The sequence below is a fragment of the Planktothrix prolifica NIVA-CYA 540 genome (assembly GCF_963864145.1).
Taxonomy (GTDB): Bacteria; Cyanobacteriota; Cyanobacteriia; order Cyanobacteriales; family Microcoleaceae; genus Planktothrix; species Planktothrix agardhii.
In genome coordinates this window covers 3009178-3066848 of sequence record NZ_CAWLTW010000001.1, presented here as the reverse complement: position 1 = coordinate 3066848, position 57671 = coordinate 3009178, and the positions used below count along the sequence as shown (strand labels likewise).

The 57671-nt window shown below is 38.8% G+C and carries 42 protein-coding genes, 1 rRNA gene and 1 pseudogene (2 of these 44 only partly in view); 22 read left to right on the top strand and 22 right to left on the bottom strand.

Going from position 1 to position 57671, the window contains the following annotated elements; genetic code table 11:
• A protein-coding gene (locus AC559H_RS13675) for an RRXRR domain-containing protein (RefSeq protein WP_036832703.1) crosses the window boundary here: on the bottom strand, positions 1 to 868 show its 5' portion. The gene continues 227 nt to the left of window position 1, outside the view; 868 of the gene's 1095 nt are visible here — the first part of the coding sequence; it begins with the start codon at positions 866 to 868; its stop codon lies beyond the left edge, outside the window.
• 634 nt (positions 869 to 1502) lie between these two features.
• Between AC559H_RS13675 and grpE the strand changes: the two genes are divergently transcribed.
• The 5 genes from grpE (at position 1503) to rsgA (ending at position 7220) form a co-directional block, all read left to right on the top strand.
• Positions 1503 to 2237, top strand: a complete 735-nt coding sequence (grpE, locus tag AC559H_RS13670; protein WP_026796140.1) for a nucleotide exchange factor GrpE — start codon at positions 1503 to 1505, stop codon at positions 2235 to 2237.
• 232 nt (positions 2238 to 2469) lie between these two features.
• Positions 2470 to 4539 carry a molecular chaperone DnaK gene (dnaK, locus tag AC559H_RS13665; RefSeq protein WP_026796141.1) on the top strand — a complete coding sequence of 690 codons (2070 nt, stop codon included), beginning with the start codon at positions 2470 to 2472 and terminating at the stop codon, positions 4537 to 4539.
• A gap of 18 nt (positions 4540 to 4557) precedes the next feature.
• The gene (gene dnaJ, locus AC559H_RS13660; RefSeq protein ID WP_026796142.1) at positions 4558 to 5688 is read left to right on the top strand and encodes a molecular chaperone DnaJ; all 1131 of its coding nucleotides are present in this window, start codon (positions 4558 to 4560) and stop codon (positions 5686 to 5688) included.
• Positions 5689 to 5817: 129 nt separating this feature from the next.
• The gene (locus AC559H_RS13655; RefSeq protein WP_026785698.1) at positions 5818 to 6084 is read left to right on the top strand and encodes a sulfurtransferase TusA family protein; all 267 of its coding nucleotides are present in this window, start codon (positions 5818 to 5820) and stop codon (positions 6082 to 6084) included.
• Positions 6081 to 7220, top strand: coding sequence for a small ribosomal subunit biogenesis GTPase RsgA (gene rsgA, locus AC559H_RS13650; RefSeq protein ID WP_026796143.1), 1140 nt, complete (start codon positions 6081 to 6083; stop codon positions 7218 to 7220). Before AC559H_RS13655 ends, rsgA begins: the two co-directional genes overlap by 4 nt.
• A gap of 135 nt (positions 7221 to 7355) precedes the next feature.
• On the opposite strand, the gene AC559H_RS13645 is transcribed toward rsgA, so the two are convergent.
• Together AC559H_RS13645 and AC559H_RS13640 are read right to left on the bottom strand one after the other, a co-directional pair.
• Positions 7356 to 8339 (bottom strand): cysteine synthase A, encoded by a 984-nt coding sequence (locus AC559H_RS13645; RefSeq protein ID WP_026796144.1) that lies wholly within the window; start codon positions 8337 to 8339, stop codon positions 7356 to 7358.
• A gap of 111 nt (positions 8340 to 8450) precedes the next feature.
• Positions 8451 to 9089: a peroxiredoxin gene (locus AC559H_RS13640; protein WP_026785701.1), complete on the bottom strand. Its 639-nt coding sequence runs from the start codon at positions 9087 to 9089 to the stop codon at positions 8451 to 8453.
• Between the two features lie 273 nt (positions 9090 to 9362).
• Here AC559H_RS13640 and AC559H_RS13635 point away from each other — a divergent pair, with 273 nt between their 5' ends.
• The 8 genes from AC559H_RS13635 to AC559H_RS13600 all read left to right on the top strand — a co-directional run bounded on the left by AC559H_RS13635 (position 9363) and on the right by AC559H_RS13600 (position 19151).
• Positions 9363 to 10526 (top strand): GuaB3 family IMP dehydrogenase-related protein, encoded by a 1164-nt coding sequence (locus AC559H_RS13635; protein ID WP_026785702.1) that lies wholly within the window; start codon positions 9363 to 9365, stop codon positions 10524 to 10526.
• A 588-nt stretch (positions 10527 to 11114) separates the two neighbouring features.
• On the top strand, positions 11115 to 11438 hold the full coding sequence (gene trxA / locus AC559H_RS13630) for a thioredoxin (protein WP_026796145.1): 324 nt from the start codon (positions 11115 to 11117) through the stop codon (positions 11436 to 11438).
• 217 nt (positions 11439 to 11655) lie between these two features.
• Positions 11656 to 12723 carry an LOG family protein gene (locus AC559H_RS13625; protein ID WP_026796146.1) on the top strand — a complete coding sequence of 356 codons (1068 nt, stop codon included), beginning with the start codon at positions 11656 to 11658 and terminating at the stop codon, positions 12721 to 12723.
• 151 nt (positions 12724 to 12874) lie between these two features.
• Complete coding sequence (locus AC559H_RS13620; protein ID WP_026796147.1) at positions 12875 to 13339, top strand: nitrate reductase associated protein; 465 nt, start codon at positions 12875 to 12877, stop codon at positions 13337 to 13339.
• Between the two features lie 105 nt (positions 13340 to 13444).
• The gene (gene corA, locus AC559H_RS13615; RefSeq protein ID WP_026785706.1) at positions 13445 to 14623 is read left to right on the top strand and encodes a magnesium/cobalt transporter CorA; all 1179 of its coding nucleotides are present in this window, start codon (positions 13445 to 13447) and stop codon (positions 14621 to 14623) included.
• Between the two features lie 86 nt (positions 14624 to 14709).
• Complete coding sequence (locus tag AC559H_RS13610) at positions 14710 to 16716, top strand: bifunctional serine/threonine-protein kinase/formylglycine-generating enzyme family protein (protein ID WP_026798525.1); 2007 nt, start codon at positions 14710 to 14712, stop codon at positions 16714 to 16716.
• 358 nt (positions 16717 to 17074) lie between these two features.
• On the top strand, positions 17075 to 17215 hold the full coding sequence (locus AC559H_RS13605) for a hypothetical protein (protein WP_193372507.1): 141 nt from the start codon (positions 17075 to 17077) through the stop codon (positions 17213 to 17215).
• A 262-nt stretch (positions 17216 to 17477) separates the two neighbouring features.
• Entirely contained in the window at positions 17478 to 19151 is a 1674-nt protein-coding gene (locus tag AC559H_RS13600; protein ID WP_237745578.1) for a DUF3352 domain-containing protein, read from the top strand.
• Positions 19152 to 19230: 79 nt separating this feature from the next.
• Here the strand turns inward: AC559H_RS13600 and AC559H_RS13595 are convergent, their stop codons facing one another.
• Both AC559H_RS13595 and AC559H_RS13590 read right to left on the bottom strand, forming a co-directional pair.
• Positions 19231 to 20193, bottom strand: a complete 963-nt coding sequence (locus AC559H_RS13595; protein ID WP_026796149.1) for a CHAD domain-containing protein — start codon at positions 20191 to 20193, stop codon at positions 19231 to 19233.
• 93 nt (positions 20194 to 20286) lie between these two features.
• Positions 20287 to 20502, bottom strand: coding sequence for a DUF7219 family protein (locus AC559H_RS13590; protein ID WP_026785710.1), 216 nt, complete (start codon positions 20500 to 20502; stop codon positions 20287 to 20289).
• A 309-nt stretch (positions 20503 to 20811) separates the two neighbouring features.
• On the opposite strand from AC559H_RS13590, the gene AC559H_RS13585 reads away from it, so the two are divergent.
• From AC559H_RS13585 to arsH, 5 genes are all read left to right on the top strand, one after another.
• Positions 20812 to 21357 carry a hypothetical protein gene (locus tag AC559H_RS13585; protein WP_026785711.1) on the top strand — a complete coding sequence of 182 codons (546 nt, stop codon included), beginning with the start codon at positions 20812 to 20814 and terminating at the stop codon, positions 21355 to 21357.
• 97 nt (positions 21358 to 21454) lie between these two features.
• Positions 21455 to 22129, top strand: a complete 675-nt coding sequence (locus AC559H_RS13580; RefSeq protein ID WP_026796150.1) for an HAD-IA family hydrolase — start codon at positions 21455 to 21457, stop codon at positions 22127 to 22129.
• Positions 22130 to 22361: 232 nt separating this feature from the next.
• Positions 22362 to 23510, top strand: a complete 1149-nt coding sequence (gene arsB / locus AC559H_RS13575) for an ACR3 family arsenite efflux transporter (RefSeq protein WP_026796151.1) — start codon at positions 22362 to 22364, stop codon at positions 23508 to 23510.
• A 58-nt stretch (positions 23511 to 23568) separates the two neighbouring features.
• A complete protein-coding gene (arsC, locus tag AC559H_RS13570; RefSeq protein WP_026796152.1) occupies positions 23569 to 23964 on the top strand; it encodes an arsenate reductase, glutathione/glutaredoxin type in 396 nt (131 codons plus the stop codon).
• Between the two features lie 157 nt (positions 23965 to 24121).
• Positions 24122 to 24778, top strand: a complete 657-nt coding sequence (arsH, locus tag AC559H_RS13565; RefSeq protein ID WP_026796153.1) for an arsenical resistance protein ArsH — start codon at positions 24122 to 24124, stop codon at positions 24776 to 24778.
• A gap of 340 nt (positions 24779 to 25118) precedes the next feature.
• On the opposite strand, the gene psaC is transcribed toward arsH, so the two are convergent.
• From psaC to AC559H_RS13535, 6 genes are all read right to left on the bottom strand, one after another.
• Complete coding sequence (psaC, locus tag AC559H_RS13560; RefSeq protein WP_026785716.1) at positions 25119 to 25364, bottom strand: photosystem I iron-sulfur center protein PsaC; 246 nt, start codon at positions 25362 to 25364, stop codon at positions 25119 to 25121.
• 188 nt (positions 25365 to 25552) lie between these two features.
• Positions 25553 to 26452: a CoB--CoM heterodisulfide reductase iron-sulfur subunit B family protein gene (locus AC559H_RS13555; protein ID WP_373282708.1), complete on the bottom strand. Its 900-nt coding sequence runs from the start codon at positions 26450 to 26452 to the stop codon at positions 25553 to 25555.
• An 86-nt stretch (positions 26453 to 26538) separates the two neighbouring features.
• The gene (locus AC559H_RS13550) at positions 26539 to 28533 is read right to left on the bottom strand and encodes an ABC transporter ATP-binding protein/permease (RefSeq protein ID WP_026796154.1); all 1995 of its coding nucleotides are present in this window, start codon (positions 28531 to 28533) and stop codon (positions 26539 to 26541) included.
• 124 nt (positions 28534 to 28657) lie between these two features.
• The gene (locus tag AC559H_RS13545; protein WP_026796155.1) at positions 28658 to 29818 is read right to left on the bottom strand and encodes an aldo/keto reductase; all 1161 of its coding nucleotides are present in this window, start codon (positions 29816 to 29818) and stop codon (positions 28658 to 28660) included.
• A 63-nt stretch (positions 29819 to 29881) separates the two neighbouring features.
• Entirely contained in the window at positions 29882 to 31009 is a 1128-nt protein-coding gene (locus AC559H_RS13540) for a sulfotransferase (protein WP_026785720.1), read from the bottom strand.
• 36 nt (positions 31010 to 31045) lie between these two features.
• Positions 31046 to 31735, bottom strand: a complete 690-nt coding sequence (locus tag AC559H_RS13535) for a sulfotransferase family 2 domain-containing protein (protein ID WP_026785721.1) — start codon at positions 31733 to 31735, stop codon at positions 31046 to 31048.
• A 226-nt stretch (positions 31736 to 31961) separates the two neighbouring features.
• Here AC559H_RS13535 and aerI point away from each other — a divergent pair.
• Positions 31962 to 33163 (top strand): annotated as a pseudogene (gene aerI, locus AC559H_RS13530) (aeruginoside biosynthesis putative glycosyltransferase AerI).
• 99 nt (positions 33164 to 33262) lie between these two features.
• Here the strand turns inward: aerI and AC559H_RS13525 are convergent.
• The 11 genes from AC559H_RS13525 to aerA form a co-directional block, all read right to left on the bottom strand.
• A complete protein-coding gene (locus tag AC559H_RS13525; protein ID WP_269147410.1) occupies positions 33263 to 33556 on the bottom strand; it encodes a 2OG-Fe(II) oxygenase family protein in 294 nt (97 codons plus the stop codon).
• Between the two features lie 23 nt (positions 33557 to 33579).
• Positions 33580 to 33957 (bottom strand): 2-oxoglutarate and iron-dependent oxygenase domain-containing protein, encoded by a 378-nt coding sequence (locus AC559H_RS13520; RefSeq protein ID WP_026796159.1) that lies wholly within the window; start codon positions 33955 to 33957, stop codon positions 33580 to 33582.
• Between the two features lie 131 nt (positions 33958 to 34088).
• Positions 34089 to 38960 carry an aeruginoside biosynthesis non-ribosomal peptide synthetase AerG gene (aerG, locus tag AC559H_RS13515; RefSeq protein WP_051319628.1) on the bottom strand — a complete coding sequence of 1624 codons (4872 nt, stop codon included), beginning with the start codon at positions 38958 to 38960 and terminating at the stop codon, positions 34089 to 34091.
• Between the two features lie 210 nt (positions 38961 to 39170).
• Positions 39171 to 40100, bottom strand: a complete 930-nt coding sequence (locus AC559H_RS13510; RefSeq protein ID WP_026796160.1) for a putative capsular polysaccharide synthesis family protein — start codon at positions 40098 to 40100, stop codon at positions 39171 to 39173.
• A gap of 36 nt (positions 40101 to 40136) precedes the next feature.
• Complete coding sequence (locus AC559H_RS13505; protein WP_026796161.1) at positions 40137 to 40931, bottom strand: SDR family oxidoreductase; 795 nt, start codon at positions 40929 to 40931, stop codon at positions 40137 to 40139.
• A gap of 28 nt (positions 40932 to 40959) precedes the next feature.
• Positions 40960 to 41601: an aeruginoside biosynthesis protein AerE gene (aerE, locus tag AC559H_RS13500; RefSeq protein WP_026796162.1), complete on the bottom strand. Its 642-nt coding sequence runs from the start codon at positions 41599 to 41601 to the stop codon at positions 40960 to 40962.
• A 47-nt stretch (positions 41602 to 41648) separates the two neighbouring features.
• Complete coding sequence (aerD, locus tag AC559H_RS13495; protein WP_026796163.1) at positions 41649 to 42257, bottom strand: aeruginoside biosynthesis prephenate decarboxylase AerD; 609 nt, start codon at positions 42255 to 42257, stop codon at positions 41649 to 41651.
• Between the two features lie 100 nt (positions 42258 to 42357).
• On the bottom strand, positions 42358 to 44568 hold the full coding sequence (gene aerC, locus AC559H_RS13490) for an aeruginoside biosynthesis protein AerC (protein WP_026796164.1): 2211 nt from the start codon (positions 44566 to 44568) through the stop codon (positions 42358 to 42360).
• A gap of 40 nt (positions 44569 to 44608) precedes the next feature.
• The gene (locus tag AC559H_RS13485; RefSeq protein ID WP_051319629.1) at positions 44609 to 45475 is read right to left on the bottom strand and encodes a hypothetical protein; all 867 of its coding nucleotides are present in this window, start codon (positions 45473 to 45475) and stop codon (positions 44609 to 44611) included.
• Between the two features lie 36 nt (positions 45476 to 45511).
• Positions 45512 to 50308 carry an aeruginoside biosynthesis non-ribosomal peptide synthetase AerB gene (aerB, locus tag AC559H_RS13480; RefSeq protein ID WP_026796165.1) on the bottom strand — a complete coding sequence of 1599 codons (4797 nt, stop codon included), beginning with the start codon at positions 50306 to 50308 and terminating at the stop codon, positions 45512 to 45514.
• A 175-nt stretch (positions 50309 to 50483) separates the two neighbouring features.
• Positions 50484 to 54728 (bottom strand): aeruginoside biosynthesis non-ribosomal peptide synthetase/polyketide synthase AerA, encoded by a 4245-nt coding sequence (gene aerA / locus AC559H_RS13475; RefSeq protein ID WP_026796166.1) that lies wholly within the window; start codon positions 54726 to 54728, stop codon positions 50484 to 50486.
• A 252-nt stretch (positions 54729 to 54980) separates the two neighbouring features.
• Between aerA and AC559H_RS13470 the strand changes: the two genes are divergently transcribed.
• The 3 genes from AC559H_RS13470 to AC559H_RS13460 form a co-directional block, all read left to right on the top strand.
• Positions 54981 to 56114: an aldo/keto reductase gene (locus AC559H_RS13470; RefSeq protein ID WP_036832711.1), complete on the top strand. Its 1134-nt coding sequence runs from the start codon at positions 54981 to 54983 to the stop codon at positions 56112 to 56114.
• Positions 56115 to 56201: 87 nt separating this feature from the next.
• Positions 56202 to 57158: a circadian clock protein KaiA gene (locus AC559H_RS13465; RefSeq protein WP_330943415.1), complete on the top strand. Its 957-nt coding sequence runs from the start codon at positions 56202 to 56204 to the stop codon at positions 57156 to 57158.
• Between the two features lie 127 nt (positions 57159 to 57285).
• Positions 57286 to 57671 (top strand): 23S ribosomal RNA (locus AC559H_RS13460) (it continues 2500 nt past the right edge of the window).

Sequence of the window (57671 nt, the reverse complement as noted above, 5' to 3'; positions counted from 1 at the left end):
AGTGAAGTTGGCGACGAGAAAAAGGCGGTCTGCGAATCACTCGGAATTGGGCAGTTGTAATTACAACATTACCAAACCAATTAGCACCATCAGTTTTTGCTGTATGATATTGGCGATACTTCACAAAAGCTGTTGCTGCAATAGCTACGCCATCAACTGCATGAGTATTAAATTCAGCCTTAGATTTGTCTGTTTTGTTCTTTTTTAACCCCAAGTATTTACGAGTTGATGCGGTTCGATAACCTTCAATCTTAACTACGGTTGCAAACTTTTCCAGTTGACCACACATCCATTTTTGTCCCACCATTACAGGCGAGAAGCCTTTACCAGATTTTGCTTGTTTACGTCCACTGGTTAAGTCAATATCAGCTTTGATGTACTCGTATCTAATTTCTGCAACTGGGTAGATTTTGAATAATTCAGAAACTATTCTCAATTCCAATTGACGATTAGCACGAATTGATGGAGCCAGTTTACCTTGGCGACGATTACTAAAACGTTTTTGGCGATGATTGCGTTTTGAAAACTCAATCTTCCGGTTGATTCTTCTTCCTCTACGACTTCGACGCATTAATCGTCTTGTATCCATGCGCTCACGGACTGTCTGAAACGGTAAAATTAGATGAGCCGTATATAGTGTAAACTTAGCTGACTGAACACCGATCCCAGAGAATTTCTTGCCAGGGTCAATCCCAATCACAATATTTTGGGTTGTGTATCCACTCGGCTCAACCGTTAATTGGAGATAAAATTGCCCACAATCTGACCAGCGTTTAACTGCTTTTCCAGACTCAATCCACTTCCTAGCTCTCGCTGGTGTGGTTGGCATTAATGGCTTGTTGTCTTGAGCTACTACTGGGATTCGCATTTTGGTATAACCCAATTACTTGTTCTCGTCCCTTCCCGCAACACAGCTAAGATGTCTTGGCTTGACAAACACGCCTTTACCAATAAGGCTTACAGATAGTCCGAACTAGGGAAGTATTCGGAAGTGTGTACCAAGCTATGTCTTTTGCGGTATTCACCTCTTTCGTTGTCTAAATTGGTTTAGACAATCCCCGCACCTTTAGGGCGGGGTTGGTGAAAGCCTAGACTTAAGTTATATATCTTTAAATTGTCCAGCCGCTTCACAACCGCCCACCTTGGGGATTTCAACCATCTCTATCTTAATCCAAATCCGTGCTAGAAACACGGGGTTTTAGACTCAATTTCTTGATAATAGCTTTTCCTCGCTCACGGGGTTGTATTTTAAGATTTAATAGTTTGAGGCAACTCAATGGAAGAACTTCTGATTTAAGGCAACTTCTCCTCACAAATCTTACTGTTGCGGTGTTGCGGTGTTGTGGTGTTCCCTCAGAGATGGAATGAATGGCTCCAATTCAGTTAAAATTTTTGAAGTAACGTTTACGCCATGATGATCAAGAGTGAGGTTGCTCCTAAGATCTTGAAGGTTTAGGAAATCTCGCGCTTATTTTTGTGATTAATAAGGACAAATTACGATTATGGTATCTAATTCAACCGCGAATAATCCTGATGAACTAACGGGTCAATCCTATTCAACCTCTGAATCGGAAGCGAAAAGTTTTGGTGATCTCGAACATGATGCCACAACCGCGACAGAATCAAGCTCCGAAACTTCTGTGGCGACGGACACAACTGCTACCCCCGAAACCACCTTTGGTCAGGAAATAGAATCAAGCGGGGAGGGCTTTCCTGCTGAAGTTATGGCCTTAGTAGAAGTTAATGCTTCCTTGAAAGCTCAACTAGAAGATATCACGGGGCAATATCGCCGTCTAGCTGCGGATTTTGAGAACTTCCGCAAACGGACTCAAAAGGAAAAAGAGGATTTAGAAATTTCCATTAAAGGGTCAACCCTGAAGCCGTTACTTCAGGTGGTAGATAACTTTGATCGGGCTAGATCTCAAATTAAACCCCAAACCGATGCGGAAATGAATATCCACAAAAGTTACCAGGGGGTTTATAAATTAATGGTAGATTCCCTGAAACAACTTGGGGTAGCGGTAATGCGTCCAGAGGGAGAGCCTTTTGACCCGAATTTACATGAAGCGGTGATGCGAGAACCTACGGATGCCTACCCAGAAGGAACGGTAATTGAGGATTTAATGCACGGTTATCAATTGGGAGAAAAGGTATTACGTCATGCCATGGTGAAGGTTGCAACCGCTCCTGAAACCGATTCTACAGCAGAATCAACGGCCGACGCAGAAACCCCTTAATCAGTTATCAGTTATCAGTTAACAGTTAACAGTTGACAGTTAATAGTTAACAGTTAATACCTAGTTATTGATCGACAATAGTTGTTAACTGATCACTGTTTACCAATAATAACTGATAACTGGTTACTGAACATAATTGTTGACTGATCATAACTGATGACTGACAACTATTAACTGACAACTATTAACTGATAACTGATAACTGATCACTGATAACTGAATAAGAGGAGTTATGGGAAAAGTCATTGGCATAGACTTAGGGACAACAAATAGTTGTGTGGCGGTCTTAGAAGGGGGTCAACCCATTGTAATTTCCAACTCTGAGGGAGGACGAACGACTCCTAGTATTGTGGGATTTGGGAAGTATGGCGATCGCCTCATCGGTCAATTAGGCAAGCGACAAGTCGTTACCAATGCGGAAAATACCGTTTACAGCATTAAGCGGTTTATTGGGCGTCGTTGGGAAGATACCGAAGAAGAGCGTTCCCGGGTTCCCTATAACTGTGTTAAGGGCAAGGATGATACCGTGAATGTGAAAATTCGCGACCAAGTTTATACCCCGCAAGAAATCTCGGCGATGATCTTACAAAAGCTGAAGGAAGATGCCGAAGCCTATTTAGGGGAAGCCGTCACCCAAGCAGTAATTACGGTTCCCGCCTATTTTACCGATGCTCAAAGACAAGCCACCAAGGACGGCGGAACCATTGCCGGGTTAGACGTGCTGCGGATTATTAATGAACCCACGGCCGCCGCCCTCTCCTATGGGTTAGATAAACAAGACCAAGAGCAGAAAATTTTGGTTTTTGACCTCGGAGGCGGTACCTTTGATGTCTCCATTTTGCAACTAGGAGACGGGATTTTTGAAGTCAAATCAACGGCCGGAAATAATCACTTGGGTGGGGATGATTTTGATAACTGTCTTGTGCAATGGATGATCCAAAAATTCAAAACCCAGGAAGGAATTAGCCTATCATCGGAAAAAATGGCGGTGCAACGGTTACGAGAAGCCGCCGAAAAAGCCAAAATTGAGTTATCAAATAGGAACACCACTTCAATTAATTTACCGTTTATTGTCTCCGATGATTCCGGGCCTAAACATTTGGAACTAGAACTCGGTCGGGGGGAATTTGAAGGGTTGGTGAAACATCTCGTAGACAGCACCATTGAACCCGTGGCCCAAGCCCTCAAAGATGCGAGTTTACAACCGAATCAAATTAATCGGATTATTTTAGTCGGGGGGTCTACCCGAATTCCGGCGGTGCAACAAGCCATTAGTGATTATTTTGGCGGTCGCACCCCAGATCGTTCAGTCAACCCCGATGAAGCCGTTGCCTTAGGTGCCGCCATCCAAGCCGGGGTCTTAGCCGGGGAAGTGAAAGATTTATTGTTATTAGATATTACTCCCTTATCTTTAGGTTTAGAAACCCTAGGGGGAGTCTCAACTAAAATTATTGAACGCAATACTACTATTCCGACCAGCCGTTCTCAAATGTTTTCTACGGCCGTTGATGGTCAGTCCTCCGTAGAAATTCACGTCCTCCAAGGAGAACGGGCCATGGCAAAGGATAATAAAAGTTTAGGCAAGTTTCTCCTCAGTGGTATTCCGGCGGCTAAACGGGGTATTCCTCAAATTGAAGTCGCCTTTGATCTCGATGCCAATGGTATTCTCAAAGTTTCGGCTCAGGATAAAGGAACCGGACAGGAACAAAGTATTGAAATTAGCAATACGGGAGGACTGACCGAAGCGGAAATTGAACGGATGCGTCAAGAAGCAGAGGTTTATGCCGATGAAGATGAAAAACGGCGTTTAGTTGCCGATCTGAAAAATCAATCCGAAACCCTATTCTATAATTGTAAAGAAACCCTGAAAGGAAATGCTAACCAGATTAGCGATGAACTCAAAGAACGAGTCCGTCAAGAAGCTGCGGCCTTAAAAAAAGCGGTGGCAAATGCCGAGATCTCCTACGAGGAGATGAAACAACAGGTGGAATCGTTCCAAGAAATGTTGTATGCTTTGGGTTCGGCCATTTATGAACAAGCTGGCCAGAATTCTTCCCCGTCCCCGTCCCCGTCTTCGTCTTTCGCTTCTGAGGATTCAAAATTGGATGCCACTCAAGAAGATGCAGAAGAAACTGAAAATGCAGAAGATATAGAAGGCATGGAAGATACAGATGATACCAGTAGCGGGTTATCCCTCGTGAACAACAGTATCATCGACACCCCCTTTGGAATAGATCCTGTTTCTGTTCCAGAGCCAACAACCGATCCGGGCAATCCTTTTACGTCTCAATTCACTGAATAATTTTAGGCAAAATACTCTATGGCAGGCGATTATTATGAAATATTGGGTGTCTCCCGTGAGGCAGATACAGAAGAACTTAAGCGTGCCTATCGTCGCCTAGCTCGCAAGTATCACCCCGATGTGAATAAAGAAGCAGGCAGCGAAGAACGGTTTAAAGAAATTAGTCGTGCCTACGAAGTGCTAAAAGAACCGGAGTTACGGGCGCGATATGACCGATTTGGAGAAGCCGGGGTATCTAGTGGTGCGGCTGGCTTTGACCCCAACTTTACAGATCCGTTTACTGATATTTTTGAGAGCTTCTTCAGTGGGTTCGGCGGCGGGGTAGGCGGTAATACCCAAGCGCGTAAACGTACTGGCCCGGCGCGGGGGGATGATCTACGCTTAGACCTGCGTTTAGAGTTCAAAGAAGCGATTTTTGGCGGAGAAAAGGAAATCCGAATTAAGCATTTAGAAACCTGTGAAACCTGCACCGGAACCGGGGCAAAACCGGGGACTCGCCCCCAAACCTGTTCCACCTGTGGCGGAAGTGGTCAAGTCCGTCGGGCGACTCGGACTCCCTTTGGCAGTTTTACTCAGGTTTCCGTTTGTCCGAACTGTAATGGCACAGGACAGATGATTGAGGATAAATGTTCCACCTGTGGCGGTCGGGGTTTAAATGAAGTCACGAAGAAACTAAAAATTAATGTTCCGGCCGGGGTGGATAATGGTACTCGTCTACGGGTCGCGAACGAGGGGGATGCGGGAAAACGCAGTGGGCCTCCGGGGGATTTATATGTGTTCCTGTCAGTTGCACCTGATGCGAAATTTAAACGGGATGGGATTAATATTCTATCGGAAGTCAAAATTAGCTATCTTCAGGCAATCCTTGGGTTTGATTTTGAGGTGGAAACCGTTGATGGCCCTACTAAGTTAACGATTCCGGCGGGAACTCAACCCGGAACGGTATTAACCCTGGAAAATAAGGGGGTTCCCCGTCTGGGAAATCCCGTGAGTCGGGGGGATCACTTAATCACGATTCTGGTGGAAATTCCTACCAAGGTGGCACAGGAAGAACGGGAACTGCTGGAACAATTGGTCAAAATTCGAGGTGATCGCACGGGAAAGGGCGGAATTGAGGGGTTTCTGGGTAACTTATTCCACCAAAAGTAGGGGAGTAGGGGTGGGGAGAGCAGGAGAGGTAATTGATACTCTATGCGCCAACTTTTGGCCTAAATTTTATCCCCTGCTCTCGGATTGTTTTGAAATTTCTCATTTTTATCGTTTTGAGATATTATTTTTATGGTAGAAATTGATACTTTAACGCCGAATGCTCAATTGGATTTGCGGGGAACGCCTTGTCCTTTGAATTTTGTTCGGACGAAACTCCGCTTAGAACAGATGACACCAGGTTCGCTCTTGGAAGTTTGGTTGGACGGGGGAGAACCCATTGAACAGGTTCCTGATAGTTTAAGGATGGCAGGATATGATATTGAACAAATCAAAGATTGTGGGGAGTTTTTTGAGGTTCAGGTTCGTTGTCCACTCACCCCTAAATCTGTTCAATGACAACCGATGACCCCTTGATAAATGAACTGGTGGGAACTGTTATCGCGGTTCAAGCGAATTTCTATCAGGTTCAACTCGAATCCGACGGGGTTTTAGACCCGCAACGACTGTTATTATGTACCCGTCGTTCTCTTTTAAAAAAGATGGGTCAGCAGGTGATGGTGGGGGATCGGGTGGTTGTGGAGGAACCGGACTGGTCGGGAAAACGAGGGGCGATTGCTCGGGTGTTTCCCCGAATTACGGAACTGAGTCGTCCTCCGATTGCCAATGCAAATCAAATTCTATTGGTTTTTGCGATCGCAGAACCGGAGTTAGAAATCACGGCTTTGAGTCGGTTTTTAGTCAAGGCGGAATCAACGAGTTTAGAGGTCTGTTTATGTTTGAATAAGTGCGATTTAGTTTCGACCGATGCGTTATTATTTTGGCGCGATCGCTTGTTAAACTGTGGATATCATCCTTTATTTATTAGTGTTAATAATGGTTTGGAATATACGGTTAGTTCTGAACGTAGAGTGATTCAAAAATCTCTTTTTCAAGCTGAAAATACCTTTAACGAGAATACTTTACTTCATCAACTTAAAGATAAAACTACAGTAATTTCTGGCCCTTCTGGTGTAGGAAAATCCAGTTTAATTAATCAATTAATTCCGAGTCTTAATATCAGAGTTGCTACGGTTTCAGGAAAGTTAGGACGGGGAAGACATACCACTCGCCATGTTGAATTATTTCAATTACCAACTGGAGGATTATTAGCCGATACACCGGGATTTAATCAACCCGAATTAGAATGTCATCCAGAAGAATTAGTTGATTATTTCCCAGAAGCAAAACACCGTTTTAGTGCTGGAAAATGTCAATTTAGTGATTGTTCCCATCGAGATGAACCGAATTGTATTGTCCGGGGCGACTGGGAACGTTATCCGATTTATTTGGAGTTTTTAGAAGCTGCGATCGCCTATCAAGAAGCTATTAAACAACAACCGGATATAGAAACCAATACGAAATCTAAAACAAAATTAGGAGGTAAACAACAATTAGAACCTAAGTTAGCAAGTAAAAAATATCGTCGTTCTTCCCGTCGTTTTCAACATCAAACCTTACAGGATTTATGTGAAGAATTCAAGGATGATGAGTAATACTTATCAGGAATTACAAATTACGAATTACGAATTACGAATTACGAATAGGGAACATAAATCGAGTTTCTTGGTTCAATATTAGTTAGGTGAAGATTGTTCCAGAAACCCGATTTCTAGGAGTCTGGTGGTTTTCTAATCTAAATTATTCGGCCAGAGATTCCGTTCCTGTAACCATTCTTTATTAAACAATTTAGATTGATAACGAGCGCCTCCATCACATAAAACCGTCACAATGGTATGACCTGGGCCCATTTCTTTCGCTAAAGCTACGGCCGCCGCCACATTAATGCCAACGGAACCCCCCATAAATAATCCGTCTTTTCTTAATAGTTGATAAACCACCCGTACAGCTTCTTGATCATCGACTAAAATCGCATCATCAATTAGAACATCCTGCATATTTGCCGTGATTCGACTATTCCCAATACCTTCTGTGATCGAATTACCTTGAGGGGTAATTTCTCCGGTTTTCACATAACTATATAAACCACTTCCCATCGGGTCAGCAACAACGGTTTTAATCCGATTATTCTTCTCTTTTAAAAATAGCGAAACCCCCGCAAAAGTTCCTCCGGTTCCGGTAGCAGCCACCCAAGCATCAACTTTACCATCGGTTTGTTGCCAAATTTCTGGCCCTGTCGTTTCATAATGGGCAATCCGATTAGCTAAATTATCAAATTGATTCGCCCAAACTGCATTTTCCATTTCTGAAGCCAAACGTCCCGATAATTTTACATAATTATTCGGATCTTTATAAGGTACGGCGGGAACCGGACGAACTTCTGCCCCTAATGTTCTTAATGCTTCCATTTTCTCAGGGGATTGAGTATCGGGAATAATAATTAAACATTTGTAGCCTTTCGCATTACAAATATGAGCTAATCCAATCCCAGTATTGCCTGCGGTTCCTTCGACAACGGTTCCACCGGGTTTAAGTAATCCTTTTTCTTCTGCATCTTTAATAATATATAAAGCCGCCCGATCTTTTACAGACCCCCCCGGATTTAAAAATTCTGCTTTCCCTAAAATTTCACAGCCAGTTTCATCACTAAAACTATTTAATCGAATTAAAGGTGTATTCCCAATTGTGCCGATAAAACCGTTTTTGATGTCCATGAGCAACGTCCTAGTTAAAATTTAGTAGTGGGTTTCTTTTATTTTAGGGATTAACAGGACTAATGCAAAAAACCCGGCTTGGTGAAACCGAGTTTTTTGTTCAAGATGGGTTTATTTATTGGGTTGAGGAGTCAGACGTAAATAGGGTTTAACTTCTTGATAACCTTTGGGGAACTTCTCTTTTAAGACTTCAGGGTCTTTCAGGGAGGGCACAATTACACAATCTTCCCCATCTTTCCAGTCGGCGGGAGTAGCAACGCTATAGTGGTCAGTCAGTTGCAGAGAATCAATTACCCGCAGAATTTCATCAAAGTTGCGTCCGGTGCTCGGGGGATAGGTGAAGCTCAAACGCAGTTTTTTGTTAGGGTCAATGATGAAGACACTACGCACGGTCAGGGTCGCATTAGCATTGGGATGAATCATGTCGTACAATTCGGATACTTTGCGATCGCCATCCGCTAAAATAGGGTAATTAACCACAGTATTTTGGGTTTCGTTAATATCTTGAATCCAGCCTTTATGGGATTCGGCATCATCCACACTCAGAGCAATAACTTTTACATTGCGTTTGTCAAATTCGGGTTTTAACTTAGCAACGGTGCCTAATTCCGTTGTACAAACGGGAGTATAGTCGGCCGGGTGAGAAAATAATACCACCCAGCTATCCCCAGCCCAATCATAAAAACTGATGTCCCCTTCAGAGGAGGCTTGAGTAAAGTTAGGGACAGTATCCCCAAGTCGAAGTGTCATAGTTAATATCCTCTAAGTTCAATGAAAATCTGTGTTTTTATTATACCCCAGTTTCCCCATCGGATTTAAGGAGTAATCAGAAAAATTCAAGAAATATCAGATAGAATCCATCCAGTCAGATCAAAAATATAATCAATTATTAGTAGAATGTAATCAATCCACTACCCACTACCCACTACCCACTAACCATTACCCATTCCATGCTTAGGGACAGTCCTTTGGCTCCATTATGATAGTCTAATTAAAAATAGAGTCTTGGGAACACATACAAGAGTGGATATTGTAATTGGGCGGGGCAAGGTTGCCCGCAGAGCTTATGGCATTGACGAAATTGCGTTAGTCCCTGGACAACGCACCCTTGACCCGGGTTTAGCAGATACAACATGGACAATTGGTGGCATTCAACGAGAAATTCCGATTATTGCCAGTGCCATGGATGGGGTAGTTGATGTGCGGATGGCTGTGGAATTATCGAAATTGGGAGCATTGGGGGTATTAAACCTAGAAGGGATTCACACCCGCTATCAAGACCCAGAACCGATTTTAGACCGCATCACTTCAGTTGGGAAAGAAGGGTTTGTCACCCTAATGCAAGAATTATATGCAGAACCGATTAAACCGGAATTGATTATCCAAAGGATTCAGGAAATCAAGGCAGGAGGCGGAATTGCGGCGGTGAGTGCGACCCCTGTGGGAGCGAGTAAATATGGTTTGGTGGTGGCTGAGGCCGGGGCTGATTTATTTTTCGTCCAAGCCACGGTGGTATCAACCACATTCCTATCTCCAGAGTCAGTTATTCCTCTGGATTTAGTTAAGTTTTGTCAAGAAATGCCGATTCCGGTGATTTTGGGCAACTGCGTTACCTATGATGTCACCCTAGATTTACTTAAAGCGGGAGCGGCGGGAATTTTAGTAGGGATTGGCCCAGGTGCAGCCTGTACTTCCAGAGGGGTTTTAGGGGTGGGAGTTCCCCAAGCAACGGCCGTGGCTGACTGTGCCGCCGCCCGGAATGATTATTACCGAGAAACCGGACGTTATGTGGAAATTATTGCTGATGGTGGCCTAATTACCGGAGGAGATATCTGTAAATGTATCGCCTGTGGTGCTGATGGGGTGATGATTGGTTCCCCCTTTGCCCGGGCTAAAGAAGCACCCGGACGCGGCTATCATTGGGGTATGGCGACCCCTAGCCCGGTGTTACCTCGTGGAACTCGGATTCGGGTGGGGACAACGGGAACTTTAGAACAAATTTTGCGTGGCCCGGCTCAACTTGATGACGGGACTCATAATTTATTGGGGGCGTTAAAAACCAGTATGGGAACCCTGGGAGCGCAGACCATTCAAGAGATGCAGCAGGTGGAAGTGGTGATTGCGCCTTCACTGTTGACCGAAGGAAAAGTCTATCAAAAAGCCCAACAGTTGGGAATGGGCAAATAAATTAATCGGGGTTGGGTTTCAGAATTATTGACAAAACTTGTTAAATCGTTGTAAAACTTACAACCCAACCTAGAATTATATGAAATAAAATGGCACAATAGAAGAAGCGGAGACGTATGTTTCCGTTCACTCCTCACACCACACTCCGCCTGGACTTTTGTTCGGGCGGTTTCTTGATCCTAGCAATTAAAGTCGATTGCACCGGCTGTCAATCTCCACTCTCAACAATCGTAAAAGAGAAGATCCTTTTACGGTAAGATTGGATAGGGTTATGCTAAATAACGCCCGAGTTAGCAACCTGGCCTAAAAAGACGGGGTATAGACCTCCAATTTTTCAGGGTGAGGGAGACAAAAAGCCAGCAAAAATCAGAGAGAAATTAGCTGCTCTGTGCCTTTGTCTACTTTTAGACGGTCAGTAGACGGAAGGATTAAAATGCTTGTGGACGTGATTGCCGGGAGCCAGTTAAATTTAACCTTAACTCAATGCCAATCTCGTCTGTCATACAAGAATCCATCACGAAATACTAAAGTATTTCCAATGGGACTGTCGAATTTGATAGGGTCTTTTATATATAAGGATTTCTAGGGATGTCCAACGCCTTACCAGTTACTGATGCTAGTTTTAAAGACGATGTGCTTGATAGTCCGATCCCAGTATTAGTGGATTTTTGGGCTCCTTGGTGTGGGCCTTGTCGTATGGTTGCACCTGTTGTAAGTGAAATTGCAGACCAGTATATTGGAAAACTTAAAGTAGTCAAGCTGAATACAGATGAAAATCCTAATACTGCTAGTCAGTATGGAATTCGCAGTATTCCAACGCTGATGATTTTCAAAGATGGTCAAAAGGTGGATATGGTTGTAGGTGCTATTCCTAAAACGACTTTAGCAACTACTTTGGAGAAGTATATTTAATTCTCCTAAAAGTAACCAATAGAACACTTGAATCATTGTTGCAGGGGTTGATGACTTAACTTAAAAACAGACTTAAAAAAAGAGTGAGTTTGAGTTAGTTGATCAAAGTGGTTTTCGATTCCCAGGAAAGTGATACTTGAACCTCAAGCTGATTATTCACGGGTATTGCGTCTTGGAACCTTGGCTCTAAGGCGCTTTGTTTTAGGTGATAAATTTTATGAACTCCTCAGATATTAGTTTAGCGGTAGATTCTCTACAAGCAGATATTATCCAGTTGGTGGATAAATTGCCGAATTTAAAGCATAAAAAATGGATTTCGCGATCGCTTTCTAGTCTAGTTCGGATGGCTGGAGAGGAATTTGAAACCCTGGACTGGAAAATTATTTCGGCTTCTTTATTGGACTTAGAGCGGGGTTTTCAAATTTTTTATCCCTATCGCCATGTTCGCAAAATTTGTATTTTTGGTTCGGCTCGAATTTCTGCTGACACACAAGAATATCGGATGGCGGCAGATTTTGCTAAATATGTCACCCAACAAGGTTTTATGGTATTAACCGGGGGTGGAGGTGGTATTATGCAGGCGGGAAATGAGGGTGCGGGTCTGGATTTATCTTTTGGTTTAAATATTCAGCTTCCTTTTGAACAAGCTTCAAATCCTTATATTCAAGGAAACAAAAAAGCGATTATGTTCAAGTATTTTTTCACGCGCAAGTTATTTTTTCTGCGTGAAAGTGATGCTTTGGCTCTGTTTCCAGGGGGTTTTGGAACTTTAGATGAAACCTTTGAATGTTTAACATTAATTCAGACGGGAAAATTCGGCCCGGCCCCATTGATTTTGGTGGATCGTCCAGGGGGAGATTATTGGTATGATCTCAACCAATTTATTCATAAACAAATGCTAAATCGGGGGTTGATTTCACCAGATGATCCCAGTTTTTATACAATTACGGATGATTTGTCTGTTGCTTGTGAAGCGATCGCCAGTTTCTATCAAGTCTATCATTCTAGTCGTCATGTTAAAGATAAGTTTGTCATGCGGTTAAAATCGGAATTATCTGAGCAACAAGTGGAACAACTAAATACGGAGTTTCACGATATGTTATCTAAAGGTAAGATTGAAAAAACTCAAGCCTTACCGGAAGAAGTTGGCGACGACACAGAGGAATTACCCCGTTTAACCTTCCATTTTAATCAACGTCGAGTTGGGCGATTGTATCAAATGATTTATACAATTAATCAAATGGGTGCTACTTCCCCAGAAGCGGCTCATCCAGAGCAGAAATAGCAGGGAATGGGTAATAGGGATCACGGATTTAAGAGGATTTCACGGATTTTAATCTGTGTTAATCTGCGTAATCATCTTAAATCCGTGATGGGTTTTGGGGAAGATATAGAATCTTTAATAAACGAGCTAAAATCGGAAATAGGACTACTTTATGAATAATTTGTTTGAATTTGAACAGGATTTTGTTGAATCTTTGCATTGTATTCCGATGGTTGTGCGGTATAAACTTGATAGTTGTGGGGTGAAGTTAAAACTAGAACATTGGAATAAATTTAGTCAGGAGGCTCGTCAACAGTTAGTCCAAAATTCAATTAATACACCGGAAGAAATTACAGGTTATCGGAGTTTACTGTATGAATTAGCTGAACAATATACTAATATTCCCCTCAAGGATTTACCGATTGAGGATCACCCCCTTTGGTTAGAAATAACAAAATTACCGGATGCAGTACAGCAAAAGTTAGAAGAAATTGGTGTTAATATTACCTTAAAACAATGGCAAGACTTAAGCCATTTACAACGATTTTCCTTAATAAAATTAAGCCGTCCTAGCCATGAAAACAAAAACTTTTTACCTGCTTTAAGAGAATTTAAACTTTTAGAAAAAAACCTATAGAGTTTTTTTTTAAATACTAAGTTACCTTTTGAACCATATCGGTTAAACTAGGATTAGTTTTGCGATTTCTAAACCCATTTCATTAAACTTCAGGGCCGTTTTTTTATGGCACATAGTATAAAATCCACAATGCCCCCCCTCGATTCTGTCATTGATGAAGATGAAGATGAATCGAATTTAGATTATTTCTATGATGATCCGGGAACTCCCCCAGGAACATTAGATGTGGAAGCGGATGATCCCCCTCCAGAAATGGTGTTAATTGATTATAGCGACGAAATGGCAACTCGTTTAATCTTAAAAACACCGGAGGAATGTGCACCCTATTTAGATACCCATTCTGTTTCTTGGTTGGATATTTTAGGATTAGGAAATCAGGACACTTGGGATCGGATGGCGCAGGTATTTAATTTACATCCGATTGCCTTAGAAGATGTGGTGAATGTTCCCCAACGGCCTAAAGTAGTAGAATATGAGGGGCAATTGGTAATTGTCGCCTGGATGATCATGATCAAACCTGGAGAAGATCCCCTACATAAAGAACAGGTTAGTATTATTTTAGGGAAAAATTATTTACTCACGGTGCAGGAAGAAGCGGAATATGATTGTTTACAACCTGTGCGCGATCGCATTCGTTATAATCAAGGAATTATTCGTAAACAAGGGGCTGATTATTTAGCCTATGCGATTTTAGATGCAATTATTGATGGTTTTTTCCCCGTATTAGAAGAATATGGCGATCTTTTAGAAGACTTAGAAGACAAGGTTGTATTTAATCCTGTACCTAAAGATCTAGCTAAAATTTATAGTATTCGCCGAGATTTATTTACCCTAAGACGGGCAATTTGGGCGCAACGGGAAGCGATTAATGTATTAATTCGAGATGGAAGCGATTTAATTAGTCCAGAAGTTCGGATTTATTTGCGAGACTGTTATGATCATACTATTTTAGTTCGGGATATGGTGGAAACCTATCGAGAATTATCCTCGGATTTAATGGGAATTTATATGTCTACGATGAGCAATAAAATGAATGAAATCATGAAATTGCTTACCGTGATTTCAACTATTTTTATTCCCCTAACCTTTGTGGCCGGGGTCTACGGAATGAATTTTAACCCCGAAAATTCTCCTTGGAATATGCCCGAACTTAATTGGTATTGGGGTTATCCTGTCTGTTTGGGAATGATGTTTTTCATCGCTTTGGGGTTATTTTTCTTCTTCTGGAAACGCGGTTGGTTTAATAATCTTTCCGATCCTCAAGATCAAGATAAAATAACGTAGTAAGCCCTTTAGGGCTAACAGGCGTTCACGCCTGACTACAAATTGCTATAAAATCAAACTCAGGACAATCTACGATAGTCACAATTATGCTAGTAGGTCGAACCCTCCGTAACCGTTATCAAATTATACAATTCCTGGGACGAGGAAGTTTTGGTGAAACCTACCTCGCTAAAGACTTAGACCTACCCGGACATCCCCACTGTGTTGTCAAACATCTTAAACCCCAAAATCCCACCCCCGCCCTATTAATAATTGCTCGACAGCTATTTGAAAAAGAAGCTATCGCTCTCTATAAACTGAGTCTTTTAGATGAACGCATTCCCAAATTATTTGCCCACTTTGAAGAACAGGGAGAATTTTATTTTGTTCAACAACTTATTGACGGCTATGATCTTACCAAAGAAATCACACCAGGGAAAAGATTAACTGAATCTGCTGTTATTAAATTATTAAAAAATATCCTAGAAATTTTAGCTATTGTTCATCGACAAAATATCATCCATAGAGATATTAAACCCTCTAATTTAATGCGACGTAGTGATGGTAAAATTATCCTAATTGACTTTGGAGCAGTTAAAGAACTTGGAACCTTAATTGTCAATGCTCAAGGACAAACCAGCCTTACCATTGCGATAGGAACTCTGGGTTATATGCCCGGTGAACAAGCGAAGGGACACCCCAAACTCGCCAGTGATATTTATGCCGTTGGAATGGTTGGAATACAAGCCCTAACGGGAAGAATACCTGAGACTTTGCCCCATGATTATAATACCGGAGAAGTCCTTTGGCGAAATCAAGCCCAAGTTAGTGATCAATTCGGGAATTTCTTAGATAAAATGGTGCGGGATCACTTTTCTGGGCGCTATCAAGATGCCGATGAAACATTAGAAGCTCTTTCCACCTTATTTCCCACCCCAACACCTGCTCCCACCCCAATACCGACTCCCATCCCAACACCCGCTCCCAACCCAACACCCGCTCCCACCCCAACACCCGCTCCTAGCACAATACTGACTCCAGACCCTACCACAACCCGACGAACAATATTACAATTTGCGGCTTTTAGTGGTATCGGATTTTTGGTCGCATTAGCTGGGGAAAAACTGATTATTTCTTCTCCTGAAAATAACTCTACTTCTACCCCCATATCTCCCCAACCAACCCCGACACCAACCCCGACACCGACACCAACCCCAACCCCGACACCAACCCCCTCACCCAGTCCCTTCAAAACCGTTAGCTTTGAAACCGTAACCGTCAACTCAACGGGACAAATCAACAACCGTTGGCAAGCCCAAGCCCAAATTTTGAGTGAAAATATCAATGGGATCATATTAGATTTAGTCGTAATTCCAGCCGGGACGTTCCTCATGGGTTCCCCTAGCAGTGAACTAGGACGATCAGATGATGAAGGGCCGCAGCATACTGTTAATATAGCCTCTTTTTTGATGGGTCAATATGCCGTCACTCAAGCCCAATGGCGAGCGGTAGCAGGTTTACCCAAACGTCAGATTGATCTGAAGCCCGACCCCTCCAATTTTAAAGGGGATAACTTGCCCGTTGAACAGGTAAATTGGTTTGAAGCCGTAGAATTTTGCGATCGCCTCTCTCAATTTACCGGACATACCTATCGTTTACCCAGTGAAGCCGAATGGGAATATGCCTGTCGCGCTGCAACTACCACCCCGTTTTATTTCGGTGAAACCATCACTACCGATTTAGTCAACTATAACGGCAACTCTACCTACGGCTCCGGCCCAAAAGGGATTTATCGAGAAAAGACAACTGCTGTGGGTAGTTTTCCCCCCAACGCCTTTGGATTATACGATATGCACGGTAACGTTTGGGAATGGTGCGCCGACCCTTGGCATGAAAATTATAATAGTGCGCCGACAGATGGCAGTGTTTGGGAGTCGGGCGTAAATACAAATACTCAATCAAAATGTGTGCGGGGCGGTTCGTGGTTCGACTATCCTGGTTACTGCCGTTCTGCTAATCGTGGCGCCGCTCACCCCGACAGCTTCAACAACTACGTCGGCTTTCGGGTTTGTTGGGTTGTTGGTGCGTCCCTGGTTAGTGTGCAGGACTTTTAGCCCTGTTTTCTTTAGCCCTTTTGCCCTTTACCCTTCTTTCTTTTTTTTTTTTTACCTGGTTCCCCTGGTTCCACCAGGGAACCGATAACGGAGGCTCTGCCTCCAGTCAAGAAGCAGGCGGAGCCTGCAAGAAGGCATTGCTAGGTAGAACCTAGCAACGAGGGGGTCGTTATGTAATAATTCAGATCATTCAACCCGAAAACCCTTTACTGCTCGTTCCATTATTGATCAATTAAAACAAAATCAAAGTCATCACCTCTTAACTCAACTTAAAGCCGCTAAACTTCCCCATAAAACCGATCAAGAATATCAACTTTGGCAAGAAGGCTTTCATCCTCAAGCCATTCTCACAGAAGAAATGTTATGGCAAAAATTAGACTATATTCATAACAATCCAGTCAAACGCGGTTATATTGACGATCCCCTACACTGGCGATATTCTAGTTATCGAAACTATCAAGATTTACCGGGATTAATCCCCATCGAAATTATTTCATAAACCACAGCACTACCTCTGGTTCCTCTGGTTCCCCTGGTTCCACCAGGGAACCCCAACAGGAGGCTCTGCCTCCGGTCAAGAAGCAGGCGGAGCCTGCAAGAAGGCATTGCTAGGTAGAACCTAGCAACGAGGGACGAGGGGAATTTGCAAAGTGCAACCCCCTGGGTTAAAATCTCCCTCGACACCGAATCATTTTGTTTACAGGCTAGAGCCATCCTTGCTATTCATGATCCAAAAAATCAAACCCAATCTAGTTTTGACTGTGGGAGTTGCGACACTGCTGGTAGGAGGTGGAATTGCAGCCTACTACGGTTTAGTTTCGCGTAAATTTTTAGAAGGTGTTCCCCTGGGTGCGAATGTTGTACCCCAGGAAGCAATGGTGGCTGTATCCCTCTCCACAAATCCCCAACAATGGGATAAATTAAGCCAATACGGTACGGTTCAATCTCAAGCGGCGTTGCAAGATATTCTCAAAAATTGGCAAAATCGGGTATTTACAGACAATGGCTATAATTATCAACAGGATATTCAGCCTTGGGTCGGTCAAGAAGTAATGATCGCTTCTTTACCTAATTCTAGCTTGATTTCTGGGACTGCTCCTAACTCTGATACTTCCACCTCCTTAAATCAACAGACGATGGTGGTGGTGCTTCCTATTGCTAACCCTACCAAAGCTAAAGAATTATTATCACGACCGAGAACACTACAACAGGGCCAAACTACTCAGCGCTCCTATCGAGGGGTTGATATTATTGAAACCCAGGGAAATCCTAAACAGAATTATTCGATTTCTGTCCTGGGACAAGATTTTTTAGTTGTCACCACCGATCCGAATGCAACTGAACGGGTAATTGATACTTATAGAGGTTCAGATTCTTTAGCGAAAACCCCTGGATATGCTGCTAATTTAGAGACGATTAAAACTACTAATCCCTTTGCTCAAGTTTACCTAAATATTCCCGTCGCCACAAAAATTGCCTCCTATCGTTCTCCTAATCCGATTCCTGATAAAAATTTAGAACAGGTACAACAGCATCAAGGATTAGCAACTAATATTAGTTTAGAATCTCAGGGAGTTGGGTTTAAGGGAGTGTCTTGGTTAAAACCGAATAGTCAGAAAAAATTTACCGTTGAAAATAAAGCTCAAGAGATTCTACCTCGGATTCCAGAAAATACATTAATGATGGTTTCTGGAAGTAATTTAAAACGGGTTTGGGAAGATTATACTCAAGGGGCAAATGCTAATCCGATAGCGCCCTTGAATCCTCAAGTTTTGAGTTCTAGTTTTAAATCAGCGACGGGGATGGAGTTAGAAAAAGATGTTCTAAATTGGATGGGAGGAGAATTTTCTTTATCTTTAGTTCCAGCTAATCCAAATCCTAGAGCTTTAGAACGATTTACGGCGGGGTTAGTATTAATGGTAAAGGTTTCTGATCGGACGGTGGCGGATAAAGCTTTAACCCAGTTAGATGAGGTGATGAAGAATAAGAAATTTAAGGTTAGTGAAATTAAAGTTAAGGAGCAATCGGCGGTGCAATGGGTGTCTCCCTTTGGGGGATTTATGGTAACTCGTGGTTGGTTAGAATCCGATGTGGCTTTTGTTACTTTGGGGGGAGCGGTGGCGGATCAAATTGTACCTTTACCTCAAGCTCAAATCACTGCTAATCCGCTATTTCAGCAAACTGTTCCAATGGGATTAAACCCCAATAATGGCAACTTTTTTATAAATCTTGAACGGGTATTTAATCCGAATGTTAGAACTCTATCCTTACCTCAACTTCCCCCGGGTCAAAAGTTATGGATTGATGCGATTCAATCAATTGGATTAACTACTGCAATTATAAGCGATCGCACCAGCCGTTATGATATTTTTGTTAAAATTAAAACCCCTAGCACTCAACTTCCTGCAACTGCAACTCCCAAAAAAGAACCTTAAATACTATGTTTTAGCATGAGATTAGATCCCCCTAAATCCCCATTAAAAAGGGGGACTTTGACGGTTTTATTATTCCCTCCTAGATCACAGGATGCAGTAATTCTAAGCGAAATTCCTGGCGATTTTCAGCCTTTAAATAACGCTGTTGAAGTTCTTGCCATTTTTGCCAAGATTCATAGCGTTTTTCCGCTAGAAGATTGATAAAAGTTGGAAGTTTAGACCTAATTTTTGATGGGATTTTATCAGCTATTTTTTCCATCAAAACCATACTATCTTGAATATCTCCTAAATGTTCTTGAATGGCTTTGATATCTTCTAAATAAGTTGAATATTTAGGACTATAAAAATCAGTAAACAAACTCATTTGATAACGGACTTTCTTAGCTTGCTTTCTTAAATCGTGCAAAGATTCTCCCTGTTTATCTAAGATTATTTCTAAGGTTTCTGAAGTAATTTCAGCAGAATTAACTGGATCTTGATTGATTCCCACTTGCCAACCTGGATGCAGGAATAAATGACTAATTTGGGGAAGTAATAAATCCGGTAAGACTTCATTAATTGGTAGTGCTTCCAGAGTTGTAAAACTAGGTTCTTTTATCCAATCTTGTAAATCTTCTTTCAAGTTTTGATATATTTTATGTTCTAAACTCCATTCCACAACTCGAAAAGCTTTATGACGTTGTTTGATCCAATCTATTAATATTTTATCTAAAATTTCTTGTTCCGATGGCGGTAATTGTGAATAATAAGTATTTTGTAATATTTCTAATAAAACATCTAAATCTCGCAATTTTCCCAAACGACGGGCAATTCTACCAATTTTTTCATCCTGGGCAGATTCAGGTAATTTTAATACTGGAGCAAACCCAACTACCGCCGATCTTAACCGTCGCATTGCGACCCGCATTTGATGTAATTCTTCAGGATCATGATCTTTCAAAACTTCAGATTCATGACTAATAACTTTTTCCAGATGTTTCTGAATCGCTTGTACCGCCGAATATCCTAAAGTCTGGGTTTGAGGATTAATTGTTGTTTCCATTATAAGCACCTAAAAATACTAATTGATAACCGTCTTATTATAACAATCCCAAATAGTTTTTACAGAGGATTTAAGATTGTTATAAAATTGAGTTTAGTCATTAATCACACTGTTTTGTAATTCCGTGACTAACTGCTTAATCTGGCTATAGGCTTGTCTGGAAGAGAGTGTTCCTTGGGTTTCTAAGCTAAAAATTTGGGTAATATCAATCACAAACCCTTGTAATTGAGCTTGATTAGATACAGGAGGGATCTGAGTTTCCCAATGATCAATCTGAGTCTGATCAAAAAAATCTGGGGTTGATCTCATAATTATATCCAAATTCTGCAAATTCTAGTTATACTGTTTATTCTAAAACTAAAATCCTATCTTAAAGCAAAAAGATATTAAAGTCAAGGGATTCAATTATTAGATTTTTTTACAAAAGTTATAATTACTTTAAAAAATAATACTATTGTTTAAATTTTTATTTTTTAGAAAAAATTAAATTAAATTTAATCCTAAGATTACCTAAATTTAACTAAAGTCATCTAGTAAAATACTGATGATCTTATTAAGATTTGTTTAAGGAAACATTTGTCATGTTAAAACCATACTGTACTCCCTATTTCCTGCTATATGTCACTCAGTCAATTTATTGTTTATGCTTGTCCCCAGGGAGAATTAGCGGAACAAATTGAAACCTTTTATCAAGAAAGTCTGAAATTGTGCGGATCAAATGCTGCCCATAATTATATGCCCCATTGTACCTTAACTGGCTTTTTTCAAGATCAAGAATCACAAATTAACCTATATATTCAAGCCATAGAAACCGCTTACAATACCGCACAATTAACCGCGATTCCCTTAAAGATTAATGTGACTCAAATGACATTTCAAGCCACTTGGTATGGTTTGGAATTACAAGCCCAAGGCATTCCATTGTTATTGATTCATTTTAGTCAATTAGTCAATTCAGCAACTCGTTTAGAAGCCTTGCGATTAAAAACTTGGCTCCATTTGAGTTTAGCCTATGAATTTCAGCCCCAACACGCTCGACAATTACAAGATTTAGCTCAAAATCAAATTAATCCCTACGCCCAAGCGGACTGGGAATTAAGGTTTTATCAGCGACACCTAGATCAATCTTGGACTTGTCATCAATCTTGGCAATTAACACCCTAGACTCAATTGATTTTCGGTTTGATTCCCGATAATTTTGATCTCTTGATTTATCAGTCAATTTAATTCATAATAATTATAATGCTTTATTCCTTGACCAATGCCAAATTTTAACAAAATTACCCACGTTATTTACGATTTAGACGGTTTACTGTTAGATACAGAACCCCTTCATACGAAAGTTAATCAAATGGTTGCCAACTATTATGGCAAAACTATTGATCATGCCCTCGGTTGTAAAGTTAGGGGGAGAAAATCCCATGATTCCGTTAAACTCTTAATTCAGGAGTTGGAATTGTCAGTAACTGTTGAACAATTTTTAGAGCGAAAAGATGCCATTATTTATCAATTGTATCCCCATGTTTTGCCCTTAGAGGGAGCGGTTTTTCTCACGGAACATCTGGCGGCTCATAATATTCCCCAAGCGATCGCAACCAGTTCAGGAAATCGCCCTTTTACCGCAAAAACCCAAAGTCATCAACAATGGTTTTCCCTGTTTCAATCTATTGTTAGGGGAGATGATCCTGAACTTAAAAATGGCAAACCCGCACCGGATATTTTCCTATTAGTCGCACAACGTTTAGGGGCAAATCCCGAAAACTGTTTAGTCTTTGAAGATGCCTTGGCGGGGGTTTCTGCGGCTCGGGCGGCGGGAATGTCCGTAATAGCAGTTCCCTCGTCGGATATGGATAAATCCCTTTATCAAGAAGCTGATCAAATTCTTAATTCTCTAAGTGAATTTGAACCGGAGTTATGGCAGTTACCAAAGTTTTAATTAATAATTCTAAGATGAGATTTTTAAGGGGAAATTAGCGATCGCAATTTTCCTATTTTCCCTAATCTTTACCGGACTAATTTAGCATTTTTAGATGATCTAAAAGAATCTTAACCTTTTTTTAACTTGACATATCAAAAAAATTTGATATGATTTAGATGGCTATTAAGGCCTAATTTAACCACAAAGACACAAAGACACAAAGCAGAATACTGATTTTTCAGGAGGTTTAATGAGTAGAAATTCACCTCAAGTTAACCCATCAGCAGTGCAAGCTGGGGGTAAACTAAGTATTTTTGAAAAATACCTAACCGTTTGGGTGTTTTTATGTATTATTGGCGGTATTATTTTAGGGCGTTTATTCCCCGGAGTTGCGGTTACTTTGGACTCGATGAGCGTCTATCAAATCTCAATTCCCATTGCCATTTGCCTGTTTTTTATGATGTATCCCATCATGGTAAAAATTGATTTTACCCAGGCTGTAAACGCTATCCACGCCCCGAAACCAGTATTACTAACTTTAGTTGTAAATTGGTTAATTAAACCCTTTACAATGGTGGCGTTTTCTCAGTTCTTTTTGGGATGGTTATTTCGTCCTTTAATTACTGGAACAGAACTGATCGGAGGACAGGAAGTTTCTTTGGCAAATTCCTATATTGCGGGAACTATTTTATTAGGAATTGCTCCCTGTACCGCGATGGTTTTGATGTGGGGTTATCTATGTTATGGGAATCAAGGTCATACTTTAGTGATGGTGGCGGTTAATTCCTTAGCGATGTTATTTTTATATGCACCGTTAGGGCGTTGGTTACTAGCAGCAAATGATTTAACTGTTCCTTGGCTAACGATTTTTTTGTCGGTTATAATTTATGTTGGATTGCCTTTAGCTGCGGGAATGTATAGTCGCTATTGGATTTTTAAAAACAAGGGTAAGGCTTGGTTTGAACGGGAATTTCTGCATTATTTAAGCCCGATTGCCATATCTGCATTGTTGATTACTTTGGTGTTACTATTTGCCTTTAAAGGAGAATTGATTGTTAACAATCCCTTTCATATTCTGTTAATTGCAGTTCCTTTATTTATCCAAACCAATTTTATCTTTCTGATTAGCTATCTTGTAGCTTTAAAAATGAAACTATCCTATGAAGATGCGGCTCCGGCGGCTTTAATTGGGGCGAGTAATCATTTTGAAGTAGCGATCGCAACAGCCGTAACCTTATTTGGATTAAATTCCGGTGCTGCTTTAGCAACGGTTGTGGGGGTATTAATTGAAGTTCCAGTAATGTTAATGTTAGTTGAACTTTGTAAAAAAACAGCTTTTTGGTTCCCCAGAGAACCAGAAAAAGCCAGTTTACTTGATCCGCGTTGTTTTAAGGGTTAAATCAATAAATATCCTGATTTTTTAGATCATTTAGCTATTCTAAACATTGGAGATTTACATGAAAAAAGTTATGTTTGTTTGCAAAAGAAATTCTTGCCGTTCTCAAATGGCGGAAGGATTTGCTAGAACTTTAGGAGCCGGAAAAATAGCCGTCACCAGTTCCGGTTTAGAAGCGAGTCGGGTGCATCCTACGGCAATTCAAGTGATGGATGAAATCGGAATTGATATTACCAATCAAACTTCTAACCCTTTAAGTGATTTCCAAGCAGAAGATTATGATGCGGTGATTTCTCTGTGTGGTTGTGGTGTAAACTTACCTGAATCTTGGGTAATTCGAGAAGTTTTTGAAGATTGGCAATTAGATGATCCCGACGGACAACCGTTAGAAACTTTTCATCGAGTTAGAGATGAAATTAAACAAAGAGTTCAAAAGTTAATTGATACTCTAAATTAATATTGTTACAGTGCCAGCGTCCTCCCTGGCTAGGGTAATATGAAATCTAGCTATTACCATTACCCATTCCCAATCACGGATTTAAGAGGATTACGCAGATTAAAATCCGTGAAATCCGTGAAATCCTCTTTAATCTGTGATCCCCATTACCTAATATATGTCTAATCATCCACCTCGAATTCTATTATTATACGGCTCCTTAAGAGGACGGTCTTATAGTCGTTTATTAGCAGAAGAAGCAGCCCTAATTATTCAGGATTTTGGTGCAGAAGTCAGGTTTTTTGACCCACGAGAATTGCCTATTTATGGAAGCGTACCGGATACTCACCCCAAAGTTCAGGAGTTACGGGAATTGAGTTTGTGGTCAGAGGGCCAAGTCTGGTCAAGTCCAGAACTCCATGGCCAAATTAGTGGGGTGATGAAAAATCAAATTGATTGGATTCCCCTGACCATGGGGGCGATTAGACCAACCCAGGGCCGAACTTTGGCCGTGATGCAGGTTTGTGGCGGTTCCCAGTCTTTTAATGCGGTGAACACCCTACGAATTTTGGGGCGCTGGATGCGGATGTTTACCATTCCTAATCAGTCTTCGGTGGCTAAAGCCTATCAAGAGTTCGATGAAGATGGGGTGATGAAGGATTCCCCCTATCGAGATCGCTTGGTTGACGTGATGGAGGAACTCTATAAATTTACATTGTTATTAAGAGGACAGGCTGATTATTTAAGCGATCGCTATAGTGAAAGAAAAGAAAAAGGAGTTCAGGAAACGATGATTGATATTGGTAAAACTTTTATAGCAGGGAATAGGGAATAGCCCCCCCAAACCCCCCGTGCACGGGGGGCTAGGGGGGAGGGAACACCGGAACAGCCCCCGCCCGTGCACGGGGGGCTAGGGCAGGGAGGGAACAGGGGAGAAAATACTTCACCGTCTGGGTTCTAAGATCCGTCTGGTGTCTTAACTGCCTTGGCGGTTGCTATAAACCCGTCCCTGGTGATCGGTTTTGTCAATATCCGTGCCAACCCAGTCAACCGTCAACATCTCAACAAAAAAGAGGGTGGAATTTCCCCCCTCCGTAAAGATTGAACCCACTGTATCCTTTCCGGTGAAAGCAATACATTATGGATTGAGATAAACACCCGCTTTCAGGCAGAGTTTAGTAGGCTAGAGCCATACTACGAGTGGTTTCAGCGCCGAGATAAACCCGAATACTCAAGAAATCCGTAGGACAGGCGGTTTCACAACGTTTGCAGCCGACACAATCTTCGGTGCGGGGAGAGGAAGCTACCTGAGCCGCCTTGCAACCATCCCAGGGAACCATCTCTAGGACGTCAGTGGGGCAAGCGCGAACGCACTGAGTACAGCCGATACAGGTATCGTAAATTTTGACTGAATGAGACATTGAATGATTTCTCCAGTAGATATCAAAATGTTACAAGTTCTGCCCTAAATACAGGTTAGAAGTCCAGCTTAATAGGAGCGGGATCATCCCATATATTGCATCACAATACTCCAGTGTTTCACTTCCAATACACATAAGGCGATAAAACTTTAAACAATGTAATATTTCCCGCCCTAATAGTTCACAGTTCAGGCTCTAATTTTGTCCAACACAGACTTTGTGGAAACAACATGGCGGTCTAAACCCAGTTGTTTGGGGTCAATATCCAGGGCAAGGGCCACTAATTGGGGAAGATGGAGGACAGGTAAACCCAAGGGACGACCGATCACTTTTTCCACTTCCGGTTGACGTGAATCTAAATTCAGATGACACAGGGGACAGGGCGTAACCAGACAATCTGCACCGTGATCAATTGCCTCTTGAATATGGTTTCCAGCCATTTGAAAGGCGGATTCCGTGGCGTAACTCGATAGAGGCCAACCGCAGCATTGGGTTCTCCCCCGATAATAGACCGGAGTTGCCCCTACAGCCCGAAACAGGTTTTCCATGGATTCCGGTTGCTGGGGGTCATCATAGGGCAAATGGGTTTGAGCACGGAGGAGATAGCAACCATAAAAGGCAGCACACTTCAAACCCGATAGTTTGCGACGGACTCGGAGTTCAATTTCGGCTAAACCATAATCGGCGACTAAGGCCCACAGCAGGTGTTTAACTTCCGTTGTTCCTTGATAGGGTGAACAACCTTCTTTGCTAAGTAACCCATTCACTTTTTCAATATAGGCTGGATCATTTTCCTGAAATTCTTTTAACCGTTCGTCAACGTGACCAATTACCCCCTGACAGGTGCTGCAATGGGTCAGTAAGGGTAAATTTAGTTCTTCTGCTAAGGCAATATTCCGGGCATTGACCGTATCTTCCAACAGTCGGGAATCTTCTTTGAAGGTTCCTGAACCGCAGCAAGATGCCTTTTTCAGTTCAATTAGTTCAATACCTAACGCTTGGGTGAGAACTTGCGTAGACTGATACAGTTCTCGACAAGCTCCCTGGGCAACACAGCCAGGAAAATAGGCATATTTCAAGGATGGCATAGGAATAACCTTCTCTACGAATGTACTTACAGCGATGGCGAGGAATTAAGAATTAAGAATTACAAGCACGCCCAAAGACAGAGTTGCTAAATTCTCACCCATTTTAATTGATCGAGGGTTTTGTCATAACGATAGGTAAAACCATCATCAGCAACAATCGTTTGACCTCGACTGGCTTTATTTTTGATGGTACTTAAGCTATAACGGGTTAATTTTTGTATTTCTTGATGGGAAAAATGATTTTTCTGATCAATTTCTGACAGAATTTCTACGGTTTCAAGACTTGCTTTTGTATTGTTGGGATTAAGAGGGAACACTGCGCTCACAGGATAGTCTTTAATGTCAACTAAACGCCAACTAGAATCCTCTGACATTTCTAAAACTTTTTGATGATAATTAAACAAACTTTCCCGATGTCCGACACTAATAAATGTCTTACCAGTTTCTTGTAACTGTTTATATAAATTATCCTCATTTTTTAAGTCTAAAGCACTGGTAGCTTCATCTAAAATAACGAAGTTAGGATGATTAACTAACAGTCGAGCAAAGGCAAGACGTTGTTGTTCTCCCAAAGATAAAATACTTTCCCAAGGAAGTTCCTCATCAAAATTTTCGATTCGAGTCAGGACATTTTGTAGGTTAACTTGGTGCAAGATTTCTTTTAATTCTGAATCACTAATTGGATTTGTTGTCTGAGGATAAATTAGCTGTTCGCGCAAGGTTCCTAAAATGATATAAGGACGTTGCGGTAAAAATAAGATGTCATCTAGGGGCGGTCGCACTAAATCCCCTGTACCTGTATTCCATAACCCAGAAATGGCGCGTAAAAGAGAACTTTTCCCTCGACCACTTGGCCCTACAATTAATAAACCTTCACCGGGTTCAACTGAAACTGATAAATGTTCGACGATGACTTTGGTAAAGTCTGGTGTTTGTAAGGTAACATTCTCAAAAGCAAGATGATCGTTTTCAATAACTTTAATGGTATTCACCGGGTTAGATTGGTACCCGACGGCTTCTAAGGCTTGGGAAAAGCTATCTAAACGTTCAATATAATTGATAAACTCACCTGACCTACCAAATTCCTCTACTAATACGGATAACGCCGTTGAAAAGAAATAGCAACAATAGCTGGCTTGGTTGACTTCTCCCAACTCAATTTGACCACTAATATATAAGGGAGAGACAATTAAGAAAGGAAATATTTGAACAATGGATTGGAAGCCTTTGTTAAAAAAATCTTGGTTTCTTTCCCAATTAATTCTATTAGTAACTATTTCCATCACCCGATTGAATTTTCGCTGAATAATATTTAATTCTTTTTCTTCGCCCCTAAAAAAAGCAATGGATTCTGCATGGTTACGAACATGAGTCAGGGCATAATTATAGTTTGCTTCCATTTCTAATTCTTGTTTGCTAATTTTATTTAATTGTTGAGTAATATAGGTAGACAGAATGTTGCCAAGAATCGTATAAATAATCAGGATAATAGAAATGGTTTGAGAAATTGACCAGAGAATGACAATAAAAACCATCATCTCCATGAACTTTTCGACGCAGGTGGTTAAAAAATTCATCGTTGTTTTAGTGATCGGCTCAATTTCTTGAGCCAAACGTTGATCGGGATTTTTAATGTTTTCTTTAAAATTAATTTGATAATAAGCCCGATTTTTAAAATATTGATTCAAAATATTATTGTTGATCCATTGATACCAATCGAGTGCAATTATCTTTTTAAGAAATTTAGAAAACCCTGTTAATAGGGTCATACTCCCAAGGGCTATACTATAAATTATTACTAGATGAGTTAATTTAGATAAATCTTTTGATTCAGTAAAATCAATTAAGTCTCTAAAAACGAAGCTATTAAAAGCATTAAAACCAACGATTCCCACCAATAATAAAAATAATAAACAGATCATTCCCCAAGAGCGAATAATCTCTGAAAAGGCTCTATCCTGGGTTTCTTTTGGATACCAATAAACTTGAAGAAACCCTAAAAATTGTTGTAGAGATTTATTAAAAGTTTTGACATCCTCTTTGAGATCGATATGCTCTGAGCTTTTTTCTGAAACATTCATTGGGTTTTCCTGATGTTACGGGAGGGACGTTATAATTTTCAATGCTTATCTATTGATTTAGATAATAATTAAGCATACCATGTTCTGCCAAAGGACAAGACTGACGCAAACAAAAAAAGATGGTTTATGCAATATTTAATAGCTGATGGGCATCTTCTAGTATTGCGACAATTTTATCTCGATGGGGACTGTTTTTTAGATCAGGCTCTAAGTCAAATTCGGATAATCCTGCGGCTGTGTTACCCGGAAACCAGGGATCACGAGTTTTTAAGTGATTGTAACGCCTTTTGGCAAAGTCAAACATATCGTATGCTAAAGCTAAATTTCTTAACCATAAGATGACGGGAATATTGATTTCCCCAGGAGTTTTTTGATAGGAAGGTAAACCAATATCCCAAGTATGAAACCAACTTTCGCCTAATTTAGCGATCGCTTCTGTTTCCAAACGATTTATAATTGGAGGTAAAATTTCATCGGCTTTTTCTAAAAGTTCGATCACTTTTAAATGTTCATCAAAATCCGAAGGTTTGGCTGCACCTAGACTTAATGTATGAACTTGGGGATGGCTCAAACAAAACAGATCATTAAATAGCATCGGACTCAGAGGATAGCACAAGTCTACTAATTTTTGGGGCGGTTTGTAAAGCATTCCCCCTTTATCCGAAGGACTAATAATAAACACCCCCATGTCATAACGATTGGCGGCTTCAATTGCTGACCAGTTGAATTGATTAATATAGTACCAATGCAGATTTACATAATCAAATTGATCGGTTTCAATGGTTTTGATGATTAGGTTTGTCGGCCCATGGGTAGAAAATCCCCTAAAGCGAACTTTCCCCTCCATTTGTAATTGTTTAACTACATCAAGACACCCACCAGGACGAATAGTTTCATCTAGTTGTGGTTTGTAATTAATACCATGTATCGTCAACAAGTCAACATAATCTAGTCCTAAATAAGCTAAGGATTGTTCAAATAAATGACGAAATTGTTGAGGATCAGATTGGGGTGTAACTTTCGTTTGTATAATCAGTTTTTGACGGGGTAGTTTCGGCAAAATTTCCCCTAACTGCATCTCAGATGTGCCATACATTCGAGCAGTTTCATGGTGATTAATACCAATTTCTAGGGAGCGGCGGATGGTCGCTTCTAAATTTTGTTGATTATCCAGGGGAATTTGTTCTTGAGGATACTCTTTAAACTCATCATAAATGTAACGCATACCCCCGCAAGAAAAAATAGGCATGGGAATTTCTGTACGTCCAAATCTACGATATTTCATTTTATCTAGCTATAAATTAGTGGATTCTAATTAATTGTAATTTCTTGGGCTTCTAAGTGGAATTCAAAATTCTCCTAGCTGTAATGTATTAGGGACTATAAAATCAGAAGTCTTGATGGTTGAATGTTCTTGTAAAGTTGCTCTGATCTCCTTTAAATCTTCTTGAGTTAACTTAACTTGTTGATTGTTGAGATTGGCTTTTGATAAAATAGTATCAGCTTGTGAATCTTTCTGCAATACTTCAAATATTTGGGTTAGGTTGGTAGTGGGTATATCACAGTATTTTAATATCTCTATAATTGTCTGTTGTGGTGCTGTTATCAAATCCTGAAAACGAATCGCTAGAGCCAAAACTCCTTGTTGATGGAGTCGCAAATAACCTTCCATGACTGATAACCATGCTAAGGTTAAAATTTGCAGATAAGATAAGGGTTGATCCTGTTCATCCTGATGAATTAGGGGACTAACTTGACTGACTTGATTTTGCATTGCTTTTAGAGAATCAACTGTATTAGGAATTTCTCCTAAAGATGCACGAAAGGCAGACTTCATCCAAGTTTCAGTATCCCGATATAAGAAAATAATTTTGGCTTTGGGAAAATGCTTAAAGATTAGATCTGCTATCTCAATTCCATAACTTCTCAATTTAATCACCCATCTATATGAATGATCATCTAATGGTGAGGATGTACATAATATTTTGGTACAGCTTTCTATTAATTCACTAATTTCAGCATCATTACTTCCATCCCATTGACGCATAATGACAAGCTGATCATAGACACCAGGTTCAGAAAGACTTACGGTATTTTCTAGCTGATTGAATGCCGAATTAATCAAGGTTGATCCACAGCGTCCTACTGAATAAATAATCACAAGGTTTTCAGGGATTTCTAGTTGTTTTCCGATTTCTAATAATTCCGAAAAAGTAATGGCAATTAGGTTTTTTGCATGGTCATATTGCCCTTGATAAAAAAAAGGAAATTGATCAATATCAACCTCTGGATCAGTTTCTACAAAAATTGCCCATTTTCTGGAAAAATCAAGGCAATATAAACTAATATTAGGCTTTTCCAAGATTATATTAATATCAACCGTATTTGCTTCTTGATAATCAAAATCATCTAGGGAAGGAATACTTAAGAAATAGGGTTTATTTTTGCTCTTGATTTTAAAAAATTTTGCTGGCATTGTGATAGATTTAAGTTAAGATATATTGTTGACTTTTCAATATTTGTATCCAAATAATTTTATTTCTGTTTCAAATAGTTTTGCGATAACTTCTTGGTCTTGTTGATTTAAAGTTTCACTGTAATGGTTCCTATTTTTTCGATGTTGTCTTTTGGCTTGAGGTAAAGTAATTTTTTCTGGAATATCAAGCTTTAAACGAATGTTTTCCATATCTTCTTGTAAATTTTCATATAAGCAAACTTTATTGACTACAACCTCACCATTGATCGTGTAAATATCAAATCCCCATTTACGCAAACCCCCAATAATATCAGAGTTGATAAAATCTGAGAGAGAGGGAATCTCTTCATCGGGAGGTAAGTAGCTAATATAGTGATAGTAGCATGAAATAACACGATCCCAAGGATTTCTTTCAAAGCAAAACTTAAAGTATTGATTCCAAATTTCCTCACTCAGCCAATTTTTTACTTCTCTAGCTGAGATGTGATTATAGAATTTGATCGGCTGTTGCTCTTTTAAAAAGTTGTTATCATCACTAGCAGACGAAAGATCGTAATTTTGTGGGCCTCTATACCCCAGCTTGTTTCTAAGGACTTCATCTTCTTCTATAATCGGGGTGATCAGATCATCTTCACTACAAAACTTGGACAGAGCAATTTCAATGCTGGTTCCAGCCGTTTTTGCTGTTTTAAAAAAAATAAATTTATACTTATGAGAAACAATCATGATTTTTCCAAAGGAAGAAATTCTTAACCAAGAACTATATCATATCTATGAAGCATTCACCTCTCTAGTATAAAATTTATATATTTGATTATAAAACATATAAATTCGGCTTATAAATCAACAATAAGGCTGTATTTATGTTTACCAATCTTTGTAGACTAGCTATAGTCATACAAACAACTTTATGAAATAATTAATATTCGGTTATGATTACTAAACAAAAAACATGAAAATAGCATTCTTTGATTATATTTGGACTTTGGCTGAACCTCCCAAATTTGGATCAGGTATTCTCTGTTACCAGTTAGCACTTCGTTTAGCTCGCGACAATGATCTGATTTTCTATGGTTCAAAAGCTGCTCATCACCAAGAGTTAGAATATTCAGAAGATGGAATTACATATCGGAGGATTCCCAATAACTTTATTGATAAAATATTAGGCTTATTATATGTACTGGATGACTGGAAAATCTTTCCAGCAAAACGTCCTTTTTTTACTTCAATTTTATCTGACTTCAAATATTATTGGCAAATAGCAAAAGATTTGCAATCCCAGAATTGTGATATTATTCAGATTAACTTTGCCTTTCATGTTTCCCCACTAATTCGAGCTTTTAATCCACAGGCAAAAATTGTCATCTTTCTACAGACTGAGTGGTTAACACAACTTGATCCTAAAATGATTGAACGGAAATTAAAAGCGGTGGATCTTGTGATTGGATGTAGTGACTATATTACCAATCAAATTCGGACAAGATTTCCTAATGTTCCTTGTCAAACAATTTTTAATGGCGTGGATATTAATCATTTTGTTGTTAATAATGAAGCTAAAAAAATAAAAAGAAAGAGATAAAAACTCTTCTTTTTGTGGGTAGAATTTCACCCGAAAAAGGACTACATATTTTACTAGAAGCGTTTAACAAAGTGATCTTGCAGTATCCCCAAGTACAGCTTAAATTGATCGGGCCAGAAGGAAAATATGGCGTATTACCCATACAAATGATCAATACAGAAGATCCTTATGTTCAAACTCTGATTCCATTTTACCAGGGAGAATATAGTGATCAACTGCGACAAATTATTTCTCCCAATGCAGCTAATTCAGTGTGTTTCTTTGGGCCGGTTGAACAACTCAATTTAGTTGAACATTATCAAGATGCGGACATTTTCATCTTTCCCTCTGTGTGGAATGAACCTTTTGGAATTCCCTTAGTGGAAGCGATGGCTATGGAATTACCCGTTATTGCTACTTATAGCGGTGCTTTTCCAGAAATTGTCGAGGATGAAAAAACGGGTTTATTGGTGGAAAGAAGTAACGCTGATGCTCTAGCTGAAGCAATTTTACGCCTTCTTTCCGATGAAAATCTTAGTCAAGAAATGGGAAAAGCTGGACGCCAAAGAGTTGTTGACAAGTTTTCTTGGGAATAAATTAGTGAAACTCTATTGGTAGAGTTTCAGAAAATTTGTGATCCTACTGTTAAATAGATTAGGGTACTGCGATGATATTTGATGTTTAATTCTGCCTACCTACTTATAAGTATTTTCGTGTTTCGCGTCCCACTCTTTATAATAATCATCAACGGAAATGGGAGGATATTTAAGAGGATTATCCTCGGTGACACAAGTTTCAACACAGCGAATTTCTGTGTCATTATTAGGAGTTATCTTAAAGGCAATTGAGTACCTAGAACGAGCCTTATAGAAGTCTTCTTCTGGAATTGAAACTTGATGCAGCGTGGAATAAAGCCGATCATTTGTCCACCTTTGGATCAGATCTTCCATAATAACTACTACCGTACCAGGAATTGGAGGAACAGGAATCCATATTCTGGTAGATTTTCAGGCTATTGATTAGGAGCAGTAGCCAGATAGCGACCAGAACTTATCTCCTCTGGAGTTCTTTCTAACCCATAATGAAATACTTCTCTGAAATCTTTTCCCTCTTGATCTCGTGCTTGCTCATATCCTGGGTTCATCTTGCCCATGGCAATTTTTTGTTTGTCTTCTATTGGTAGAGCAAAAAAAGCCTGAGATTGAGAAAAAGCTTTGTTAACTAAATCGGGGGAAAAACCGTAATTTTTTAGATATATACAACCAACTTGATCAAAAGCTTCATAGATTTGTTTGCCCACAACTTCCTTTTCCTTTGTGTCACCATCAAAAAAGGGCTGAAAATCAATTACGGGAACTATTTTATTCATGGCAATATCTTTGGTAATCATTCTCAATTCAATATTTAATTTATCAGTAAAGATTAAGAAAACAATATTTTGAAATAAAAATTCATAATCCTGATTTTAAAAGCCAAATAGACGGTCAATATAACCCGTCTATTGTCTGAATCAAGATAGATTTATAAGATATGATGCTCAATTGTTGCTGCTAAATCGGCTAAGGTTGGGTTAGCAAAGAAGTTACGCAGGGGTAAATCGATCAGCAATTTTTTAGTGACTTTATCTATGACTTGAAGAACTTTTTGAGAAGTTCCTCCCAGTTCAAAAAAGTTATCATCAATGCTAATATCTTCTAAATTTAACACTTCTTGCCAAATCTTGAGCAAAGATTCTTCAGTTAAATTCCGTGGTTTAATGAAGTCAGTTGATTTAACTTCCTTAACTGGTGAAGAGCAGTGATAATTATTGATTGAGTAACGTTCCTGTTCAGAAAAAGGAGAAATAGCCATAATTTTTTCCTGGGGATTAACAATAATATTTTCTAAAATTTTGAGAAACTGCTCTCCCATTTTAGCTATACTTGTAGCAGTAAATAAATTAACTTTATAAGATATAATTCCTTCAATGCTGTTATCAGTTTCTTCGAGGGATAGAGTTAAATCATTTTCTGCCGTATCTGCTTCTGTATATATTTTTAGTAACTGGTCTTTTAGAGTGAGATTGGCAAATTTTAAATCTTGTTTCGGAGTATTCTGGAAAAGAAATATCACCTGATTAAACAAAGCATATTGAGGTTCTCTGATAGGTTTTAATTCTTCTACTAACTTGATAAAAGGAATTTCCTGATGAGCATAAAATCCTAAGCTCGTCTCTTTAACTCTACGCAGTAATTCTCGAAAATTGGGATTACCTCCTACATTTGTATACAAGGGGAGAAACTGCACAAAAAGTCCAATTAAATCCTGTGTTTCGGGTCTGTTACGATTGGCAATAATACCACCAACAATGATGTCTTCCTGTTGTGTATAGTAAAGGATGAGTGCTTTAAAAGTCGCTAACAAAGTCATATATAAAGTTACGCCTTCTTGCTGGCTTAATCTTTTTAAAGCATCAGTTAATTCTGGGGAAATAGTAATAGGATGATGGGCTTCCTTAAATGTTAGCCTAGAGGGCCGTGGATGGTCAGTAGGGAATTTTAAAATTGGTGGATTAACGCCGATATGCTGCTTCCAGAAATCAAGCTGAGATTGCCATGATTTGTCTTCTATAGATTGCCATTGCCACAGGGCAAAATCGGAATATTGAATCGGTAAAGGGGGTAGTGGTGAAGGTTTACCCTCAGAAAACGCTTCGTAAATTAAGGTTAATTCCCGAATCAAAACACCGAAAGACCAACCATCAGAAATAATATGGTGCATAGTGACAACAAACAGATAGTCATTTTCAGCTAATTGTATAAGTTTACTTCGGAATAATGAACCTTGTTCTAGGTCAAAAATTCGAGCAATTTCTTCTGATGCTAATCGTTCAGATTCTCGCTCCCGTTCTATTTCACTTAACCCTTGGAGATCAATAATTGAAAAATCAAAACGGGGTTCAGACGAAATTTTTTGGAAAACTTGTCCGTCTATACAAATAAAATTAGTTCGCAAAGTTTGATGACGTTTAACAATTTCTTTTAAGCTTTGCTCTAGTACAGGAACGTTAAGTGAGCCTTCAATTCGATAAATTAAGGGTAGATTATAGACAGAATTATCGGGATAAAATTGGTTGAAAAACCAAAGCTCTAACTGAGTTAAAGAAATTGGTACTAATTCAGAATCAGAGGTTTGGCGTGTAATCGGAATAATTTCTTGTTCTAATTCTTGATAACTTCCGATCTCAATCTTTTTCGCTAATTCAGCAATAGTAGGAGATTCAAATAGACTTCTGATGGGCAATTCCAAATTAAAAGCTTTGCGGGTCATCGCAATAACTTGGGTCGCGAATAAAGAATGCCCCCCTACAGTAAAGAAGTTGTCATTGACCCCGATTTTAGTTAATCCTAAAATATCTTGCCAGATGGCTGTTAATATTTCTTCTGTAGGAGTGGAGGGGGCGACATAAATTTGACTTAATTCGGGTCTGTTAGTTGTGGGTTTTGGGAGTTTTCGGCGATCAACTTTGCCATTAGAAGTTAAGGGAAAAGATTCCATCGGGACGAAGGCGGAAGGAATCATATATTCTGGAAGTTGTTCTTGGAGAAAGTGACGCAGTTGTTCAATAGTAATTGTTTGTGATTGCAGGGGAATAAAATAAGCACATAAATATTTTTCTCTAGCACTTTCCCCATAGACTTTAACCACAGCTTGACTTAGGAAGGGATGTTTATTTAATACGGCTTCTAATTCCCCTAATTCAACACTATAACCCCTGATTTTTACCCGGTCATCTATTCGTCCTAAAAACTCAATATTTCCATCTGACAAATAACGAGCTAAGTCTCCCGTTTTATACAGACGTGAATAAGAATCTTGATGAAAAGGATTAGGAATAAATTTTTCTGTGGTTAACTCTGGGCGATTAAAATAACCGCGAGCGAGTCCCGCACCACTAACATATAACTCTCCTATACTACCTAAAGGAACAGGTTGGAAATTACTATCTAATAAATAAACTTTGACATTAACAGCCGGTTTACCAATGGGAGGATAAAGGGGCCATTCTTCAGGTTGATGGCTAAAACGATAAGCGGTGACTAAATCAGCTTCAGAAGGCCCATAAAAGTTATACAGGGTGCAGTTTTTTAAACTTTTAAACATTTCAACCATCGGTTGAGTAATTTGCAGTTGTTCTCCAGCAGTTATGGCTTCTTTTAAATTCTTAAAAAGATCGGGTTTTGCTCCATAGAGTTCGGCAATTTGCTGCCACAAAGTCACAGGAAGAATAACTTTTTCAATAGGATTATTTGTAAGTAAATTGACTAATTTATCTAAATCTAGGCGGGTATCTTCAGAAGCAATATATAAAGTTCCTCCAAAACACCAAGCCGCAACTATTTCGTGATAGCTAACATCAAAGCTAAAAGATGCAAACTGAAGAACACCTCCTCCTGTCAGCATTTGATCTCGATGGTGTTCAACTAAATTGGTGAGGGAGCGATGGGGGACAGCCACACCTTTAGGAACTCCTGTGGAACCGGAAGTATAAATCAGATAAGCTAAATGATCATTCTTGATTTTAATCGTAATATTTTGATCGGATTCTTGAGTAATATCATCCCATTTCTGTTCTAATATCAGCAGATGATGGGAGAAATTTTGAGACAGCATTGAAGCAAAAGAATTTTGTGTTAATACAACTTTTGTCCCACTATCTGCCAGGATAAAATTAATTCGTTCCTCTGGATATTTAGTATCAATCGGAACACAAGCTCCTCCAGCCTTGAGAGTCCCCAAAATTGCTACAGCCATATCTAAAGAGCGTTCAAGACAGATCGCCACTAAACTATCGGGTTTAACTCCTAAGCGTTGTAAAGAATGTGCTAATTGATTCGCCTTTTGGTTTAACTGTTGATAGGTTAACTGTTGGTTTTCATAGACTACTGCGACTGCATTCGGTGTTTTTTCAACCTGTTCCTCAAATAATTGATGAATACATTGGCTAATCGGAAATAAAGATTCAGTATGGTTCCATTCTTCTAACAACATTTCCCGTTCTGATTGAGTAAGAATCGGTAAATCTTTAGGGAAACTATGGGGATTAATCACCATTTCTTCGAGTAAAGTTTGCAGATGACCCAGCATCCGTTCAATGGTTGGTAAATCAAAACGATTTTCCTCGTAATTAATGATTAATGCCATTTCTTGACGCGGAACAGCACGCAAAACAAGCGGATAATTAGTTTGTCCGATGTCTTCAATATTAATAATTTTTATCCCCCCAGGAAGTTCGGAAAAATTTGCTGTTGCAGGATAATTTTCAAAGGCGATAATGCTTTCAAATAAAGACTCGTTTCTGGGAATTTCACTCCATCCTTGAATGTCTACCAGTGGAGTATAAGAATATTGTTCTCGCTGAATGTGTTGTTCTTGTAATTGATGTAACCAGGGTAATAATTCTGTTGTTTCTGGGATTAATACCCTAGCAGGTAGGGTATTAATAAATAACCCGACCATTGATTCTACCCCTGATAAACTAGGGTGACGACCAGAGACAACACTTCCAAAAACGATATCTTCCTCACCGCTATAACGACTCAGTAATAACGCCCAAGCTGCTTGTACTAAAGTAGAAAGAGTAAGATGGTTTTGAGCTACAAAAGATTTTAAGTTGGCGGTGGTTTTAGCTGATAGATTGATTTGGCGGATATTGTAGGTTTTATCATTCCTTTCGCGGGATTGTTCTCCGATTAAAGGAGTCGGAATACTAAACCCCAGAAGGGTTTTTCGCCAAAATGTTTCTGCGGCGGAAATATCTTGCTGTTGTAACCAATTAATATAGTCTTGGTAAGGGCGAGGTGTTGGTAAATAACACTGTTTTCCTTGCTTAATTGCATCGTAAAAGGTGAAGATTTCTTGAAAAAGAATCGGCCAACTCCAACCATCACAGAGGATGTGATGAAAACTCCAAATCAGTTGATAAGTTTGGTTCTCTAATTGAATTAAGGTACATCGCATCAGAGGAGCTTTATCCGTTTCAACACCTCGTTGTCTATCTTCTTCTAAGAAACGATTCAGGTGAGTTTGTTGATCACTCTGAGACAGGGATCTCCAGTCTATATTAACCCAAGGTAGTTTAACTTGTTTACGCACGATCTGAAGGGGCTTTTTACGATTTTTCCAAATAAATTGGGTTCGTAAAATCGTGTGTCTATCTAGTATTTGTTGCCAAGATTTATTAAAAGCCTCAATATCTAGTTCTCCCTGAAATGTTAATTGAAATTGATCAAAATAAGTATTAGATTCTGGGTTATAGAGAGTATGAAATAGCATCCCTTCTTGAGTGGGAGAAAGGGGATAAATAGATTCAATATCTTTTTTAGTCAGATTGGATTTTTGAGGAGCTACCATAGTTTTTTTCCTAAAATATATGATCAGAAAATTTATTGAATAAACTGAGTTTCTTTAAGTATAGCAGTCGCCATAACGCTTAGAACCTGTATGCCCACGCAGGCGGGTGCGGGACAGCTTATAAATCTTGTCCTCTCTCTGTGAAAACGGGGATGTCCTAACCACTAGGCGCGGTTGCTATACTTTAATGATGACCGCCTACTTAAAGTTTTAGCTTTTCCTAGACCATTTACGCTTAAATGCGTTAATTTCTTCATCGGTGTAAAAATGCCGAACTAACTGTTGTTCATAAATTTTTTCTAGGTATTCATTGCTGAATGTTAGACTGTTTTTTAACTTACTGTAGATCTCATGATAATCGGTTTCTTCCGCAAAATCAAGTTTTTCATAATCTAGGTGTTCAATGTTTAAAAAAGATTGGACAGCCTCTTTTAAACAATCATCCATTCTTTCTAATTTCAATACTAATAAGTCAATATTTTTTTCTGGAATATTGATAATTAAATATCCTTTTTCTTTAGAAAAATTAATTAAATTAATGTCAATTTCAAAAACAGATTTTAATTCTAAGTCAAACCAATCAAACTGTTTACCAAGAACAAAATCTTGATTCCAAAAACTTTCAACTAATTCATCTATCGTAATTAATCCTTCCTTAAATTTTCTGAAAAAACAAGGGAAAATACTCTCAATAACTTGATAAAACCAAGAAATGTTTCGGGCAATCGGATCTCGAACTGCGGTAATAATTTTGATATTTTTTTTACCTTTGATTTCCTCAATATGATCACTTAAATATTTGGTCGTAAATGAATGTTGAATTGTAATTGGATAATAGGGTTGATTCAGTTGAATTTGTTTCCAAATTTTTGCGACAATTTCAGAGTTTAAATTATGAAGATGATAAATAGCTTGCTCTGGGAATGCTTTTTTAAGTGCAAAATATAGATTAGCCGAACCCACTTTACCCATTTGATAATTAAGGATTACTGAAGGATTGAGCAGTTCTTTTTTTAATTGACGTTCGGTTTTCCCTATATTAATACTATTAGTAATCCATGAATAAATTTGAAAATTAATCGTATCTTTGACAGGATAATAATTAACAACTTGATCTGATTTTTGAGTTTGTGTGTTCATGATTGTTATTGTTTTGATTTTGTTCTAGTTTTGGATTTAAAATGCTGAAGATGATAAACCACCATCGACAGGAATGGTGATTCCTGTTATATAACTCGCACATTCTGAGGCCAAAAAAACGACTAGATTAGCGAGTTCTTCGGAGCTACCAATGCGATTCATGGGAATTGTTTTAATAATTCCTTCTCTAATAAAATCTTGAGTAGTACCTTCTTTTTGGGCATAAATTTTCAGGTATTCTCGATGCCTGGGAGTATCAATAATTCCAGGGTTAATGCTATTAATTAAAACATTAGATGATGCTGTTTGTCTAGCGACTGATTTAGTGAAATTCATTAAGGCTGCATTCACAACACCGGATTTCACGAGACGGGGTGAGGGTTCTTTTCCTGATGTTCCAATAATATTAATAATTCGTCCCCATTGCTGATTTTTCATCCTGGGCAAAACCAAATTAGTCATGCGAATATAGCCCATTAATTTTCCTTCAAATACGCTTCTCCATTCTGCATCTGAGATATCTTCTATTGATTCTCCAGAAAAACTAGCTCCTTCTGAGTTATTAATTAAAATATCAATTCTGCCCAACTTACTAAGGGATATTTCTACTAGCTTTTGCGAGTCCGATTCGTTTTGAACATCGGCAATTACAGGGATTACTTCTACATTAAAATTTAGTAAAGATTGACTGGCTTTCTCTAGTTGCTCACCATTCCTACCGCAAATGATTAATCGGCATCCTTCTGCTGCTAATCTTTCGGCTACAGCAAAACCAATTCCTGCACTAGCTCCTGTCACTAAAGCAACTTTTCCTGTTAATCCTAAATCCATAATTATTCATCCTCTAATGTATAAACATTTATTGTGTAATGAAAATATCAAGTAAAGATACTGTTTCATAAGTAAAATTACATATTTCGTGCGGTATCTCAGGGGGTGCATAGTAAATATTACCATAAGCTAGTTGCTGTTCTTCCCCCCCTACATAAACATCAAGTTTTCCATTAAGAATAATTCCCATTTTTTGGCAACTAGACTGATGTTTAGGGATTGTTTTTCCTGGAGGAATCTGAGTAATCATAATCTCAAACCAAGAACCCGTAACCGATTGACAAGGTAAACCAGTGGCATGATTTTCAGTGGGAGTCAGGCGCAGGATTGTGGGTTCATCTTCTCCTTGTCTGGGAGGGTTGATGATTCTTTTGACATCAAATCCTAAGATGGTTTCAGGCAAAAGATTAGCTGAACCGTGAAGAACATTAGCCCCGGCAACATAGAGATGATCTAAAGGTTGAATAACAGTTTTATTCCCGTTGAGATTCATTTCCAAATTGCCGTTAAATATCATTCCGATTTGACTTTCTGTGTGTTGGTGCAGGGGAAAAATAGCACCTGGTGCAATGGCGGCTAATTGGACGACTGTATCCTGACATTGGAATGCCAATAACTCCACTTCTCCATTGATATTAATTGTTTTTCCTTCGGGGAAAAATGTAGGCATTTTGATCTCCTTAATTAAGTTTTTCTCAAAAATTAATTCTTAATTATTTATTCTCTATGGACTGTTCCTTTTTTATGAAAAATAGACCAACTCATCTCAATTTTCCCATATTCTGCAATAAACTCTAAATCATTTTCTTTGAGAGCATTCTCATTGGTGATTGCTAAATCGGCTAACCCTTGCTTAACTTGAATAGCGGCTGCACTTGTAGAATTAACAAACTCCACTTTAATATTTTTTTGATTGGGGTAGCCGGGTAATAAATAAGGGAGTAAAGGAAAGGGAGCGGGATGAGTAACTAGGGTGCAATTTTCCCAAACTAATTCTTCATTTTTGCGCTTGGCTAATCCATAAACTGGTGTGGGATAGGTAAAAACAAAACCTAGTTTTAAACTGGGTTCCATATAAAAATCATTAACTCTTTCATAAGCATGGGGAACCAAAGCCAAATCCACCTGATCTTGGAGCAAAGATTCTTTCAACTCTGTAAAGGTATCAAATAAATGACTGGTAACAGAAATTTGTTCCGCTTGCCATTGAGTAATCAGATAATTTAAGGTCTGTTCACTACTGGTTTCTTTTGGCCCTAAAGTGCCAACGATTAAAGTTTTTACATCAGGTTGGGGATAACAAAATTCCATCGAAAACTTTAACATGGTTTTAAGGCTCCAGATTTTTTAAGGGTTGATAAATTAGCATTTCCTGTACAAAATAAAGCAATTTCAAGTTCAGAAAAATTGTGGGAATAAAAAGGGATTAATGATTTACTAAGAAAGTTCTATTTTGAAATTTGGTCATAGGTAATTTAAGACGAATGGCTTGTTGAAATTTAGCAACATCCAACTCGGCAATGCTAAATATTCCCTTTTTTTCAAACAATATAGATGATACACTATCCTGGGTAATATAGTTAACTCTAATGTCTTCGTGTAAGGATTCAATCAACAGTTGAATATTAGCCAGTTGGGCATCTTTTATGGTTTGACTATGGGGAGAATTTGGGTCAACTGGATGGGCATAACTGCGGACGTGAAAACGACTTTCTCTAGCTCCTCCTGGCACTATGGAAAATGTTTGAACGTGTTCAGGAAAGATACTCAAAGAAAAGGGCATGGGCATCTCTTCTTGAGATGACATGGAACAAAAAGCAGAATAACACAAAGTTTCTGGGAGTGATTGGGTTTGTGCTGCTATTTCTTGTAATTTGGTTTCATGTTCCCAAGAATGTCTGCCTAAACTTTTTGCACAGTCATAATACTTGCGTTCAGTAGGGTTTAAATAGGGAGATGGAGGGTCTTTCATGGGAATAATCATCCCGTTTATTCCTTCGCAATCACTCGATAGTTTAAAGCGACGGGTTAAGCCTTTGTGCATCATGGGGAAATGGTAGTCTTCTAAAAAGTTTTCCCACAATAATTTATAGTCAACTTCGACATTAATATCGTACCGTCCAAGACCATTAATAGGCTGCATGGCTTCGAGGTTATAGGGTTTTAGTAAATCCGCTTGATACCAAAGTTCTTTGAGTCTGGCTCCTTCCCAACTGAAACGAATAAAAACAAAGCCATAAAAAATATCAATATCAATCGGTTCTAATCCGTAATTGGGTAAACTGAAATTAGGAGAATTATTGCGCTCATCTAGATGTTTAAGTCTTCCAGCAAATAATTCTCCTTCATTCGTTCGTATAACATAAGCTCTCTCGCCAATAATATCTAACCAAGTGAAGTTTCCTGCTTCGGGAACTTCATTTATATGACAGACAAATTGCCAAGTAGGAGCGATTAAATGGTCAATTTCTAGGGTAAATAGGGCTGTATCCCCATAAATCCAAATAGGCAAAGGTTCTGTATTCAATTGTGCTAGTTCATCCTCTGAGTCATTTTCTCCCCCTAACTCTGAATCTTCAAAGGGATTAAATTTCGTTGGTTTTTCCATTTCTTGCGGTAGTCCAATACGCTCTAAAATTTCCCCAAAATTGACCGTTAACTCTTGATTCTCTACCATCAAAATTGCTTGCTTAAGTTCTCTAACTAAAGACTCAATCAATAATTCAGTTTCTTGGGAATAATTAACATCTTCAGAAATAATTCCTGGAGAATGATTAAGGGATGCTACGAGAAAAGTTAACTCTTTTTCTAAATAACCAATTTTTAGCCAGAGACGAATAGCTTCAGGAAGTGAAGCACTTTTTCCTTCTGCATAACCAGGACTTACTTGGTCTAGTAAGTTGGCAATTGCTACTCCGATATTTTCTGAATTATAATCTCTCTTTGTCTCATTTTCTTCTGGTTTGGTTGGCAATAATTTGACAAAAATATATTCCCCATCTTGCTTGACTTCTATTTCTTGCAACCCATATAGATTAAGGTCAAAATTACTGCCAAATTCCCCTCGACTTGCTCCTGGGGCATTTTGACAATTTCCGTCTAAATCAAACGCCCATCCATGATAGGGACAAAGGACTTTTTTATTACGACTCGCACATCCTTTTCCTTCAAAAACAGGAGATTGACGGTGAGTACAAACATTAAGAAAACATCCAATTGTTCCGTCTTCTTGATGGACAATGACTAGCGGTTCTTGAAACAGTTTCAGAGTAATAAAATTTCCTGGATGGGAAACATCTTCTGTTTTACAAGCTAGATACCATTGATGAGGAAAATCTGCTGGATTAAGATTGATTAAACGGATAATTTTAGCGACAAAGTAATGATAAACAACTTCAAAAGCAACGGGGTTTTGACCTTCTTGATTATACTGTTCTACAGCTAGAGATAAATCTTGATAGACTTTCCCTATCTGTGGGTTTCCTTTTCCTTCTAGTAAAGTGGTGATAAATTCATCCCAATTTTTTTGAGATTTTTGAGCAAGTTTACGCCCTCTATAAACAATTTCTCCTTGCTGTTGTCCTATATTAATGAACAGTTTATTTAGGGTTTCCGACTTAATCTTAATGTGATTCATTGGCTCTTAGGTATGTTTAAAGATGTTTTCTGTTGAAAAATTAATTTTCCAAAATTGGCTGGGGAATTAAGGGAACAGGATGATCAAGACGATAGGCGTTCCAAGATTTTTTAAATCCTTTATATTTTAAGGGATTGTCTGATATTTTTTCAACCCCTTGATGGAATAAATGTTCATAGTAATCCAATTCTTTTTTGAGATAATAAGGAGCTTGTTGTCCATAAATTTTAACAAACATCCTGTAAGTATTATAATGTTTGGTAGCCACATCTTTTTCATAAGATTCTATGTCGTCTTCGATATCATTTAAAACTTCTAATGACCACATTAATCTTAACTCTTCATTTAATTCTTCATCATGAAAGTTTTGTCCTAACATTTTTAGCAATGTACAATGTAAAAATCGATAGTCAGAAGAGCGTAATTGAGCAGCTTTCATAATCTCTTGATGAGTGATCTCAGGAGAAATTAATAAATGGGTTTCTAGTTCAAAGTATTCTCCTAAGTTATCTAAATAGGTTTCAACTTGATGATGTTTAAAATTAGATTTTTCTAAAACTGCTAAAATCATTTCTTGTTTGGTTTTCCAAGGGGAATGTTGTTTTAGTAGACAATTTGTTGCTTGGATTTGCTCAACTTCTTCATCGGTTTCATAAACCAGCGCTTCCATAAAACCTAAAATTGGATAAAATCTAAAAAAGTCACTCCAAGAAAGATTATAAAGCGGAAAATAATAGAGTACAAATTCTCTTAATACTCGAGAAGAACGCTTCATACTTTGATAAGAAATACAGGGAATTTCTAGGGCTAATGAATTACATATATCTTTATCCATTGACTGACATACAATGTCTTGCTTGAGTAATCCATTTTTGCTTTGAGTGAGGCTTTCAATAGATGGCAACATAAGGGCTTAAATCTCCAGCTAGAGTACAGAAATGATTTAATCTAGTTCTAAAAGCAGTTCATCTAATTCTGCTTGATTGAGATCAGCATCGGGAAAATCCGATGGAGTATAACCTCCGTCTCCTGACAAACAATGATTAATAATTATTTCTAAAGATTCTTGATAAGCATTAGCTAAATTTTCTATCGTTGTTTTTTGATGAAAATTCTCACTATATTGCCATTCCATTTCTAGTTTCCCCTCGACAACGATTCCATTAATATCAATTAAATGGCAACGTTGCCCCAAGGGACTATGAATAGAACCACTCGATTCTTTAGAAAATTTCCAGTCAACAGAACCTATTTGTGGGCGAGTAAATTGCCCCAAATAATTAAAGCTGATTTCTGGTTTCGGATAACTTCTTAGACGGGATTGAATGGTTAAATCTGGGTTAAGATAATATCCAATTCCATAATCAACTCCCCGATTTGGAATTTGTCGTAATTGCTCTTTAACTGACTTGAGACATTCACCAGGATGGTCAATATTTTTTAAAGTCAAAATGACAGGAAAAATACTGGTAAACCAACCAATAGTTCGGGACAAACTCAGGGAGTTGATTACATTTTCCCTCCCATGACCTTCAATGTCAATAACAAGATCACAAAACCCTGTCCAACGAGCAAAAGCTTGTACTAAAGCCGTCAGTAATACATCATTAATTTGGGTGTTGTATGCTTGAGGAACATCCTGCAATAGTAAGCGAGTTTGTTCTTCGCCCAGGGTAAAAGAGACCGTTCTCGCATGAGCAACGGTATTAGACTTGATATCAGCTTGATAATCCAAGGGAAGATGGGGAATTGAGGGAAAATCCTGCTTTAACCAGTAATCTAAGTAAGACTTGTGTTCTGGGTTTTGAGCATAATTTTGGATTTCCTCAGCCCAATGTTTAAAGGAGCTAGTTTTTAGGGGTAATTCCAGAGGTTTTCCGGTTTCTAATTGGTGGTAACTGGTGAGTAAATCTTCTAGGAAAATGCGCCAGGAAACCCCATCAACTACTAGATGATGAATAATAATTAACAATCGTCCTGCATCACCTAATTGAAAGAAAATCGCCGAAATTAAGGGGCCTTTTTCTAAATTTAGGGAGCGCTGTTGAGCCTCTGAAATTTCTGCCATTGTGGTCAATTGTTCGCCCGAAGACATCGGGGATAAATCCATGACTTTAAAACCAAAAGACTCCCAATCATCGCTGTGATACTGTTGCCATTGTCCCTGTTTATGCAGAAATCGTAAACGTAAAGCATCATGGTGATACAGTAATTTGGCAATGGCTGGTTTTAATAAATCCGGTTGTAGATCAGCCGGAACTTCTAACAATACCGATTGATTAAAGTGATCGGGTTCGGGTAAATTTTGCTCAAAAAACCACTGTTGAATCGGCGTTAAAGGAACTTGACCGCTAACCAAATCCTGCATGATTTGAGTGACAGGAGCTTTCTCAGTTACTGTTGCTAATTGGGCAATAGTTTGATGGCTAAATAACTGTTTTGGGGTAATTTCTAGTCCCGCTTGATTGGCTTTAGCAATGATTTGAATGCCTAGGATTGAATCTCCTCCCAATTCAAAAAAGTTGTCATTAATACTAATTTTTTTGAGTCCTAGAATTTCTTGCCAAATTGCAATCAGAATTTTTTCTGTGTCTGTACTAGGAGTAATATTTCTGACATCTTCATCCTCTAACTCAAGTGCTGGTTGAGGTAGAGCCCGGCGATCAATTTTACCATTAGCAGTTAGGGGAAAAGCTTCTAAAATGATCAAGAAAGAAGGAATCATATATTGAGGTAACTTTTCTTGCAAAAATAGACGCAATTCCGAAATACTTAGTTTTTTATGGCCGATGATGTAAGCACACAAGCGCTTCACACCTGGTTGATCTTCTCTGGCAATGATTATTGCTTCTTTAACTTGAGGATGTTGATTGAGGACGGTTTCTATTTCCCCTAATTCAATTCTAAAACCTCTAATCTTGACCTGATCATCAATACGACCCACAAATTCAATTTGTCCATCGTTTCCATAACGAACCAAATCACCTGTTTTGTAAAGGCGATCGGTTGGTAACAACACTTCACTATTGTCTTGTCTAATCCTAAAAGGATTCGGAATAAATTTAGAATCAGTTAACTCTGAACGGTTCAAATAGCCTCGTGCTAATCCCGATCCCCCAATGTATAATTCCCCCGGAATTCCAATAGGAACAGGTTGTTGATACTGATCTAAAATATAGACTTGAGTGTTAGCAATTGGACGACCGATGGCAGGTGCTTTTTCTGCTGATAAATTAGGGGTAATTTTTTGTGATGTTGTTACTACTGTATTTTCTGTTGGCCCATAGTTATTCACCAATATAAACGGAATCGAGGTCGAAGGAAAATCACTCAGTTTGTCTCCTCCAGTTAACATTAATCTTAAACTACAGATAGAAAGCCAATCTAGGGAAATCAAGATTTCTGCCAAGGGAGTTGGTATGAAAGAAACGGTTATTTTTTGATCCATTAACCACTGTTTAAGCTGGTTCGGTGATGTGAGCAGATCTTGGGGAACAATAGCCAGACAAGCACCGCAGGTTAGATAAGGCCAGATTTCCCATACTGAAGCATCAAAAGCAATTCCTGCTAATTGAGTCGCTCGATCTATTTCCGTAATATTAAAGGCATTTTGATGCCAAAAAATAAGATTTAATAAACTTTGATGTTCAATTAAAACGCCTTTTGGCTGTCCTGTAGAACCGGAGGTATAGATGATATAGGCTAAGTTCTGGGAAGTGATCTGATTGATGGGATTATCTTGACAATTCTGAGCAATGATTTCCCAATCTTTATCTAAGCAAAACTTCTGTCCTTGATAGTTGGGTAAACAGTGAACTAAATTTTTCTGAGTTAATAATACAGATACCGCAGCATCTTCTAGCATATAAGCTAGACGTTCTGATGGATAGTTGGGATCTAAAGGTAAATAAGCTGCACCCGCTTTAAGAATTCCTAAAATACCAATAATTATTAATGGCGATCGCTCTACACAAATCCCTACTAATTCCTCGGTTTTAATCCCTAAACTTTGTAGATAATGGGCGAGTTGATTTGCTTTTTGATTTAACTGTTGATAGGTGAGGGATTCCTGTTCATAAATGACCGCCACAGCATCAGGATTTTTGGCAACTTGTTCTTCAAATAACTGATGAATACATTGATGATCCCGATAGGGGACTTGAGTTTGATTCCATTCCACTAATATTTGTTGTTTTTCTGGGTCAGTTAGTAAGGGTAATTCCCCGACTTTTTGCTGAGGATTTTTCACAATTCCCTTCAATAAAGTTTGGAAATGACCCATCAAACGGGTGATTCTTTCGGCTGTATATAGATCGCCATTATATTCCCAATAACCCTCTAAATAAGTTCCTTGATCTGTCTCTATTTCTTCTAAAATTAAGGTTAGATCAAATTTCACTCTGACGTTTTCTACAGCCATAGATTTCGCCCTTAACCCCGGTAAGTCTAAGGCTGTTAGAGGGGTATTTTGTAGGGCAAACATTACTTGAAATAGGGGATTATAACTCAAGCTCCGTTCTATCTGTAAGGCATCTACCACTTGCTCAAAAGGAACATCTTGGTTTGCATAAGCTGCTAAGACCCCATTACGAACTTGTTGCAATAATTCTGAAAAAGAAAGATTCCCTTCTAGGGAATTTCGCATCACTAAAGTATTGACAAAAAAACCAATCAGGGGTTCAATTTCTTGTCGATTTCGGTTGGCCGTGGGAGTTCCTACCAAAATATCTTTTTGGCTACTATAACGAAAGAGTAAAGTGTTTAAAGTAGCCAGTAAGGTCATAAATAGAGTAACCCCTGATTTTTGACTGAGACTTTTCAGTTTTTCTGTTACATCCGAGTCGATTTTAAAGCAAATACTAGAGCCTCGAAAACTGGGGATGGGAGGACGAGGTTTGTCTGTGGGAAGTTCTAATAAAGGAGGAGCAGCAGCTAATTGTTTTTTCCAATAGTTTAGCTGGTTTGCTAAAACTTCTCCTTGTAACCATTGTCTTTGCCAAACTGCAAAATCTGCATACTGAATCGTTAATTCGGGTAAAGAAGCAGTCGAATTTGATAATAATGCTTGATAAAAGCTAGATAATTCTTTAAATAAGATCCCTTTTGACCAACCATCAATAATAATATGATGAATAACTGGAACTAAAATATAATCTTCATATCCCAAATCAAAAAGAGTAAATCTTAACAACGGAGATTGAGTTAAATCGAAGGGTTTTTGTAGTTCTTGAGCGACGATTTCTTCTACTTTTTCTATCGGTAAGTCTTTTAACTCAACTATTAACAAATTGACCTTCAGGAAGGGAGCAATTTTCTGGATGGGTTTTCCTTCGACCATCGGGAAGGTTGTCCGCAAAATTTCATGACGTTGAATAATGGTGTTGAGACTCTGCTCCAAAATATCAATATTTAAGTTTCCCGTTAAACGGATGGCTGGACACTCATTGTAAGCAGGATTTTGACTATCCATCTGATAGAGAAACCACATCCTCTGTTGAGCAAAAGATAGGGGTAAATCTTCATCCCGTGAAACAGGAATAATGACTGATTCAGGAGAGTTAGGGGATGGTTGGGCTTCTCTGCTTAAAAAGTCGAGAATTTCTGGTTTTCTTGTGCCGATTTCTTGCTTAATTTCGGCTGTCATTACTCCCTGGGGAGCCTGATATTTTAACTTTTCTTCCTCAAGCCAAAGTTTGATCTCTAAACTATTTAAGTAAGATAAAAATTCTACTACTTTCATTCGGTGCCTTTTTCCTGAATTTCTGTTTGTGTGAATAGCGGTTTAGTTTTTTTGGATTTGGGTTCGTTTTCTGGTCATTGTTTATAGCATATCCCTGACCAGAAATATCAAATACATATATATAACTTTACATTCTACATAAAACGAACTCTAAAAAGCCTCAATCAACATATTTTCATAATTCTCCTTCTTCGTAATCTTCTTGGGTTTTTGTCATAGCACTGTGACTATTTTTGGCTACATTAAGCACCTCAAGGGTTTGAGTTAAACTAGCCACAGTCGGGTATTCTAATAAACTCTGTAAAGATAATTCCAATGAGAAAACATCCCGCAAACGAGATATGACTTGACTCCCCAGCAATGAATGTCCTCCGAGTTCAAAAAAATTGTCGTGAATACCGATTTGGGGTAGGTTAAGGACATTTTGCCAAATTTGAGCGACTTTACTTTCTGCTTCGGTTCTGGGCGCTATCCATTCGCTATTTTCTTGACCCTGAAGTTCCCTGATTAATTGTTGTTTATCAATTTCACCCTGGTCTGTAAGAGGGAGGGATTGTCTAGGAATCAATGAACAGTTATAGGGAGTTCCAAATCGATCTTTTAGGGTTAAATGATCGGCTAAATTAATCGGATTAGGAGGTGATTTCGGGACGTAATAAGCCGTTAATTTCTGTAATCCCTCAGACAAAGATGTAAAACGTTTAATTTTAGAATTGCTCCCATCTAAACCGATCATTAACTGTCCTTGGTTATGATATAAACTCGCTAAAAATGAGTCTAATCCTTGCTGTACTGTCATATCGTAATACCCTTGAGATTGGGTTAGATATTGCATCTGATAGCCTTTACTCATTCCTGTTTCTTGCCAAGTTGTCCAACTATAACAATAACTAGGAAACAAATGTTTGGATTTTTGATAGTTATTGAGATGTTCTAGGAAAGTATTAGCAGCAGCATAGGAACCCAAAGCTGCCCATCCATAAAAACTAGCTAAGGATGAAAAACTGATAAAAATTCCCTGAGATTCTTTGATCAGTTGATGTAAGATCCAAGTGCCTAATACTTTGGGACGAAGAATGGCTGCTAAACCTTGTTTTGTTTCGTCCAGCAGTAAACAATTTTTATAGATTCCTGCTAGATGAATGACTCCATCGAGTTCTCCTTTCCAATGCTGTTTCACCTCGTCTACAGCTTGCTGTACTTGAGTGTAATTAGCAACATCTACCGCTTGGTAAATTACTTCTCCCCCCAGGTTTTCTAAGGCTTGTAAATTTTTGATTTTCAAGGAAAATTCATCTTCTTTTTTCAGATGATCATTCCAGAGATGTTTTTCCGGTAAAGCGGTTTTTCCAATCAATAGTAACCGAGCCTGATAATTTTTAAGCAAATATTCAGCAACTTTTATGCCTATTCCTCCTAAGCCCCCAGTAATTAGATAAATTCCCCCTGGTTTAAAGGGTAATTCTTGTTTAAGTTGTTCAGGTAAATTGACTTTTTTCAAGCCAGAAATAAAACGCTTTCCTGCTCGATAGGCAATTTCTCTTTCCCTTGATAAAACGTAAAGTTCTTGGAGAAGATCAGCCCCATTGATTTCATTTTTATCAATGGGTAAATCGAGATGACGACTATTTAACCAAGGAATTTCTTGAGCTAGGCTTTTAATCAGTCCTAAAACGGGAGATTTTTCATAAGCAATTTCATCAGCTTTAGTAACAAATTGGCTATGGCTAGAAACAAATAACAATTGAATTGTTCGGTTTAAATCGTGAATTTTAGCTAGGGCTTGAACGAGGAACAATAAACTATAGATTCCTAGATTTTGTGCTTTTTCTAGCTGCTCTATACTATCAATTTCTCCCGAATATTTTTGATACGTCCAGAGATGAATAATATTCCCAATAGTAATTTTTTGCTCTGCTAAGGATGCCATTAAATGTTGATAGTGTTCTGCTTCCCCTGGTTTTATTGTATAGCGATCGTTACTTAATTTAGAAAATTCTTCTCCCGCCAAAACCGTTACAAAGGGTAAGTTTTTGGCTTGGATTTGTGCAGCTAAAAATTCTCCTAAACCTAACTGATCCAAAAAAATTAAAGTATAATTGTTAGAAAGTTCTGGCTTCAGATTAACCGGAGATCTGGACTTCCAAACTTTCCGGTAAAACCAATCAGGAATAGTATTCGCATTTTCTAATAGAATATCTATCTCTTTAAGAACAGGATTAAATTCCCCGGCTTCAAAACGTTTAGTTAATTGCGATCGCTGAATTTTACCGATAGAAGTTTTGGGGATTTCGTTTTTATTTAAGGGGATTAAATATTCGGGATTCACGCCAAAACTGTTAATCACTTTTCGTCTAATCTTTTTCAGCAGTTCAGGTAAATCCTGGGGATCGATTTCTACACTAAAAAATAAAGCTAATTGATCTGTACTACTCTTAGGATCATGAACAGCACAAGCGGCGGTATAAGATGCTGCTACTTCTTCAATGGCTTCAACAACTGTTTCAATTTCGTGACTGTAATAATTCACCCCATTAATAATAATCGTTTCTTTACTTCTTCCTGTAATCACTAAATGTCCGTTGCTAATAAATCCTAAATCTCCTGTCTTAAACCAGCCATCTTTTAAGAAAGCTTCTTGATTTGCTTCTGGATTTTTATAATATCCCGGTGAAACTGGATCTCCTTTGACTTGTAAATGACCAATCGTTTCTTCTGGAAGTAGGGAATTTTCTTGATCAACAATTCTAATTGATACGCCAGGAATAGGTAATCCTAAATCCGTAAAGGTTGTGCTATTGGGATGTTCAGGATGGACTCTTTTTAAAGTATGAGTCAGGGAATATTTATCAACCGTATGAAAGAGTAAAGGCTGTTCTATTGTCGGTTGATAATAAGTAATTCCCGATCCCATTTCCGCCATCCCGAAAGCAGGACGAATCGCCGTTGTTTTCAAGTTATATTCGCTATGAAGTTTATTAGTAAATTCTCCGACCACTTGATCAGAAACCGCTTCACCAGCTACTAAAAAGAATTTAATTGAGTCTAAATTCCAAGTCTGAGAGGGTTCTTTTTTAAGAGCTTCATTGATCAGATTATAAGCAAAATTAGGAGCCCAACTATGAGTAATCCGGTATTGATGAATTAAATCTAACCAATTGAGAGGACGACCTAATATATATTCCGTTTGAACATAGACCATTTGGCATCCTAAATCAACACAGCGAATATGCAACTCAGAAATGCTCCCGATATGGTCAAAAGGCAGCCAATTCAGGATAATATCGTCGTTATTATATTCACAAATTATGTTGGCTCCTCTCGCACGAGAGATAATATTTTTATGGGTTAATGATATACATTTAGACATTCCCGTGCTACCTGATGTCAGATTGAAAAAAGCTATATCATCAGGTTGACTAATATGGGAATGATGGGGGGAGTAGGTTTTTAATTCCTCAATAAAACTCAGTTTAATGGGTTGATTAGATAGCCATTTTTCTAATTTTTTTACGTCTTGTTGTCGGGATTCATTCGTGATCACTAGAGGCTGTTCTAACAATTCCCAGACCTGACAAATTTTATTAATTTCATGATTAATCTCTTTGTAGGTGGGTGGAACTGAGAGAATCACTGGAATAAAGCCCCCTAAAATACATCCCCAAAATGCGGAAATGATGTCACAATTTTCCGATAATTGGAAAATGACTTTATCTTGATTCTGTAAACCTAGCTTTTGTAATCCTGTTTGTATTCTTTGGGCTTGTTCCCATAATTGTTGATAGGATTGAAATATCTGAGAACCATTAGACTGAATATAGATAATTCCTCTATTCGGATAGTTTTCGGCTGTTTTCTGAAGCAGATCTCCCAAGGTTTTTGGCTGTAGTACAGACTCTACTAAAGGTTGTCCGTGACTAATAGCTTGTTGAGCATTAGAAGCGTGAATGGGTAGAATGATCTGGGTTTCGATTTCTTGATTCTGCTTCTCAACTATTTCTGGTTGTTTTAATGGCAATAATTCCGATAGATGTAGCGGGAGATTTTTGTATTTTTGGGAAGTAATGACCACAGCAACTTGCTCAATCCCTGATAAAGACTGTAGTTTTTTTTCGGTATTATTGACTAAATTTTCGTCGATAATTTCTATATTTTTTAAGGCTAACTCATCGACACAACCAGTATTTGTTAAGGGTAAGTTAGAAACTTGCACATAGAGAGTGGGTAAGAGATGATCGGGTAATTTTGACTGCACATCAGAGGATAATTGTTCTGGATTCCCGGTTCCAGAGTAAACGATATAAGCGACTAATTCACTATCCCGTATCAGTAAATAGCAATCTTCTACCAATGGATTTGATAACAAGACTTCCGCGATTTTCTGGCAATTTAATTGTGAATTTTGTTGATTAGTAGTCATACCTAAAAAAATAACTGGATATACTTTTTGAAAGCCTCTTAAAAAGGAGCTTTTAGGGTTGAACCTGTTGGTTTATTATGATACCATAGAAAATGGAACAGCTTAATTACAAACAGAAGAAAAAGATTGCATTGTTTTGATTTGAGTATTAGTCTTTGTCTTTGTCAATTATAATATGGAGATGTAGGAAAAACTTGTTAAGATTCCGTAAAAGTATTTAGAGGTTTATTGGCCCATTTAACTTATAACAGTATGAAAATTTCAGGTAAAGCAACTTTAACAGGAACTCAAAGATATCGAGAACGGCATCAGCAAGAATGTATTGCTGCTCATTTTCGAGAAGCCAATGATTGGGTTGTAAGTTCGATAGGTATTGGTACTTATTTAGGTGCCGCAGACTCCCGAACAGATGATCGGGTCACCGACGCAATTATCGAGTCGGTTAAAAATGGAATTAATTTGATTGATACCGCAATTAATTATCGCTATATGCACGCTGAATGGAGTCTAAGCCATGCTTTACGCGCTTTAATCCGGGATGAAGTTGTCTCCAGAGATGAATTAATTATTTGTACGAAAGGAGGTTTTATTCCCGATTTAGATCGGATCAGTTGGTTTTATTCTCGATATATTGAAAACAGTAGATTTTCAATCAAACCTGGGGATTTAGTGGCAGAATGTCACTGCCTACACCCGGAATATATTTGGGATCAACTGGAGCGCAGTTTGGATAATTTGGGAGTAGAAACAATTGATATTTATTATCTTCATAACCCTGAAATGCAATTATCTGAAGTTTCGCCAGAAATTTTTTATCACCGTTTAATGCTGGCATTTGAAGTATTAGAAAAAGCCGTTAGTCAAGGAAAAATTAGTAGCTATGGGTTAGCTACTTGGGATGGCTTCCGAGTCCCACCAACCCACCCCAACCATCTTGATTTAGCCAAGGCAAAAGCGATTGCATCTCAAGTGGCCCCCAATGGGACAGATCATTTCAAATTCCTTCAGTTACCTTTCAATGCCACGATGCTAGAGGCATTGGTTCAACCCACTCAACAAGTGAAACGAACATGGCTTCCTGTCCTAGAAGTGGCTCACCGTTTGGGTCTATCCGTGATTTCTAGTGCCTCCATTGGTCAGACCAAGGCCGTTGGTCAAATTCCAAAAGCTCTGCAAGAGATACTTGATCAAACCCCGTTAACGCCGACCCTGCAAGCCCTTCAGTTTACTCGTTCTTGTCCCAAATTACTGACCGCCTTAGTCGGGATGAAAACAATCGATCATGTCACAGAAAATTCAGCCTTAACTCGGATTAAACCCCTAGCTACCAAATTCTATAAAGCCTTAGCTACCGCCAGTGATCAGATAGGCTCTGAATCCAAATAGCAGCATTTTTCCCAGGAATAGTTAAAGATTAGTTACAATTTGTGATTAAATATTATGTAGGATTAAGCAATCTTAGTAATGGAGAGATTGACTCTGGCTGATTTGTTCGGTGAAAACTTGGTTTCAACTTCTCCGACAGTTTGGCGCCCACAGCTATCAATCGGTGTTTTTATGCCGACCCTGGGGCTGGCAAATGTCATCATGTCTCATTTGCAGAATGATAGCTATACGGCAGTGCAAATCCAGTCTGTTGAAACGTTCCTCCAATTCATGGCTCAAGAAAGACATCAACTCGATTGTATCGTTCTTGAGGATAATCCAGATTTGCTCCTCCTTAGTCAACATCTTCAGGAGCAATCTCTTTCAGTTCCGGTGGTTATTATTACATCACAACCCCAACCTACAGACACTTTAACTCAAACAACGACTAATCCTTCTGACACTTACAAACCGGAAGAAGATTCCTCACAGTATTTGTACCACTGTACCGAGGTAAGAATCACAAATAATCAACTGAATCAAATTTCAGGCTATATTGACCAAGCCATTAGTCAGTTTATTACCCATGCGATTACGGCTCGTCTCACTGAACAGTCTGCTAGTGGCAATGCTCCCACAGAGCTAACAAATTTTATCATCCGTCAACAACGTCGCCTAGTGAGTAAACTCCATGAGCGATTAGGATATTTGGGTGTTTACTATAAAAGAAGTCCCCAGAATTTTATCCGTAATCTTGCTCCTACAGAACGTCAGGAGTTTATTGATCAGTTAAAAACAAAATATCGCCAAATTGTTCTGAGTTATTTTTCCGCCGATCAAAATTTGAATAATAAAATTGATGAATATGTAAACTTGGCTTTTTTTGCTGATGTTCCAGTTACCAGAATTGTGGAAATTCACATGGAATTAATGGATAATTTTTCTAAACAGCTTAAATTAGAAGGCAGAAGCGAAGATGTTTTATTAGACTACCGATTGACCTTAATTGATACGATTGCCCATTTATGTGAAATGTACCGTCGCTCAATTCCTAGGGATTCTTAATCAACAGACTATTTCATTAAAGAAAACAAAAGCAACCTTTAGAATGAAAGATTGCTCTGTTTAAATATATTAAATTCAGTTCAGAAACACTGAAGATTGCAGAGAAACTGGAGTAGTTGAAATGAGTGGTCAAGATAGAAAGGGCTGACGGTGGAAACCTTGGCACACAGAGGCGAAGAAGGACGTGGCGACCGACGATAAACTCCGGGGAGCTGGAAGCGAGCAACGAGCCGGAGGTGTCCGAATGGGGCAACCCAAAAACAGCCCACTGAATAAAATAGGTGGGTATGAGCGAACCGGGCGAACTGAAACATCTTAGTAGCCCGAGGAAAAGAAAGCAAAAGCGATTTCCCGAGTAGTGGTGAGCGAAAGGGAAACAGCCTAAACCAGTCGGTTTACCGATTGGGGTAGTGGGACAGCGACACTGGACTCGACAGAGTTAGACAAAGCAGATGAAACCTGCACCAGAGAGGGTGAAAGTCCCGTAGTCGAAAACTCAAAAAGCCTAGCTGA

Coding starts and splice junctions, on each gene's coding strand:
- trxA (WP_026796145.1), top strand. CDS start 11,115: ATGTCCAACGCCTTACCAGTTACTGATGCTAGTTTTAAAGACGATGTG.
- AC559H_RS13590 (WP_026785710.1), bottom strand. CDS start 20,502: ATGAGATCAACCCCAGATTTTTTTGATCAGACTCAGATTGATCATTGG.
- grpE (WP_026796140.1), top strand. CDS start 1,503: ATGGTATCTAATTCAACCGCGAATAATCCTGATGAACTAACGGGTCAA.
- AC559H_RS13545 (WP_026796155.1), bottom strand. CDS start 29,818: ATGAAATATCGTAGATTTGGACGTACAGAAATTCCCATGCCTATTTTT.
- AC559H_RS13610 (WP_026798525.1), top strand. CDS start 14,710: ATGCTAGTAGGTCGAACCCTCCGTAACCGTTATCAAATTATACAATTC.
- aerD (WP_026796163.1), bottom strand. CDS start 42,257: ATGTTAAAGTTTTCGATGGAATTTTGTTATCCCCAACCTGATGTAAAA.
- arsB (WP_026796151.1), top strand. CDS start 22,362: ATGAGTAGAAATTCACCTCAAGTTAACCCATCAGCAGTGCAAGCTGGG.
- dnaK (WP_026796141.1), top strand. CDS start 2,470: ATGGGAAAAGTCATTGGCATAGACTTAGGGACAACAAATAGTTGTGTG.
- arsC (WP_026796152.1), top strand. CDS start 23,569: ATGAAAAAAGTTATGTTTGTTTGCAAAAGAAATTCTTGCCGTTCTCAA.
- AC559H_RS13655 (WP_026785698.1), top strand. CDS start 5,818: ATGGTAGAAATTGATACTTTAACGCCGAATGCTCAATTGGATTTGCGG.
- aerC (WP_026796164.1), bottom strand. CDS start 44,568: ATGAATCACATTAAGATTAAGTCGGAAACCCTAAATAAACTGTTCATT.
- AC559H_RS13585 (WP_026785711.1), top strand. CDS start 20,812: ATGTCACTCAGTCAATTTATTGTTTATGCTTGTCCCCAGGGAGAATTA.
- AC559H_RS13595 (WP_026796149.1), bottom strand. CDS start 20,193: ATGGAAACAACAATTAATCCTCAAACCCAGACTTTAGGATATTCGGCG.
- AC559H_RS13485 (WP_051319629.1), bottom strand. CDS start 45,475: ATGTTGCCATCTATTGAAAGCCTCACTCAAAGCAAAAATGGATTACTC.
- aerB (WP_026796165.1), bottom strand. CDS start 50,308: ATGAAAGTAGTAGAATTTTTATCTTACTTAAATAGTTTAGAGATCAAA.
- corA (WP_026785706.1), top strand. CDS start 13,445: ATGGCACATAGTATAAAATCCACAATGCCCCCCCTCGATTCTGTCATT.
- arsH (WP_026796153.1), top strand. CDS start 24,122: ATGTCTAATCATCCACCTCGAATTCTATTATTATACGGCTCCTTAAGA.
- AC559H_RS13645 (WP_026796144.1), bottom strand. CDS start 8,339: ATGGACATCAAAAACGGTTTTATCGGCACAATTGGGAATACACCTTTA.
- rsgA (WP_026796143.1), top strand. CDS start 6,081: ATGACAACCGATGACCCCTTGATAAATGAACTGGTGGGAACTGTTATC.
- aerA (WP_026796166.1), bottom strand. CDS start 54,728: ATGACTACTAATCAACAAAATTCACAATTAAATTGCCAGAAAATCGCG.
- AC559H_RS13470 (WP_036832711.1), top strand. CDS start 54,981: ATGAAAATTTCAGGTAAAGCAACTTTAACAGGAACTCAAAGATATCGA.
- AC559H_RS13620 (WP_026796147.1), top strand. CDS start 12,875: ATGAATAATTTGTTTGAATTTGAACAGGATTTTGTTGAATCTTTGCAT.
- AC559H_RS13535 (WP_026785721.1), bottom strand. CDS start 31,735: ATGATTGTTTCTCATAAGTATAAATTTATTTTTTTTAAAACAGCAAAA.
- dnaJ (WP_026796142.1), top strand. CDS start 4,558: ATGGCAGGCGATTATTATGAAATATTGGGTGTCTCCCGTGAGGCAGAT.
- AC559H_RS13505 (WP_026796161.1), bottom strand. CDS start 40,931: ATGGATTTAGGATTAACAGGAAAAGTTGCTTTAGTGACAGGAGCTAGT.
- AC559H_RS13550 (WP_026796154.1), bottom strand. CDS start 28,533: ATGAATGTTTCAGAAAAAAGCTCAGAGCATATCGATCTCAAAGAGGAT.
- aerE (WP_026796162.1), bottom strand. CDS start 41,601: ATGCCTACATTTTTCCCCGAAGGAAAAACAATTAATATCAATGGAGAA.
- AC559H_RS13520 (WP_026796159.1), bottom strand. CDS start 33,957: ATGATTACCAAAGATATTGCCATGAATAAAATAGTTCCCGTAATTGAT.
- AC559H_RS13540 (WP_026785720.1), bottom strand. CDS start 31,009: ATGCCAGCAAAATTTTTTAAAATCAAGAGCAAAAATAAACCCTATTTC.
- AC559H_RS13580 (WP_026796150.1), top strand. CDS start 21,455: ATGCCAAATTTTAACAAAATTACCCACGTTATTTACGATTTAGACGGT.
- AC559H_RS13605 (WP_193372507.1), top strand. CDS start 17,075: ATGTTATGGCAAAAATTAGACTATATTCATAACAATCCAGTCAAACGC.
- psaC (WP_026785716.1), bottom strand. CDS start 25,364: ATGTCTCATTCAGTCAAAATTTACGATACCTGTATCGGCTGTACTCAG.
- AC559H_RS13555 (WP_373282708.1), bottom strand. CDS start 26,452: ATGCCATCCTTGAAATATGCCTATTTTCCTGGCTGTGTTGCCCAGGGA.
- AC559H_RS13640 (WP_026785701.1), bottom strand. CDS start 9,089: ATGACACTTCGACTTGGGGATACTGTCCCTAACTTTACTCAAGCCTCC.
- AC559H_RS13625 (WP_026796146.1), top strand. CDS start 11,656: ATGAACTCCTCAGATATTAGTTTAGCGGTAGATTCTCTACAAGCAGAT.
- AC559H_RS13510 (WP_026796160.1), bottom strand. CDS start 40,100: ATGAACACACAAACTCAAAAATCAGATCAAGTTGTTAATTATTATCCT.
- aerG (WP_051319628.1), bottom strand. CDS start 38,960: ATGGTAGCTCCTCAAAAATCCAATCTGACTAAAAAAGATATTGAATCT.